The sequence below is a fragment of the Microbacterium sp. genome (assembly GCF_051860965.1).
Classification (GTDB): Bacteria; Actinomycetota; Actinomycetes; order Actinomycetales; family Microbacteriaceae; genus Microbacterium.
Genome location: NZ_JBIMKU010000002.1, coordinates 55,621 through 112,495 on the forward strand (window position 1 = coordinate 55,621; position 56,875 = coordinate 112,495).

General features: G+C 70.8%; 51 protein-coding genes (2 of these 51 running past the window's edge). 23 read left to right on the plus strand and 28 right to left on the minus strand.

The genetic code is table 11. From position 1 onward, the window contains the following. The 6 genes in view from ACTIFV_RS03820 to ACTIFV_RS03845 are tightly spaced (at most 32 nt apart) and all read left to right on the plus strand, a layout consistent with a single transcriptional unit that may run on beyond the window. Window positions 1-28 carry the final stretch of an ABC transporter permease gene (locus ACTIFV_RS03820; protein ID WP_439591450.1) on the plus strand. 923 nt of this gene lie to the left of the window's left edge, so 28 of the gene's 951 nt are visible here — the last part of the coding sequence; the start codon falls outside the window, past its left edge; its stop codon occupies window positions 26-28. Further along, entirely contained in the window at window positions 25-1,035 is a 1,011-nt protein-coding gene (locus ACTIFV_RS03825) for an ABC transporter permease (RefSeq protein ID WP_439591451.1), read from the plus strand. Before ACTIFV_RS03820 ends, ACTIFV_RS03825 begins: the two co-directional genes overlap by 4 nt. After that, entirely contained in the window at window positions 1,032-1,820 is a 789-nt protein-coding gene (locus tag ACTIFV_RS03830; RefSeq protein ID WP_439591452.1) for an ATP-binding cassette domain-containing protein, read from the plus strand. The genes ACTIFV_RS03825 and ACTIFV_RS03830 overlap by 4 nt, the downstream gene beginning before the upstream one ends. Further along, window positions 1,817-2,608 carry an ABC transporter ATP-binding protein gene (locus ACTIFV_RS03835; RefSeq protein ID WP_439591453.1) on the plus strand — a complete coding sequence of 264 codons (792 nt, stop codon included), beginning with the start codon at window positions 1,817-1,819 and terminating at the stop codon, window positions 2,606-2,608. The genes ACTIFV_RS03830 and ACTIFV_RS03835 overlap by 4 nt, the downstream gene beginning before the upstream one ends. A gap of 32 nt (window positions 2,609-2,640) precedes the next feature. Further along, window positions 2,641-3,708 (plus strand): M4 family metallopeptidase, encoded by a 1,068-nt coding sequence (locus ACTIFV_RS03840; RefSeq protein ID WP_439591454.1) that lies wholly within the window; start codon window positions 2,641-2,643, stop codon window positions 3,706-3,708. Then, a complete protein-coding gene (locus ACTIFV_RS03845) occupies window positions 3,689-4,000 on the plus strand; it encodes a protealysin inhibitor emfourin (RefSeq protein WP_439591455.1) in 312 nt (103 codons plus the stop codon). Before ACTIFV_RS03840 ends, ACTIFV_RS03845 begins: the two co-directional genes overlap by 20 nt. On the opposite strand, the gene ACTIFV_RS03850 is transcribed toward ACTIFV_RS03845, so the two are convergent. Genes ACTIFV_RS03850 through ACTIFV_RS03860 form a run of 3 tightly spaced genes read right to left on the minus strand, consistent with a single transcriptional unit; the run spans window position 4,001 to window position 5,797 of the window. After that, window positions 4,001-4,615, minus strand: a complete 615-nt coding sequence (locus ACTIFV_RS03850; protein ID WP_439591456.1) for a GNAT family N-acetyltransferase — start codon at window positions 4,613-4,615, stop codon at window positions 4,001-4,003. It abuts the gene before it with no gap. Window positions 4,616-4,620: 5 nt separating this feature from the next. Next, window positions 4,621-5,313 (minus strand): uracil-DNA glycosylase, encoded by a 693-nt coding sequence (locus ACTIFV_RS03855; protein ID WP_439591457.1) that lies wholly within the window; start codon window positions 5,311-5,313, stop codon window positions 4,621-4,623. Next, window positions 5,294-5,797: a phosphoribosyltransferase gene (locus ACTIFV_RS03860; RefSeq protein WP_439591458.1), complete on the minus strand. Its 504-nt coding sequence runs from the start codon at window positions 5,795-5,797 to the stop codon at window positions 5,294-5,296. Before ACTIFV_RS03860 ends, ACTIFV_RS03855 begins: the two co-directional genes overlap by 20 nt. Window positions 5,798-5,860: 63 nt before the next feature. On the opposite strand from ACTIFV_RS03860, the gene ACTIFV_RS03865 reads away from it, so the two are divergent. Beyond that, window positions 5,861-7,369, plus strand: a complete 1,509-nt coding sequence (locus ACTIFV_RS03865) for an MFS transporter (protein WP_439591459.1) — start codon at window positions 5,861-5,863, stop codon at window positions 7,367-7,369. A 48-nt stretch (window positions 7,370-7,417) separates the two neighbouring features. Here the strand turns inward: ACTIFV_RS03865 and ACTIFV_RS03870 are convergent, their stop codons facing one another. After that, a complete protein-coding gene (locus ACTIFV_RS03870) occupies window positions 7,418-8,212 on the minus strand; it encodes an SDR family oxidoreductase (RefSeq protein WP_439591460.1) in 795 nt (264 codons plus the stop codon). Between the two features lie 127 nt (window positions 8,213-8,339). Between ACTIFV_RS03870 and ACTIFV_RS03875 the strand changes: the two genes are divergently transcribed. Next, entirely contained in the window at window positions 8,340-9,662 is a 1,323-nt protein-coding gene (locus ACTIFV_RS03875) for a bifunctional o-acetylhomoserine/o-acetylserine sulfhydrylase (RefSeq protein ID WP_439591461.1), read from the plus strand. An 88-nt stretch (window positions 9,663-9,750) separates the two neighbouring features. On the opposite strand, the gene ACTIFV_RS03880 is transcribed toward ACTIFV_RS03875, so the two are convergent. After that, window positions 9,751-10,701, minus strand: a complete 951-nt coding sequence (locus ACTIFV_RS03880) for a hypothetical protein (RefSeq protein ID WP_439591462.1) — start codon at window positions 10,699-10,701, stop codon at window positions 9,751-9,753. 59 nt (window positions 10,702-10,760) lie between these two features. Here ACTIFV_RS03880 and ACTIFV_RS03885 point away from each other — a divergent pair, with 59 nt between their 5' ends. Then, complete coding sequence (locus ACTIFV_RS03885) at window positions 10,761-11,765, plus strand: DUF2332 domain-containing protein (RefSeq protein ID WP_439591463.1); 1,005 nt, start codon at window positions 10,761-10,763, stop codon at window positions 11,763-11,765. A gap of 145 nt (window positions 11,766-11,910) precedes the next feature. Next, window positions 11,911-13,113, plus strand: coding sequence for a homoserine O-acetyltransferase MetX (gene metX, locus ACTIFV_RS03890; protein ID WP_439591464.1), 1,203 nt, complete (start codon window positions 11,911-11,913; stop codon window positions 13,111-13,113). Between the two features lie 3 nt (window positions 13,114-13,116). Here the strand turns inward: metX and ACTIFV_RS03895 are convergent, their stop codons facing one another. The 6 genes from ACTIFV_RS03895 to ACTIFV_RS03920 form a co-directional block, all read right to left on the minus strand. Continuing rightward, a complete protein-coding gene (locus tag ACTIFV_RS03895; RefSeq protein WP_439591465.1) occupies window positions 13,117-18,681 on the minus strand; it encodes a hypothetical protein in 5,565 nt (1,854 codons plus the stop codon). 33 nt (window positions 18,682-18,714) lie between these two features. Further along, the gene (locus ACTIFV_RS03900; RefSeq protein ID WP_439591466.1) at window positions 18,715-19,467 is read right to left on the minus strand and encodes an NUDIX hydrolase; all 753 of its coding nucleotides are present in this window, start codon (window positions 19,465-19,467) and stop codon (window positions 18,715-18,717) included. 9 nt (window positions 19,468-19,476) lie between these two features. Continuing rightward, window positions 19,477-20,661, minus strand: coding sequence for an MFS transporter (locus ACTIFV_RS03905; RefSeq protein ID WP_439591832.1), 1,185 nt, complete (start codon window positions 20,659-20,661; stop codon window positions 19,477-19,479). 92 nt (window positions 20,662-20,753) lie between these two features. Further along, entirely contained in the window at window positions 20,754-21,077 is a 324-nt protein-coding gene (locus ACTIFV_RS03910; RefSeq protein WP_439591467.1) for a thiamine-binding protein, read from the minus strand. 15 nt (window positions 21,078-21,092) lie between these two features. Continuing rightward, window positions 21,093-22,304, minus strand: coding sequence for a glycosyltransferase 87 family protein (locus ACTIFV_RS03915; RefSeq protein WP_439591468.1), 1,212 nt, complete (start codon window positions 22,302-22,304; stop codon window positions 21,093-21,095). A 35-nt stretch (window positions 22,305-22,339) separates the two neighbouring features. Further along, on the minus strand, window positions 22,340-23,185 hold the full coding sequence (locus tag ACTIFV_RS03920) for an ADP-dependent NAD(P)H-hydrate dehydratase (protein WP_439591469.1): 846 nt from the start codon (window positions 23,183-23,185) through the stop codon (window positions 22,340-22,342). Between the two features lie 26 nt (window positions 23,186-23,211). Here ACTIFV_RS03920 and ACTIFV_RS03925 point away from each other — a divergent pair, with 26 nt between their 5' ends. Next, complete coding sequence (locus ACTIFV_RS03925; protein ID WP_439591470.1) at window positions 23,212-24,282, plus strand: NADH:flavin oxidoreductase/NADH oxidase; 1,071 nt, start codon at window positions 23,212-23,214, stop codon at window positions 24,280-24,282. Window positions 24,283-24,332: 50 nt separating this feature from the next. Here ACTIFV_RS03925 and ACTIFV_RS03930 read toward each other — a convergent pair whose 3' ends face one another. From ACTIFV_RS03930 to ACTIFV_RS03940, 3 genes are all read right to left on the minus strand, one after another. Beyond that, on the minus strand, window positions 24,333-25,391 hold the full coding sequence (locus ACTIFV_RS03930; RefSeq protein WP_439591471.1) for a hemolysin family protein: 1,059 nt from the start codon (window positions 25,389-25,391) through the stop codon (window positions 24,333-24,335). Further along, complete coding sequence (locus ACTIFV_RS03935; RefSeq protein ID WP_439591472.1) at window positions 25,388-26,725, minus strand: hemolysin family protein; 1,338 nt, start codon at window positions 26,723-26,725, stop codon at window positions 25,388-25,390. The genes ACTIFV_RS03930 and ACTIFV_RS03935 overlap by 4 nt, the downstream gene beginning before the upstream one ends. A 157-nt stretch (window positions 26,726-26,882) precedes the next feature. Then, window positions 26,883-28,343 (minus strand): GuaB1 family IMP dehydrogenase-related protein, encoded by a 1,461-nt coding sequence (locus ACTIFV_RS03940; protein ID WP_439591833.1) that lies wholly within the window; start codon window positions 28,341-28,343, stop codon window positions 26,883-26,885. Between the two features lie 175 nt (window positions 28,344-28,518). Here ACTIFV_RS03940 and ACTIFV_RS03945 point away from each other — a divergent pair, with 175 nt between their 5' ends. Then, entirely contained in the window at window positions 28,519-32,280 is a 3,762-nt protein-coding gene (locus ACTIFV_RS03945) for a multifunctional oxoglutarate decarboxylase/oxoglutarate dehydrogenase thiamine pyrophosphate-binding subunit/dihydrolipoyllysine-residue succinyltransferase subunit (RefSeq protein WP_439591473.1), read from the plus strand. Window positions 32,281-32,282: 2 nt separating this feature from the next. Here ACTIFV_RS03945 and ACTIFV_RS03950 read toward each other — a convergent pair whose 3' ends face one another. From ACTIFV_RS03950 to ACTIFV_RS03960, 3 genes are all read right to left on the minus strand, one after another. Then, entirely contained in the window at window positions 32,283-33,605 is a 1,323-nt protein-coding gene (locus ACTIFV_RS03950) for an APC family permease (protein WP_439591474.1), read from the minus strand. Window positions 33,606-33,879: 274 nt separating this feature from the next. Continuing rightward, window positions 33,880-35,445 (minus strand): glycerol-3-phosphate dehydrogenase/oxidase, encoded by a 1,566-nt coding sequence (locus ACTIFV_RS03955; RefSeq protein WP_439591834.1) that lies wholly within the window; start codon window positions 35,443-35,445, stop codon window positions 33,880-33,882. Between the two features lie 2 nt (window positions 35,446-35,447). Further along, a complete protein-coding gene (locus tag ACTIFV_RS03960) occupies window positions 35,448-36,017 on the minus strand; it encodes a TetR/AcrR family transcriptional regulator (RefSeq protein WP_439591475.1) in 570 nt (189 codons plus the stop codon). Between the two features lie 34 nt (window positions 36,018-36,051). On the opposite strand from ACTIFV_RS03960, the gene ACTIFV_RS03965 reads away from it, so the two are divergent. Both ACTIFV_RS03965 and ACTIFV_RS03970 read left to right on the plus strand, forming a co-directional pair. Further along, window positions 36,052-37,656, plus strand: a complete 1,605-nt coding sequence (locus tag ACTIFV_RS03965; protein WP_439591476.1) for an FAD-binding oxidoreductase — start codon at window positions 36,052-36,054, stop codon at window positions 37,654-37,656. A gap of 26 nt (window positions 37,657-37,682) precedes the next feature. Beyond that, the gene (locus ACTIFV_RS03970; RefSeq protein ID WP_439591477.1) at window positions 37,683-38,576 is read left to right on the plus strand and encodes a diacylglycerol kinase; all 894 of its coding nucleotides are present in this window, start codon (window positions 37,683-37,685) and stop codon (window positions 38,574-38,576) included. A 3-nt stretch (window positions 38,577-38,579) separates the two neighbouring features. On the opposite strand, the gene ACTIFV_RS03975 is transcribed toward ACTIFV_RS03970, so the two are convergent. Both ACTIFV_RS03975 and ACTIFV_RS03980 read right to left on the minus strand, forming a co-directional pair. Then, a complete protein-coding gene (locus ACTIFV_RS03975) occupies window positions 38,580-38,822 on the minus strand; it encodes a zf-HC2 domain-containing protein (RefSeq protein ID WP_439591478.1) in 243 nt (80 codons plus the stop codon). Further along, on the minus strand, window positions 38,819-39,418 hold the full coding sequence (locus ACTIFV_RS03980; protein WP_439591835.1) for a sigma-70 family RNA polymerase sigma factor: 600 nt from the start codon (window positions 39,416-39,418) through the stop codon (window positions 38,819-38,821). Before ACTIFV_RS03980 ends, ACTIFV_RS03975 begins: the two co-directional genes overlap by 4 nt. A 164-nt stretch (window positions 39,419-39,582) precedes the next feature. On the opposite strand from ACTIFV_RS03980, the gene aroA reads away from it, so the two are divergent. From aroA to bcp, 3 genes are read left to right on the plus strand one after another with little or no spacing between them, the layout of a single operon-like run. Next, the gene (gene aroA / locus ACTIFV_RS03985; RefSeq protein WP_439591479.1) at window positions 39,583-40,956 is read left to right on the plus strand and encodes a 3-phosphoshikimate 1-carboxyvinyltransferase; all 1,374 of its coding nucleotides are present in this window, start codon (window positions 39,583-39,585) and stop codon (window positions 40,954-40,956) included. Further along, window positions 40,953-42,011 (plus strand): ribosome small subunit-dependent GTPase A, encoded by a 1,059-nt coding sequence (gene rsgA / locus ACTIFV_RS03990; RefSeq protein WP_439591480.1) that lies wholly within the window; start codon window positions 40,953-40,955, stop codon window positions 42,009-42,011. Before aroA ends, rsgA begins: the two co-directional genes overlap by 4 nt. 26 nt (window positions 42,012-42,037) lie before the next feature. Continuing rightward, window positions 42,038-42,505, plus strand: coding sequence for a thioredoxin-dependent thiol peroxidase (gene bcp, locus ACTIFV_RS03995; RefSeq protein WP_439591481.1), 468 nt, complete (start codon window positions 42,038-42,040; stop codon window positions 42,503-42,505). On the opposite strand, the gene ACTIFV_RS04000 is transcribed toward bcp, so the two are convergent. After that, a complete protein-coding gene (locus ACTIFV_RS04000) occupies window positions 42,502-42,912 on the minus strand; it encodes a histidine kinase (RefSeq protein ID WP_439591482.1) in 411 nt (136 codons plus the stop codon). The two genes, bcp and ACTIFV_RS04000, sit on opposite strands and share 4 nt — an antisense overlap. Before the next feature lie 250 nt (window positions 42,913-43,162). Between ACTIFV_RS04000 and ACTIFV_RS04005 the strand changes: the two genes are divergently transcribed. Next, window positions 43,163-43,411, plus strand: a complete 249-nt coding sequence (locus ACTIFV_RS04005) for a WhiB family transcriptional regulator (protein ID WP_091492034.1) — start codon at window positions 43,163-43,165, stop codon at window positions 43,409-43,411. 193 nt (window positions 43,412-43,604) lie between these two features. Here the strand turns inward: ACTIFV_RS04005 and ACTIFV_RS04010 are convergent, their stop codons facing one another. From ACTIFV_RS04010 to ACTIFV_RS04020, 3 genes are read right to left on the minus strand one after another with little or no spacing between them, the layout of a single operon-like run. Beyond that, on the minus strand, window positions 43,605-45,092 hold the full coding sequence (locus ACTIFV_RS04010) for a sensor histidine kinase (protein ID WP_439591483.1): 1,488 nt from the start codon (window positions 45,090-45,092) through the stop codon (window positions 43,605-43,607). Window positions 45,093-45,120: 28 nt separating this feature from the next. Beyond that, on the minus strand, window positions 45,121-46,401 hold the full coding sequence (locus ACTIFV_RS04015) for an AAA family ATPase (protein WP_439591484.1): 1,281 nt from the start codon (window positions 46,399-46,401) through the stop codon (window positions 45,121-45,123). Then, window positions 46,398-47,027 (minus strand): SAF domain-containing protein, encoded by a 630-nt coding sequence (locus ACTIFV_RS04020; RefSeq protein WP_439591485.1) that lies wholly within the window; start codon window positions 47,025-47,027, stop codon window positions 46,398-46,400. Before ACTIFV_RS04020 ends, ACTIFV_RS04015 begins: the two co-directional genes overlap by 4 nt. Before the next feature lie 98 nt (window positions 47,028-47,125). Here ACTIFV_RS04020 and ACTIFV_RS04025 point away from each other — a divergent pair, with 98 nt between their 5' ends. Next, window positions 47,126-47,407 (plus strand): helix-turn-helix domain-containing protein, encoded by a 282-nt coding sequence (locus ACTIFV_RS04025; RefSeq protein WP_439591486.1) that lies wholly within the window; start codon window positions 47,126-47,128, stop codon window positions 47,405-47,407. Here ACTIFV_RS04025 and ACTIFV_RS04030 read toward each other — a convergent pair whose 3' ends face one another. Both ACTIFV_RS04030 and legP read right to left on the minus strand, forming a co-directional pair. Then, entirely contained in the window at window positions 47,408-48,448 is a 1,041-nt protein-coding gene (locus ACTIFV_RS04030; RefSeq protein ID WP_439591487.1) for an MvdC/MvdD family ATP grasp protein, read from the minus strand. A gap of 1 nt (window position 48,449) precedes the next feature. Then, window positions 48,450-49,694, minus strand: a complete 1,245-nt coding sequence (gene legP, locus ACTIFV_RS04035) for a Dot/Icm T4SS effector Zinc-dependent metalloprotease LegP (protein WP_439591488.1) — start codon at window positions 49,692-49,694, stop codon at window positions 48,450-48,452. A gap of 121 nt (window positions 49,695-49,815) precedes the next feature. Here legP and ACTIFV_RS04040 point away from each other — a divergent pair, with 121 nt between their 5' ends. Continuing rightward, window positions 49,816-50,148, plus strand: coding sequence for a hypothetical protein (locus ACTIFV_RS04040; protein ID WP_439591489.1), 333 nt, complete (start codon window positions 49,816-49,818; stop codon window positions 50,146-50,148). Between the two features lies 1 nt (window position 50,149). Here ACTIFV_RS04040 and ACTIFV_RS04045 read toward each other — a convergent pair whose 3' ends face one another. Continuing rightward, complete coding sequence (locus ACTIFV_RS04045; RefSeq protein ID WP_439591490.1) at window positions 50,150-50,746, minus strand: hypothetical protein; 597 nt, start codon at window positions 50,744-50,746, stop codon at window positions 50,150-50,152. A 139-nt stretch (window positions 50,747-50,885) separates the two neighbouring features. On the opposite strand from ACTIFV_RS04045, the gene ACTIFV_RS04050 reads away from it, so the two are divergent. Next, complete coding sequence (locus tag ACTIFV_RS04050) at window positions 50,886-51,317, plus strand: Rv3235 family protein (RefSeq protein WP_439591491.1); 432 nt, start codon at window positions 50,886-50,888, stop codon at window positions 51,315-51,317. A 51-nt stretch (window positions 51,318-51,368) separates the two neighbouring features. Here ACTIFV_RS04050 and ACTIFV_RS04055 read toward each other — a convergent pair whose 3' ends face one another. Together ACTIFV_RS04055 and secA are read right to left on the minus strand one after the other, a co-directional pair. Then, window positions 51,369-52,595 carry a pyridoxal phosphate-dependent aminotransferase gene (locus ACTIFV_RS04055; protein ID WP_439591492.1) on the minus strand — a complete coding sequence of 409 codons (1,227 nt, stop codon included), beginning with the start codon at window positions 52,593-52,595 and terminating at the stop codon, window positions 51,369-51,371. Between the two features lie 48 nt (window positions 52,596-52,643). Next, complete coding sequence (gene secA / locus ACTIFV_RS04060) at window positions 52,644-55,472, minus strand: preprotein translocase subunit SecA (protein WP_439591493.1); 2,829 nt, start codon at window positions 55,470-55,472, stop codon at window positions 52,644-52,646. A 288-nt stretch (window positions 55,473-55,760) separates the two neighbouring features. Between secA and ACTIFV_RS04065 the strand changes: the two genes are divergently transcribed. Both ACTIFV_RS04065 and ACTIFV_RS04070 read left to right on the plus strand, forming a co-directional pair. Next, window positions 55,761-56,690 carry an efflux RND transporter periplasmic adaptor subunit gene (locus ACTIFV_RS04065; protein WP_439591494.1) on the plus strand — a complete coding sequence of 310 codons (930 nt, stop codon included), beginning with the start codon at window positions 55,761-55,763 and terminating at the stop codon, window positions 56,688-56,690. Continuing rightward, on the plus strand, window positions 56,678-56,875 hold the start of the coding sequence (locus tag ACTIFV_RS04070; protein WP_439591495.1) for an ABC transporter ATP-binding protein. It continues 555 nt past the right edge of the window; only the first 198 of its 753 coding nucleotides appear in the window; its start codon is at window positions 56,678-56,680; the stop codon falls past the right edge of the window. The genes ACTIFV_RS04065 and ACTIFV_RS04070 overlap by 13 nt, the downstream gene beginning before the upstream one ends.

Sequence of the window (56,875 nt, forward strand, 5' to 3'; positions counted from 1 at the left end):
CGACCCGCGGCAGAGGGAGGCGGCATGAGCGACTCGGCACCCGGAGCCCGACCCCCCGTTCGGTCGGAGGATGTGCGCTCCGTCGGACCATCGCGCGCCGATCATCCGACCGGACGCCGATCCTCCGACCGCGGCGACGACCGCCCGCCGAGCCGCTGGGCGTGGCTGGGGCGCCTGTGGGCGCTCTCCACGGGCCGCTTCGGACTCATCGTGGTCGCCGTCATCCTCCTGACAGCGATCGTCGCCGCGTTCTGGACGCCGTTCCCCCCGCAGCAGGTCGACATCGCCGACCGCTGGGCCGGCCCGGGCTGGCCGCACGTCCTGGGAACCGACGGGTCGGGACGCGACATCCTGAGTCTTCTCATGGCGGGCGCCCGCACGACGGTGTTCGTCGCGATCGGCGCGGGCATCGTCGCGACCGTCATCGGCGTCGCCCTGGCGGCTCTCGGCGCACTCACCGCGCGGTGGATCCGCGAGTCGGTCGCCGTGCTCGTCGACATCCTGATCGCCTTCCCCGTGCTGATCATCGCGATGATGATCTCCGCCGTCTTCGGCGGGTCGCTCTGGGTCGTCATCTGGGCGGTCGGCATCGGCTTCGGCGTCAACATCGCGCGCGTCACGCGTCCCGAGCTGCGGCGGGTGCTGCACAGCGACTTCGTGCTCGCAGGGCGTGCATCGGGGCTCACACCCGCGCAGAACCTGGTGCGCCACCTGATGCCCAACGTCGCGCCCGTGTTCATCGTGCAGCTCTCGTGGGGAATGGCCGTGGCCGTGCTCGCCGAGGCGGGGCTGTCGTACCTCGGCGTCGGCGCGCCGCCGACCGAGCCGTCGTGGGGGCTTCTGCTCGCGCAGCTGCAGCAGTACATCACCGTGCATCCGCTCTCGGTCATCTGGCCGGGACTCGCGATCACGTTAACGGTGCTGGGCCTGAATCTGCTCGGCGACGGGCTGCGCGAGGCGACGGATCCGACGCTCACGCGCGCGAACCGCGCGCGCCGTGCCGCCGAGGCCCACGTCCCCGAGGTGGTGTCATGACGCTCGAGGTGCAGGGCCTGACGATCGACATCGGAGGTCGCCGCGTGGTCGACGGCGTCTCGTTCTCGGTGCCCGACGGCGCGCGTGTCGGCCTCATCGGCGAGTCAGGCTCGGGGAAGTCGCTCACGGCTCTCGCGATCCTCGGTCTGCTGCCCGACGGAGCCGAGGCGGGCGGGTCGATCCGCTGGAACGGTCGCGAGCTGCTGGGTCTGCCCGATCGCGAACTCGCCGAGCTCCGCGGCGACGAGATCGGCATCGTCTTCCAGGAACCGCGGACGGCGCTGAATCCGATCCGCACGGTGGGCCGCCAGATCGCGGAGTCGATCCGCATCCACGAGGGCGTCTCGAAGCGGGATGCCGCGACCCGCGCGGTCGCCGAGGCATCCCGCGTCGCCCTCCCCGACCCCGAGCGGATCGTCTCGCGGTACCCGCACCAGCTCTCGGGCGGGCAGCGCCAGCGCGTCGCGATCGCGATGGCGCTCGCCTGCCGGCCGCGCCTGCTGATCGCGGATGAGCCGACGACGGCGCTCGACGTCACCATCCAGGCCGAGATCCTCGAACTGCTGCGCTCGCTCGTCGAGCGCGAGGGGATGTCGCTCGTGTTCATCACGCACGACCTCGCCGTCCTGTCGCAGATCGCGACGCACGGCGTCGTCCTCGAGAACGGCCGCGTGGTCGAGGACGCACCGGTCCCGACACTGCTGACCGCCCCGGCGTCGCCCGTCACGCAGGAGCTCCTGCGCGACGCGACGGCGACCCTGTGGCGACCGGGAGGCGTCGGATGACTCTGCTGAGCGCCCGCGGGCTCACGCGCACCTACCGCTCGCCCGGCGAGGCGTGGGGGCGGCCCGTGCTCACGACCGCGCTCGACGACGCGGATCTCGACATCGACGAGGGCTCGGCGGTGGGCGTCATCGGCGAATCCGGCTCGGGCAAGTCGACCCTCGTGCGGCTGCTGCTCGGCCTCGACGCCCCGACCGCAGGGACCGTGACGTTCGACGGGCGGGAAGTGGATGCCGCGGCCTCCGCCCGCTCGCTGCACTGGCTGCGCCGGGAGACGGGCATCGTGTTCCAGGACCCGTACGCCTCGCTCGACCCGCGCATGAGCGTCGGTCGGATCGTGGGCGAGCCCCTGTGGGCGCTCGGCATCGCGGGCGATCGCCGGGCCCGCGTGCGCGAGGTGCTCGAGGATGTCGGGCTCGAGGCATCCATGGCGAACCGGTTCCCACACGAGTTCTCGGGGGGCCAGCGCCAGCGGATCGCGCTCGCGCGGGCGATCGTGCACCGCCCGCGTCTGCTCGTGGGCGACGAGCCGCTCTCGGCTCTCGACGTCACGGTGCGCGCCCAGATCCTCGAGCTGCTGGCCGAGCTGCGCCTGCGCGACGGACTGACGCTCGTCATGGTGTCGCACGACATCGGCGTCGTGCAGAACCTGTGCGACGAGGTCGTCGTGATGAAGGACGGCCGCATCGTCGAGGAGGGGCCGACCGAGAAGGTCCTCCTGCAGCCGCAGGTCGTCTACACGCGGCGGCTGCTGGCATCCATCCCCACGATCGACCCGACGGCCACGTGACGTTGTCGGGGCGCATCGATAGCCTCGGGACCATGGCCCACGCGATCGTCCCCCCGTACCTGCTCGCCCGCATCGCCGCCGTGCAGGAGCCCACGTGGGCCCGCGCCGCCGAGGCCGCCAGGGCGACGCTCGCAGTGCCGCGGCCGTATCGCGCGGGGCGCACGCGGCTGCGCCTGTCGATCGAAGACGGCGGCACGCTCGTCGCCGAGGCCGCCCCCGCTCCCGACCGCACGATCTCCGATGCGCAGCGCCGTGAGACGCTCCCGGGTGTCCGCGTGCGGGGTGAGGACGACCCCGCGACGGGCGACGTCTCGGTCGATGAGGCGTTCGACGGGCTCGGCGAGACCTACGACTTCCTGTGGGACGCCTTCGCCCGCAACGGCCTCGATGGCGCCGGCGGTCAGCTGCTGGCCACGGTGCACTACGGCCAGGACTACGACAACGCGTTCTGGAACGGCGAGCGCATGGTGTTCGGCGACGGCGACGGCGAGGTCTTCCAGGGTTTCACCGGGTCGCTCTCGGTGATCGCCCACGAGCTCGCCCACGGCATCGTGGACGCCGAAGGCGGATTGACCTATCAGGGCCAGTCGGGCGCGCTCAACGAGTCGATCGCCGATGTGTTCGGCGTGCTCACCGAGCAGCATGCGAAGGGTCAGGATGCGGCCGCCGCGACCTGGCTCGTCGGCGAAGGCATCTTCACCGACGCGGTGCAGGGCCGCGCCCTGCGCTCGATGGCCGCGCCCGGCACGGCGTACGACGACGACGTGCTCGGGAAGGATCCGCAGCCGGGCCACATGCGCGACTACGTCGAGACGACCGACGACAACGGCGGTGTGCACATCAACTCCGGCATCCCGAATCACGCCTTCTACCTGCTGGCCGAAGCTCTCGGCGGGCGCGCGTGGGAGCGGGCCGGCCTCATCTGGTACCGCACGCTCACGGGCGGCGAGCTCACCCCCGACACCGACTTCGCGACGTTCGCAGCGGCCACCGTGCGCGCCGCCGAGACCGAGTACGGTGAGGGATCGGAGGAAGCCGACGCCGTCCGCGACGCATGGGCGGGTGTCGGCGTCGAGAGGGATGGACGAGACGGACCCTGACGACGAGATCGTCGTCGTCATCGTGACCCGCACGGGCGGGCTGGCTGGGCTGCGCAAGGCGTGGCGTGCCGAGCCCCGGCCGGACGAGGCGCCCCTCTTCGTCGACCTGATCTCGCAGTGCCCGTGGGACGAGCCGGCACCCGACGGCGCGGGCGCCGACCGCTACACGTGGTCGATCGCCGCGCGGTGCGGGTCGGAGGAACGCGAGGCGGACGTGCCCGATGCCGGCCTCACGGGCCCGTGGCGCGATCTCGTCGACGCCGTGCGCGACTGGCAGGCGCCCGGCGACTGATCAGCCGCCGAACAGCTTCCGCTTCTTCTTGACCGGCTTGAGCGACTTCTGCAGGTAGATCGTGCCGAGCCAGCGGCCGAACTTGAACCCGACACGGCCCATGCGGCCGACCTCGACGAAGCCGAGCTTCTCGTGGAGGGCGATGGATGCCTCGGCCCCCTTGTCGCTGATGACGGCGACCATCTCGCGGATGCCCGCTTCTTCGCACGCCACGATCAGCGCTTCGAGCAGCGGTCGGCCGAGACCCTTGCCCGTCGCCGCCTGCCCCAGGTAGATCGAGTTCTCGACGCTGAAGCGATACGCGGACTTGCTCGACATCGGCTGCACGAGCGCATACCCGAGCACCTGACCCGTGGGCGACTCCGCGACCAGGAACGGCAGTCCCGCCTTCTGGATGCCGGCGATCTTGTCGCGCCACTGCTTGAGCGACCATTTCTTCTCGTCGAACGTCACGACGGAGTTGGTCACGTAGTAGTTGTAGATCTCGCGGATGTCGGGCACATCGCGATCCTGGACGGGACGGATCGTGAACGTGAAGACCCGCTCGGGCTCCGGAGCCCTGCGCAGATGGCGCGGCAGCGTGCGCCGGTCGCGGTCGTATTCCTCCTCGAGCATGGATGTCAGCCTACGACCCGCCAGTCGACCGGTTCCGCCCCCTGCGCGTGCAGCAGATCGTTCACGCGCGAGAAGGGTCGGGATCCGAGGAATCCGCGGCTCGCCGACAACGGCGAGGGATGCGCCGACTCGACGACGGGTGTCTGACCGAGGAGGGGGCGCAGGTTCGCGGCATCCCTCCCCCACAGCACGGCCACGAGCGGTCGGTCGCGCGCCACCAGAGTGCGGATCGCGTGCTCGGTGACCTTCTCCCACCCCCATCCGCGGTGCGAGGCGGGCCGGCCCGGCGCCACGGTCAGCACGCGGTTGAGCAGCATGACGCCCTGGTCGCTCCACGCGGACAGGTCGCCGTGCGGGGCGCGCGGGATGCCGAGATCGGCCTCGAGCTCCTGGTAGATGTTCGAGAGGCTCCGCGGCAGAGGACGCACGTGCTCCTCGACGGCGAAGGAGAGGCCGATGGGATGGCCCGGGGTCGGATACGGGTCCTGCCCGACGATCAGCACCCGCACGTCGTCGAGAGGCCGCGCGAAGGCGCGCAGCACGCGGTCGCCGGCGGGGAGGTACCCGCGCCCGGCGGCGGTCTCGGCGCGGAGCCTCGCGCCCAGCGCCGCGATGTCGGGCGCGACGGGCGCGAGCGCCCGGGCCCAGGACGCGTCGACGAGGCCCGCGTCGGCCAGCTCAGACAGCGTCTGCGCCATCTCGGGCGTCCTCTTCGATGACCGAGCCCTGAGCCGACCACGGGAAGTCGATCCAGCGATCCGTCGCCTTCCACGAATAGTCGGGCTCGATGATCGTCGTCGGCTTCGTGTAGATCGTGACCGATCGCACGTCGGCGCCGCGAGCCTTCAGCAGATCGACGGCGAGGGCCAGCGTGCGGCCGCTGTCGGCGACGTCGTCCACGAGCAGCACGCGCCGGCCGGCGAGATAGCTCATGTCGAGTTCGGGCGGGAGTACCTCGGGTGCGTCGAGCACCGTGCCGATCCCCGTGTAGAACTCGACGTTGATCGCGCCGCAGTTCTTCACGCCGAGGCCGTACGCGATCGACCCCGCCGGCAGCAGACCGCCGCGCGCGATCGCGACGACGACCTCCGGCGCGAACCGGTCGGCGACGATCGCCCGGGACAGGTCGCGGGATGCCGCGCCGAATCCGTCCCACGTCAGCGTTTCCCGCACGTTCTCCACAGTCAGGTCCTCCCGGTCGGCCTTCACCCAGATTAGGTCTCCCGCGGTGTTAGTCTCACCGTCGTGACCCGCGCCTCCTCCGCCGCCGACCGCCTGCGCGGTTCCGCCCTCGGCATCACCGCCGGCCTCATCGGCTGGTTCATCCTGGTCGAGATCACGAGCGGCGTGCTGCAGGGGTTCTACGTGCCGCTGTTCAGCGACATCGTCCAGCAGCTCGGCATCCACGACTCCGACGTCAACTGGTTCGAGGCGGCGCAGCTGCTGCTGTCGGCGCTCGTGCTGCCGATCCTCGCGAAGCTCGGCGACATGTACGGGCACAAGAAGATCCTGCTCATCTCGGCGATCCTCACCGCCGGTGCGAGCTGGTGGCTCGCCTTCGCCGGGGACTTCTGGTCGTTCCTCATCGCGTGGGCGCTGCAGGGCTTCTACGTCGTGTGGCTTCCCCTCGAGATCGCGCTCATCTTCGAGCGCGGCCGGCGGCAGAATCGCGGCGTCTCGACGACCCGCCGGGCCGCGGGTCTGCTCGTCGTCGGGCTGCAGGCGGGTGCCATCATCGGCGCACTCGCAGCGGGGCGCATCTTCGCCGCGACGGGCGACCTGCAGACGACGCTGTTCATCCCCGCGATCGCCGTCACGCTCATCGCGATCGTGATCTGGCTCGCGGTGCCCGAATCCGAGCCCCTGCCGGGCCGCTCGCTCGACACGTGGGGCTTCGTCATCCTCGCCTGGGGGCTCCTGCTCGTGACCGGCGCACTCGTCTACATGCGCATGATCGGCGAGCTCGGCCTCGGCCTCGACGGCTGGGTGTGGGTCATCGCCCTGCTGGCGGCGGGTGTCGCGGTGTTCTGGTGGTTCGTGCGGTACGAGCTGAAGCAGCAGGACCCGGCGATCGACATCCGCGTTCTCCGCAAGCCCGAGATGTGGCCCGTGCAGGCCACGGCGTTCCTCGTGGGCATCAGCCTGCTCGGAGCACAGGGGCCCCTGTCGACCTACGCGGGCACGGACTCGTCACTCGGCTACGGGCTGGGGCTGGATGCCACGGACCGCTCGAACGTCATCGGGGTGTACCTCGTCTCGCTCATCGTCGGCGCGGTGATCTTCGCCGTGACCTCGCGCAAGGCGAGCCCGCGCGTCATCCTGATCGTCGCGTCGACGCTCGTCGGTGTCGGCTATCTCCTCTTCCTGCCGTTCCACCTCGAGCTGTGGCAGGTGCTGCTCAACCTGTCGATCGCCGGCATCGGCTCGGGCGCGCTCGTGGCGGCCATGCCCGCAGCGGCGGCCGCGGCCGCCCCGCGCGGGCAGACCGGCATCGCCTCCGCGCTCACGAACACGACGAAGACGATCGGCGGAACGTTCGCGTCGGCGATCTTCGGGGTCCTGCTCGCCGTCGGCGCGGGCACCGTCGCCAGCCAGACCGCGGCATCCCTCGGCGGCTACCTCGCCGTGTGGGCGATCTGCGCGGTCGGCGGCTTCGCCGCAGCGGCCGTGCTGTTCTTCGTGCCGAAGGTCGCCTTCGCCGACACCCTGCCCGAAGAGCTCGAGCAGACCGCGGGCGAGTCGCAGATCATCTGACCCGCCCTGCACCCTCGCGGGCGGGTTCGGGGCGGCGGGTGCGGAGCCTCAGGCCGGCTCGGCGCCGGGGCGCACGGCGAGCGGACCGCGCGCGAGCATGTGCTGGGCGGACTGGGCGACCGGTCGCATCGTGATGAGGTCGAGGTTCACGTGCCCGGGCGCGTTCAGGGCGTACGCGATCACGTCGGCCACGTCCTCGGCCACGAGCGGATTCTCGACGCCCTCGTACACGCGCTCGGCCGCGTTCTGGTCGCCCGCGAGGCGGTTGAGCGTGAACTCGGGCGTGTAGACCATGCCGGGCGCGACCTCGATCACACGGATGGGCTCGCCGTTGAGCTCGAGCCGGAGCACGTGCGCGATCATCGCCTCGCCGGCCTTCGCGGCGTTGTAGCCGGCGCCGCCGGGGTACGGCGTCTCGGCCGCCGTCGATGTGACGAAGAGCGTGTCCGCGTGGCCGCTGGATGCCGCGGCCGCACGCAGCTGCGGAAGGAGCGCCGCGACGAGCCGCTGCGCCGAGAGGACGTTGACGTCGAACATCCACTGCCAGTCCTCGGCGCGACCGTCCTCGACGCGGTCGGTGCCGCGCGCTCCCCCGGCGATCTGCACGAGTGCGTGCACCGGACCGGACGCCGACAGCCACTCCGCGAGGGCGTCGACATCGGTCTGGTTCGTGAGGTCCGCCGCGAACGCGACGGCTCCGCACTCGGCCTCGAGCGCCTCGAGGCGGTCGGCCCGTCGCGCGACGGCGACGGCATCCCATCCCCGCTCGCGCAGCAGTCGCGCGGTCGCTTCGCCGATCCCCGAACTCGCTCCCGTGACCACCGCACGTCTCGTCGTCGCCATGCCTCCACGCTACCGTCGGCAGGTTACGTCGCATGACCCCTTCGTTGTCTACGGGGGCGCGGCATCCTTACCCTCGCTTCAGGCCCCGACGACCGCCGCCGGCCATCAGATCCATCAGGAGCAACTCATGTCCGCACCCGAGAACTGGCGCTTCGAGACCAAGCAGATCCACTCGGGCGCTGCGCCCGACCCCGTGACCAAGGCGCGCGCCACGCCGATCTACCAGACGACCTCGTACGTCTTCGACAACGCAGAGCACGCCGCGAACCTCTTCGCGCTCGCCGAGTTCGGCAACATCTACACGCGCATCCAGAACCCGACGCAGGGCGTCGTCGAAGAGCGGCTCGCGGCCCTCGAAGGGGGCACGGGCGCCCTCCTCGTCGCGAGCGGTCAGGCGGCCGAGACCTTCGCGGTGCTGAACATCGCCGAGGCCGGAGACCACATCGTCTCGTCGTCGTCGATCTACGGAGGCACCTACAACCTCTTCAAGTACACCCTCGCCAAGCTCGGCATCGAGACGACGTTCGTCGAGAACCAGGACGACGCCGAGGAGTGGGCGGCGGCCATCCGCCCCAACACGAAGCTCTTCTTCGCCGAGACGATCGGCAACCCGAAGATCAACATCCTCGACATCCGCAAGGTCGCCGACGTCGCACACGACAACGGCATCCCGCTGATCGTCGACAACACGATCGCGACGCCCTACCTCATCAAGCCCTTCGAGCACGGTGCCGACATCGTCATCCACTCGGCGACGAAGTTCCTCGGCGGCCACGGCACCGTCATCGGCGGCGTCATCGTCGACGGCGGGAAGTTCGAGTGGTCGAAGAACGTCGACAAGTTCCCCGGGCTCACGGTTCCCGACCCGAGCTACCACGGCGCGTCGTACACCGCCGCGGTCGGTGACGGACTCGCGTACATCATCAAGGCGCGCGTGCAGCTGCTGCGCGACCTCGGTGCCGCGATCTCGCCGCAGAGCGCCTGGCTGCTCATCCAGGGCATCGAGACCCTCTCGCTGCGCATCGAGCGTCACGTGCAGAACGCGCAGGAGATCGCCGAGTGGCTCGAGAACCTCGACGACGTCGCCGCGGTGAACTACTCCGGTCTGCCGACGTCGCCCTGGTACGCCGCGGCGAACCAGTACGCGCCGAAGGGCGTCGGCGCCGTGCTCTCGTTCGAGCTCAAGGGCGGAGTCGAGGCCGGGCGCGAGTTCGTGAACTCGCTGACGCTCTTCAGCCACCTCGCCAACATCGGCGACGTGCGCTCGCTCGTCATCCACCCGGCGTCGACGACGCACTCGCAGCTCACGCCCGAGCAGCAGCTCACGACCGGTGTCACTCCCGGACTCGTGCGCCTCTCGGTCGGACTCGAGAACATCGACGACCTCAAGGCCGACCTCGAGCAGGCGCTCGCGGCGGCGCGCAGGGTCTCGGAGGCCGCTCGCGCCTGATCCCGCGTGCAGGGGATCGGATGCCCCGGCCGACGCTTTCGAGCGGCGGGCCGGGGCATCCTGCGTTCGGTCGTCGCGGCCGGCCGGGTCAGACTCGGGATGCCTCCGCCCACCGCAGCACGCGAAGGGCGCGCAGCGTGACCCAGCGGCTCGGAAAGCCCTCCCCCTCGCGCTCGAACGAGAAGAGCGTCGGCCCCTCGTGCGTCAGCTCCAGTGGCCACAGCCCCATCGGCAGTCTCTTGGAACGCAGCAGTGCGAGCGGTTCCGCGAAACGCGGATCGTCGGCGGGCCGCGTCTCGCGGAAGTAGTCGAGCGCCCGCGCCACGTCGTAGTACCAGCGCGGCGGATACGAGGCCATCGCGAATCTCGGATCGATGAGGGTGCCGTCCGACTTGCGATTCATGAGCGACCGCTCGAGCAGGTACTCCTCGCCCGCGAGTCGGGCTGCGCGCGCGGCATCCGTTCCCCCGGTCGCCTGCTCCCACGCCCACAGGCCCTCCAGCACGCAGATGGTGGAGTGGAACGACGAGGGGCTCGTGCCGTCCTCATCCCAGCAGTTCCAGCCGCCGTCGGCGAGGCGGCCCGCCAGGACCGTGTCGACGATCGGCGTGACCTCCTGCCCGAAGTAGGCGCCCACCGCGAGCGCGATGCCGTTGATGCACGGCTCGACCTCGCCGTCGAAGAAGCGCTGACCCGCGTGATCCCACCGCACGTTCTCGCGCACGAGATCGATCGCCCGCGCGACGGCGGGGTCGGCCGGATCGGCCCCGAAGTCCCGCAGCTGCTGCAGCGAGAAATGCGTCGCCGTCCAGGCGTCGAAGAACGGCCGGGACTCGTCGACCCACCCCGGGCGGTAGGTGCCGCCGTCCCATCGGCCGTCGGCGGCCTGCTCGGCCAGGAGCCGAGCGCCCCAACCCTCCTGCGCCACGCGCGCGCGCTCGATCGCGACCTCGTCGGACGACGCGTCGGTCAGATCGCGCAGCACCTGCCAGCGGATCGAGGGATCACCTTCGAGCAGGTAGTCGATGACGTCATCCATGCCACGGATGCTAGACCGGCCCTGCGACACCCGCAGCCCCGCGTCGTATCGTGAACGCTGTGAGCACCGACGACGAGCAGCGGATCGCCGCGACCTACGACGACTTCGGACGTCGCTGGGCGCGCGGCACATCCCCGCTGTACGAGGACTGGGCGATCGGCATCGGGGCGGATCCCGAGATCGTCGCGCTGCTGGCCGAGCTCCCCCGGCCCAATCAGCAGCCGAACATCGTGTTCGCGGCCGCGCGCTGGGCGGGCATCGCGCTCAGGCCGTATCCGGAGGTGCGCGACGAGATCGTCGCGCGTTGGGGCGAGATCGTCGATATCGCGGCATCCCGCACCGTCCAGACCAACGAGCCCAACCGCTGCGCGACGCTCCTGCCCGCACTGAGCCGGATCGAAGGTCCGATCGCGCTGCTCGAAGTGGGCACGGCCGCGGGGCTGTGTCTGTACCCCGACCGGTACAGCGTGGAGTACACGACGCCGGCGGGCCGCCGCCGCTTCGACCCTTCGAGCGGCCCCAGCGACGTCGTGCTGGCCTGCACGGTCGACGACGAGGCATCCGTCCCCGTCCGCCATCCCGACATCGTGTGGCGCCGCGGGATCGATCTGGCGCCCATCGACGCCGCAGACCCCGATGCGATCGCGTGGCTCACCACGCTCGTCTGGCCCGGCCCCGATCACGACGTCCGCGTGGCTCGTCTGCGCGCCGCGGCTGCGATCGTCGCGGCCGACCCGCCGGACATCGTGCGAGGAGACCTCCTCGACCTGCTGCCCGAGGTCGCGGCATCCGCGCCCGCCGAGGCGACCCTCGTCGTCTTCCACAGCGCCGTGCTGCTCTACCTCGACGCCGGCGAGCGCCGTCGCTTCGCCGATCTCGTCACCTCGCTCGACCGCCCTGTCGTCTGGCTCTCGAACGAGACCATGGGCACTCTGCCCGAGATCGATGCCCAGGTGCCGATGGATGCCGCGACCGACCACCGCTTCGTCCAGACCATCGACGGCGTCGCGGTGGCGCTGGCCGGGCAGCACGGCGCGGTGTACGAGACGCTCCCGTTCCGCTGAGCCTCGCCAACCCACCCACTCTTCTCGAACCCACCCGGATCTGCGCGCGAATACGGGTGGGTTGGGACGAAGTGCGTGGGTTCGGCGAGACGCGTGACGGCGTAACAGTCGCCGAGTCGCGGATTCCATCCGGGAGGATGGAGGCATGGACTGGCAGTCATCCGAAGACACCGTGCCCTCGGCACCGGTGACCGAGGCCGACGCACGCCTGCTCCTGGGCCGTCCGCCCGCGACGGGCGCGTGGCGCGACGGCGATCCCGTCGGCGACCGCCGCTTCGCCGCCTTCGGCGCGTTCCGCACGGAGGGCGGCGCGGAACTGCCCGGCTACCGGCTCGCGTACGAGACGTGGGGCGAGCTCAACGCCGAGCGCGACAACGCGGTGCTCGTGCTCCACGCCCTCACGGGCGACAGCCACGTGCGCGGAAGCGCGGGGCCTGGGCATCCCACCTCGGGCTGGTGGGACGACCTCGTCGGGCCGGGTGCCCCGATCGACACCGACCGCTGGTTCGTGGTCGCGCCGAACATGCTGGGCGGATGCCAGGGCTCCACGGGGCCGTCGAGCATCGCTCCCGACGGCTACGAGTGGGCCAGCCGCTTCCCTTACCTGACCATCCGCGATCAGGTCGCCGCGCAGGTCCGGCTCGCCGACGCGCTCGGCATCGATGTCTGGGCCGGCGTCGTGGGCGGCTCGATGGGCGGGATGCACGCACTCGAGTGGGCCATCGGCATGCCCGACCGCGTCGCGCGGGTCGGCGTCCTGTCCGCTCCGCCCGTGAACACGGCGGACCAGATCGCGCTCAACTCGGTCCAGCTCGAAGCGATCAGGATCGACCCGCGCTTCCAGGGCGGGGAGTACTACGACTCGGCCGATGGTGACGGGCCGAGCCGGGGCCTCGGGCTCGCGCGGCGCATGGCGCTGCTCAACTACCGATCGCCCACCGAGCTCAACCAGCGGTTCCAGCGGTCCTGGCAGTCGGGCGTGAGCCCGCTCGGTCACGGCGGGCGGTTCGCCGTCGAGTCGTACCTCGACTTCCACGGCAACCGCTTCACACGCCGCTTCGACGCGAACAGCTACCTCATCCTCGTCGAGGCGATGAACTCGCACGACATCGGCCGCGATCGGGGCGGAGTGGATGACGCGCTCGCGCGGATCACGGCGACGGCGCTCGTGCTCGGAATCGACAGCGATCGGCTCTTCCCGGTCGACGGGCAGCATCGCATCGCCCGCGGCATCCGGAACACGATCGACGACGGCGCCGTCGTGCTCACGAGCGACTTCGGCCACGACGGGTTCCTGATCGAGACGCCTCGCGTCGGCACGCACATCCGGCGGCTGCTGGAGGGCTGAGCGTCAGACGCGCCGGCGGCGGAGCACGAGGAACGCCCCGAGCGCCGTCAGCCCCAGCGCGACGAGGATCACGATGCCCTGGAACGGCGCGCCCGTCGGCGGCAGCTCGCCACCGGGCAGGGGGGCGGAGCCGCTGCCGCCGCCTTCACCTGGCGCCTCCGGCGGCGTGAGAGCGAATTCGACGACGTCGAAGTTGTCCGCGCTCACGGCATCCTGCGCCGCCGATCCGACGAGGGCGCCGTTCGAGAACGACCTGATCGAAGGATCCGTCGAGGCGGTGAGCAGGATGCGGGCGGTCGCGCCGACGGCGAGCGCTCCCGCCTCGCAGGTGACGACGTCGATCCCTTCGGGGTTCGTCACCTGGCAGGCGGCCCCCTGACCCGAGAGGAATCCCATGCCCGTGGGCAGGGAGTCGCTCACGACGACGCTCGGGGCGTTCTGCGGGCCCTTGTTGGTCACCTCGAGCGCGAAGACGACGGGACTCCCGGCGACCGGCGCGGGCGTCACGAGGGACTTGTCGATGGCGAGGTCGGCGATGACGAAGGCGTCGAAGGTCGTCGATGCCGAGTTCGAGGCGACATCGGGATCGGGCGTCGACGAGACGACCGAGGCGGTGTTCACGACGGGTCCGGGCTCGAGGTCCGCGGGCAGGTCCACGCGGACGGTGGCCGACACGGCGTCTCCCGGCCCGAGCGTCGGGGCCGTGCAGGTGACGACCCCGGCCGCGAACTCGCACGTGACGCCGTCGCCCGCGACGACGTCGACGAACGCGAGACCGGCGGGCAGGGCATCCGTCATCACGACGTCGGACGCCGTCGAGGGACCCTGATTGGTCACGCCGATCGTGTAGGTCGCGCGCTCGCCAGCGGCGTAGCTCGCGGCATCCGCCGCCTTCGTCACGACGAGATCCGCGGACTGCACGATGCTCACCGTCACCTCGCTCTGGTTGTCGGTGAAGTTGGGCTCCCCCGTGACGGCGGAGGCGACGGCGCCGAAGTTGACGACGTCGATCGGCGCCTGATCGGGCGGGATGCGTCCCGCGACGCGCACCGTGCGGGTCTCACCCGATGCGAGCGTGCCGATCATGCACGAGACGTAGGTGACGGCGGGATCCACGACTTCGGAGCAGGACGGGTCGGATGCCTCGGGGTCGAACACGATCTGGGACGGGAAGAGGTCCCCGACCTCGGTCTGGACGGCGTCCGACGGCCCCGCGTTCGTGACGACGAGACTGAACCCCGCGAGCCCGCCGGCGGCGAACTGCGGCGCATCGGCGACCTTCGTGATCGACAGATCGGCGACCGCCACGACGTCCTGAGTGACACTGTCGGTGACCGTGGCCGAGATGGGCGACGAGACGCTCGCGGTGTTCGTGACCGTCGGTGTGCCGGCGAGGCTCGCCGCGGCGGTGCCCGACACGGTGATGAGCACGGGCGGTGGTGCCGGCAGCCGGCCGGGTCCCAGCACCGTGCCGAGCTCGCACGTCACGGTGCGCGGGGGCGTGATCGTGCAGGTGCCCTGCGTGCTCGTCGCCGCCGTCGGCGTGAGTCCCTCGGGCAGCTCGTCGACGACGACGACATCGGGAGCGTCGGAGGCACCCTCGCGCGTCACGTCCACGACGTTCTCGACGTCGATCTGGTAGCTGAACGCGGTGCCGGGGATGATGTCGGAGGCCCCGTCGCTGTTGAGGTCTGTGCCGCCGAGGACGGTCTTGTCGATCGTGAAGGTCGCGACGGGGTCGGTGATCGTGATGGGCGCCTGCGAGGTGTTGTCGGCGATGTTCGCATCGGCCGTGCCCGAGGAGAGGGTCGCGGTGTTGACGTACGACCCGGGCGTCGCGTTCGAGAGCGACAAGCCGTCGACCTGGACGCGCCAGCTCGTGTCGCCCGTCGCGAAGACCGGCACGTCGCCGATCGGGCACTGCAGGTCGCCGCCGCTCCACGAGCACTGCGCCGTGATGTCGATCGGATCGACCCCGGGCTTCACGAGCAGGATCCGGTTGACGTAGAAGTCGGTCATCGTCGACGAGTCGACCAGCACGACGTCGCGGGCGATCGACGGGCCGGTGTTGCGGATGTCGATCCCGTAGCCGATGTTGGTCCCCGGCGGCGCCGACGAGGGCGTCGTGAAGGTGAAGTCGGGAAGATCGAGCGAGTACGAGGACTTCACGACGTTCAGATCGGCGACGGTCGTCACGGGGTTGGTCACCGAGACGAGGTTGTTCGACGACACGGGATCGACGCGGTCGGGATCGGTCAGGGTGATCTCGGCCGTGTTGGTGAGCAGCGCGCCCTCGGCGAGCGCCGCGTCGACGCGCACCGTGACGGGGAAGATCGCCGCGAACTGGTTCGGGACGGTCGGCAGGTCGCAGACGAGCTGATCGGGCGGCGTGAACGCGCACTCCGGCACCGACGAGATGAACGTCACCCCGGCGGGCAGCGTGTCGACGACGCGGGCGGACGAGGCATCCGACGGCCCGAAGTTGAGCGCCGCGATGCGGTAGGTGACGGTCTCGCCCGCCGTGAACGACCGGGGCGGCGTGCCGGGAGGCGACGGCAGGTCGGTCGTGTCCCACTTCAGCACCGCGAGGTCCGAGATCGCGCGTGCCGTCACGGTAGCCGTCGCGGTGTTGTTCCCCGGCGCCGGGTCGGGCGTGCTGCTCGTGACGGTCGCCGTATTGACGGCGCCCGTCTGCAGATCGAAGTCGGCGGGCACGTTCATGCGCACGGCGAACGTCGCCGTCGCCTGCGGGTCGAGGTCGGCGACCGTGCACGAGAGACTGCCCGTGCACGTCACGTCCGGACCGGGATCGACACCGAGCAGCGTCAGTCCGGGCGGGAGCGCGTCGGCAACGACGACGTCGCGCGCCGTCGACGGACCGGCGTTGGACACCGTGACGGTGAAGGTGACGTCCTCACCCGCGGCGGGCTGCACGGGGGATGCGGTCTTGGTGATCGAGACATCCGCGGCGGTCGTCACGACCGCCTGGACGGTCGCGGCGTTGTTCGCCGGATCGGGATCGGTCGTGACGGTCGATGCCGTCGCCGTGTTCGAGATGGTGCCGGCGGCGAGGGTCGGGGCGACGTCGGCGGTGACGGTGATCGTCGCCGACGACGCCACGCCCGCGGCATCCGGCCCCGGCACGTCGCCGAGGTCGCACGTGATCGCGGCCGCCGTCGTGCACGTGCCGCGGCTCGAGACGACGCTCGTCGCGGTGAGGCCGGCGGGCAGCGCGTCGGCGAGCGAGACGCCGCGGGCTGTGGACGGACCCTCGTTGGTGACGACGATCGTGTACACGACCTGCCCGCCGGCGCGGGCGTCGCTGCTCGACTTGGTCGTCGTGATGTCGGCCAGCGGCGCGGCGGTCGTGATCGTCGCCGTCGCCGTGTTGTCGGAGGCGTCCGCGTCGGGAGCGTTCGACGAGACCGTCGCGGTGTTGACGAGAGCGACGCCGGCCGGCGTGTCGGGGAGCACGCGCGCCGTCACGGTCATGCTCATGGTCGCGCCGGGAGCCAGCCGCGGAATCGTGCAGCGGGCCGTCTCGGCCGAGACGGCGCACGCGGCTCCCGGCGCGGAGGCGCGCGTGAGGACGAGAGCGGGATCGCCGACCGCGTCCGTCGCGGTGACGTTGACGGCGTCGGAGGGGCCGTCGTTGGTGACGGTCACGGTGTACGTCGTCGAGGCTCCGGGGGCGATGGATGCCGCGCCCGCCGCCTTCGAGACGCGCAGATCCGCCTGCCGGGTGAGTGCGACGGAGGCACCGGCGGCGTTGTCCGACGCGTCGGGGTCGGAGCTCGCGGCCGAGACGGACGCGACGTTCACGACGGTGAGGGCCGTCGAGCTCGAGGGCACGTCGATGACGATCGTCGCATCGACGGAGGCGCCGTTCGCGATCGACGGCACCGTGCAGGTCACGACCGCGCCGGCCGTCGTGCAGGCACCGCCCGGAACCGTCGCCGATGCGAGCGTCACGCCGGCGGGGAGCTGGTCCGTGATGACGACCTCGCGCGCGGCATTGGGCCCGTCGTTGCGGACGCTGAGCGTCGAGACGACCTGACCGCCCGCGACGCCGGGATCGGGACTCATCGTCTTGGTGAGCGCGAGATCGGCGACCGCCGCGACGGGGATGACGGCGGGCGCGACGACGTACGTGAGATCACGATCGAGCGTCGTGGCGGTGTAGTCGAGGACGGCGGCGTTGCGCAGCGTCGTGCCTCCGGCATCCGGCCCGATCGCGACGCGCACGCGTGCCTGCCACGTCGCGCCGATGCCGATCGTGCCGGCCGTGCACGTGACCGTGCGGCCCGAGCCCGTGCACGCGCCCGCGCTCGGTGTCGCCGAGACGAAGGTCGTGCCGGGCGGCAGGGTGTCGGTGATGACGGCGTTCGTCGCAGGATCCTGCCCCGTGTTGGGGTAGGTCAGGGTGTACTCGAGCTCGTCGCCCGGCAGCGCGGGGGTGCGGCCGGCGAGATTCGACACGGTCTTCGTGCTCGTCGTGAAGTCGGGCGCGAACAGTCTGATGGCCGTCGTCACCATCCCTGGGAAGTAGCGGTCCCCCGTGCTCTCGAGCGAGATCGTGGCGCTCGTCGCGCCGTTCGGGATGCCGCTGGCCGCGAGATTCTTGACGTCGTAGCCCAGCATGTTCACGTGGGCGGGCGTGCGGGACGCGACGCTCGTGCCGTTGTCGTCGTTGGTGCCGTTGAAGAAGTTGCTGCCGCGAGAGAGCGGCGTCGTCGACAGGAGCGTCGAGTTCAGGCGCGCCGAGTCGCCCGACGTCGAGAAGTCGCCCTCGTAGGCGACCATGCCGAGCTGCGTCTCGACCGGGCCCGAGACGGGGGTGCGGAACCCGGACAGATTGATGACCTGCGGCTCGTCCCGGCCGACGTCGGCGAAGCCGTCGAAGACCGTCAGGCTGCGAAGGGGCAGACTCGGCGCGCGGAAGACGACGACGAGCGACCACCCGGCGTAGCGGTCCTCCCCCGTTCCTGCCACGACGTTCGCTCCCCAGTAGGCTCCCGCTCCGGCACTGCGCACGAGCGTCGTCACGTCGGCGAACTCCTGGTACGCCTGATCACCCGAGGTCGGGCCGAAGCTCGCCTGCGACGTCACGCTCGTGTAGGTCGACGCGCCGGGTGCGCGCAGCGCCATGACGCGGCGATCGCCGACGCCCGCGACCCCGCCCGCTCCGCGGCTGGCGCGTGCGCCCCAGTACAGCCCCGCCCACAGCACTTCGCCGTCGGCCGGCGCGATGACGGTGGAGCTGGACGAGTTGAACGTCGACGGGTCGGCGTCGGCATCCAGATTCGCCATGGAGAACGCGTTGTTGTTGAGCGCGGTGGTGCCCGCCTGCGCCCCCGCACAGCGCGCATCGGAGGTCGGACATGTGAGGAGGTTGTTGCCGAAGACCGTCACGGTGCCGTTGTCGTCAGCCGAGAACCGCGCCGCGAACGGGACGATCGGCACCGCGAAGCTCGTGCTCGGCAGCATCGCGACGAGCAGGACCGCGAGCAGGGCGCCCACCACTGCAGTGCGCCACCACCCGTATCGGACTCCCCCGAACTCGGACACTGGCCTCAGGCTAACCCCGCCGCCGCGGACCTGTCACTCGCCGCGCGAGTACACCCACGGCAGCACGCCGACCTCGAGCCGGTGGCGGGCGGATGCCTCGGCGTCCGCGACGGCGTACTGCCCGTCGCCCTGCCACAGCAGCATCGGCCCGGTGGGACCCCGCCGCGCGACGCTGTCGAATCGCTCGACGCCGGCGCGCTCCGCGGCATCCATCACCTCGGCACTGGTCCGCCCGCGCGCCAGTCCGTGCAGCGTGACCCACGTCGGCGGGTAGAGGGTGAGCTCTCCGCGCGCGTGACGATCGAGAATCTCGCTCGGCCGCTCCCAGCGGGCGCTCACCGCCTCGGCGGCCGACAGCACGAGGTCTCCGTCGGGTGCCGCGCACAGGAAGAACCACGTGCGGATGCGCAGGGGGATCCCCGGCGGCGGGTCCCAGACCGAGAGCGTCACGAGGTCGGCCACCTCGATCACGAGCCCGGTCTCCTCCGCGGTCTCGCGCACCGCGGCACGACGCGCGGCATCCCACTCCTGCGTGTCGGTCGCATCGTGGTCGGCGGGGTCGAGCTTTCCGCCGGGGAACACCCACGCCCCCGCGAACGAGCCGCGATCGGGCCGCTCGATGAGCAGCACCTCAGGACCCTCGGCGGCGTCGCGCAGCAGGACCACCGTCGCGGCGACCGGGATGTCGGGATCCGCGCCGTCGGTCGCGACCCGCGGGCGGGACTCGCCGACGGCATCGCCCAGCGCGCGGAGCGCGCGGTCGGCGGGAGAGGCGTCGTCGGGCACGCGTCCAGACTAGGCCGCGACCCGTGCCTTCGAGGGGTCCCGCGCGAACGAGACGGCGGCCAGCACGAGCCCGCCGAGCGCGAGACCCACGCCCACCCAGGGCGGTGCGACGAAGCCCCAGCCGATCGCGATGACGACGCCGCCGAGGAAGGCGCCCATGCTGTTTCCGATGTTGAGGGCCGAGTGGTTGAGCGCGGCGGCGATCGACTGGTTGTCCTGCGCGACGTCCATGAGCCGCGTCTGGATGGCGGGGCTCAGCGCCGCCGAGACGAATCCGGTCGCGAAGACGAAGAACCCCAGTGCCCAGATCGCGTGCACCGTGACGGCCAGGAGCGCGAGCACCACGGCGAGCGCGACGAGCCCCCCGAGGATCGCGCGCTTCAGATCGACGTCGGCGAGGTGGCCGCCGACGAGATTGCCCACCGTCATCCCGAGCCCCATGATCACGAGGATGATCGGCACCACCCATTGCGGCGAGCCCGCGACCTCGGTCACGAGCGGCGCGACGTAGCTGTACACGGCGAAGAAACCGCCGAAGCCGATCGCGCCGATGCCGAGGACGAGCCACACCTGGCCGATGCGGAAGACCTTGAGCTCCTCGCGCAGCGTGCGGCCGGGATCGCCCGCGTGGTCGGGCACGAAGAACGCGATCGCGATCGTGGCCGCAGCGAAGATGCCCGCGACCACGACGAACGCCGACCGCCACCCGAGCTGCTGGCCGAGGAACGTGCCGAGCGGCACGCCGACGACGTTGGCGAGGGTGAGTCCCGTCAGCACGAACGCGACGCCCTTCGCGCGCTTTCCCGGTCCGAGCACGTCGGCGGCGACCAGCGCGCCGATGCCGAAGTACGCCCCGTGCGGGAGCCCCGCGAGGAATCGGGATGCCGCGACCAGCTCGAAGGTCGGAGCGAGGACCGTCAGGGCGTTGAAGAGCGTGAGGGCCAGAGCGAGGCCGATCATGACGCGATGACGAGGAAACCGCGCGACGCTGCCGGCGATCGTCGGTGCACCGACGACGACGCCGAGCGCGTACAGCGTGATGAGCCAGCCCGTCTGCGCGATCGCGTCCTCGGGGCTCGCCGTCCACTGCGCGGGCAGCAGGTCCTGCGCGATGTTCGGCAGCAGGCCCATGACGACGAACTCGGTCATGCCGATGCCGAAGCTGCCGATGGCGAGGGAGAGGAGCGCCCACATCGCCGCACCCCTCTTCGTGGAAGAGGAGGTCACCGCGCCATGCTAGTGCGGGATGGCGCGGAAGTCGAATCGATTCGACCGCCGCTGGTCGCTCAGTCCTCGGGGCCGAGATCGCTCTCGGCGAGCGCGGTCTCGAGGCGCTCGATCTTGCCGTCCAGTTCGCCGGCGAAGCCGGGTCGGATGTCCGCCTTGAGGACGAGCGACACGCGGGATCCGAACGGCAGGACGGCCTCGGTGGCGCGCTTGACGACATCCATCACCTCATCCCACTCCCCCTCGATCTCGGTGAACATCGACGTGGTGCGCTGCGGCAGACCACTGTCGCGCACGACGCGCACGGCGGCCGCGACCGCATCGTGGACGCTGCCGTCGGCACGGCCGGTGCCGCTCGGAGCGACGGAGAAGGCGACGAGCATGAGGGCTCCTTCGGTTCAGAGGACGGATGAGGGATGCCGCACCCGCGCCGGCACGCGCACGAGCTCGACGAGCGACCACACGAACAGGGCGACCAGCAGCAGATTCCGCGTCGTGAGGATCGCCACGGGACCGACCTCCGCCGACATGACGCCGAGATACGTCAGCGGATACACGAACTGCGTGAGGAGCGCCGCCGCCAGTCCCCCGACGGCGAACCCGCGCCAGCGTCGGCGGGAGATCACGAGCGCGAGCACGAGCGGCGCGATGAGCCACACCTGGAACTGCGGCGAGCCGACCTTGTTCAGCACGATGAATCCGAGCGTGACGGCGAGCGCGAGCGGCGGGAAGAGGCGGACGAAGGATGCTCCGCGCACCGCCTTCACCGCTCCGAGCGCCGCGACCGCCGCGAGCACGACGAACAGGAGCGGTGTCATGACGGCGCTCACGACCTCAGCGCCCGGTCCCTGCACCTGCATGGTGTTGAGCGCCTGGTCGTATACGACGGCGGAGTCCGGCATCCCGAGCACGACGCGCCACAGCAGGTACGCGCTCACCGGCGCCTCGAGCTGCAGTCCGCGGCCGGTCTGGCCGCCGACGAAGCCGAACGCGTGCGAGATGCCGCCGAGGGCCAGGATGCCGAGCAGCACGACGGCCGTCGTGACCGCCGCTCCCGCGAAGACGGCGACGCGGCGGCGCACGGCGATGATCGCGGCGAGCAGGAGTGCGGCCGGCCAGACCTTGATCCACGTGCCGATCGCGAGGAGCGCGGATGCGAGCGCAGGACGACCCACGAGCCAGAGGCATGCGGCGATCGCGAGCGGGACGGTGATCGCATCGATGCGGTACATGCCGACCGGGCCGAGCGCTGCGGCGAACGCGAGCCAGAACCCGGCCGCGAGCACCCGCCCGCGCGAGCGGGCCGCGCCGATCAGCAGAGCGAACGCCAGCGCGTCGCACAGCGTCACGAGGATCGCCCATGCGATCTCGTAGCCGCCGAAGAGCTGCGCCCACGACCCGGCGACGATCATCGGCACGATCGCGAGCTGCGGATACACCCAGTCGGAGGCGATCCCCGGGATGCCTCCACCGGACAGCGCCTGGTTCACCCACGGCTGATAGGCGATCGACAGGTCGCCCATCGGCTGCGTGGGCCAGACGAATCCCGACACCGCGACGGCGACGTGCACGAGCACGAAGGCGATCCACAACCACGCTCGCCTCGACACGTCCTCCATCGTAGGCGGGCAGCCCAGCCCCGACGTCAGCCCGCCAGCACCTCGGCGACGGCACGCGGCAGCGCCTCGGCGACGTCCAGCGCCGTGATGGGTCCACCGGCGGTGTCGGCGCGCGCGGCGGACAGCGAACGTGCGGGGGCGTGAGCGGACGACGCGAGCGCCCCCGCACGGCCGTGCAGCCAGGCCGCCGATGCCGCGATCGGCGCGAGGTCGGCGCCGGCGGGTGCCCCCGCGAGGAGGGCGCCGAGCACTCCCGCGAGCACGTCACCGGTTCCCGCCGTGGCGAGCCACGGGGTGGCGGCGCCGACGCGGAGGACGCCCCCGCCCGGATCGGCGACGATCGTGACCGATCCCTTGAGCAGCACGACGTTCCCGAGTGCGCGCGCGGTCTCGACCGCGCCCTGCGCGCGGTCGCCTCGGACGGCGCCGAGCCCGAGGTCCGTGCGCAGCCGGTCGTGCTCGCGGTCGTGGGGCGTGACGACGATCGGCGCGCGCCCGTCGGGCGCGAGGTCGAGGGCACCCGCGTCGACGACGACGGGGAGATCCCCCGACAGAATGCCGCGCAGCGCCGTGGTCTCCTCGTGCGGGCGCGTGGCGGCGTTCGTCCCCGAGCCGATCAGCCACGCCTGCACGCGACCCTCCGCCGCCACCGTCTCGGGTCGACGTGCGAGCACCGCGTCGCGCGCGGTACCGAGATATCGGACCATCCCGAGACCCGTGCGCCATGCCGCTTCGACGCCGAGCACCGCCGCTCCCGGATACTCGACCGAGCCCGTCCTGACACCGAGGACTCCCCGGGAATACTTGTCGTCCGTCGCCGTTGGCCTCCGGAGGACCCCGGCGACGTCCCGCGCCGACCACGTCGCACTCATGCCGTCACCCTATCTGCGGAGAATCCATGACCTCGCTGTTCACCCCCATCGCCTTGCGCGCGCTGACCGCGCGGAACCGGCTGTGGGTCGCCCCGATGTGCCAGTACAGCGCCGTCGACGGCGTGCCCCAGGAGTGGCACCACAGCCACTTGGCGCAGTTCGCATCCGGCGGTGCCGGGCTCGTGATGGCGGAGGCGACCTCCGTCTCACCCGAGGGTCGCATCTCGCCCGAGGACACGGGCCTGTGGAACGACCGGCAAGGTGATGCCTGGACCCCCATCGTCGCCGCGATCCGGTCCCGCGGATCGCTCGCAGGCGTCCAGCTCGCGCACGCCGGCCGCAAGGCGTCGACGTGGTCGCCGTTCTCCGGTCGCCGCGGATCGGTGCCGCTCGAGGACGGCGGGTGGCCGACCGTGGCACCGTCGGCGGTCGCGTTCGACGGCTACGCCGAGCCCGCGGCCCTCGACACGGCGGGCATCGATGCCGTCGTGGCCGACTTCGGCGCCGCCGCGCAGCGCGCGGTCGACGCCGGATTCGACGTGATCGAGCTGCACGCGGCGCACGGCTACCTCCTCCACGAGTTCCTGTCGCCGCTGTCGAACCGACGCGAAGACGCGTACGGCGGGTCGCTCGCGAATCGTGCGCGTCTGCTCCTGCGCATCGTCGACGCGGTGCGGACGACCGCGCCCGACGCCCCGCTCTTCGTGCGGTTCTCGGCGTCGGACTGGGCCGAGGGCGGGCTCGACGTCGACGAGATCGCGACGGTGGCGCGCTGGGCGTCCGACCGCGGCGCCGACTTCTTCGACATCTCCAGCGGCGGACTCGTCGCCCACCAGCAGATCGCGGTCGGCCCCGGCTACCAGGTCGCCTTCGCGGAGCGCGTGCGCCGCGAGGCCGGCGTCCCCGTGAGCGCCGTCGGCCTCATCACGGACGCCGCGCAGGCCGAGTCGATCGTCGCCGCCGGAGAAGCCGACGCCGTCATGGCCGGGCGCGAATGGCTGCGCGACCCGCACTTCGCGCTGCGCGCCTCGACCGAACTCGGTGTCGAGATCGACTACTGGCCCGCGCAGTACCTGCGCGCCCGCCCGCAGGGCTGAGGACTCCGCTCCCGTCGGACACCATGTCCGGCGGGAGCGGAGCGACGAGCTCAGTAGCCGCGGCGGCGGGTGGCGTCCTGCACTTCGCCCACGAGCTCCTCGAGGACGTCCTCGAGGAACAGCACCGCGGTGGTGGCGCCCGCGGCATCCCGCACCTGCGCCAGGTGACGACCCGCCCGGCGCATGAGGGCGAGGGCGTCTTCGAGGTCGGTCGTCTCGAGCACCGGCACCATGTGGTGGATGCGCTTGGCCGGCAGGGGCTGCACGACGTCGGCTGCCGCATCCGGCCCCTCGGCGGCACGCAGCACGTCCTTCAGGTGCACGTACCCGACCGGGACGCCGGCGGGATCGACGATCACGTAGCGCGAGAAGCCGTGCTTGGCGACGGCGCGCTCGATCTCGTCGGGGGTCGTCGCCTGCGGCAGGGTGACGAGGTCCGCGAGCGGAACCGCGACGTCCTTCGCCTGCTTGTCGGTGAACTCGAGAGCCGCCGTGACGGCGCCGGATGCGTCATCCAGCACGCCCTCGATGCGCGACTGGTTGACGATCGTCGCGACCTCTTCGAGCGTGAAGGTGGATGCCGCTTCGTCCTTGGGCTCGACGCGGAACAGGCGCAGGATGTGGTTCGCGATCCAGTTGAGCGTGAAGATCACGGGGTGGAAGACGCGCGACACCCACACGAGCGGCGTCGCGAGCATCAGCACGGCGCGATCGGGCACCGAGAAGGCGAGGTTCTTGGGGACCATCTCGCCGAACACGACGTGCAGGTACGACACGACGAGCAGCGCGATGATGAACGCGATGACGTCCACCGTGCCTTCGGCCAGCCCCGTGAGACCCAGCGGCTCGGCGAGCAGGTGATGGATCGCCGGCTCCGACACGTTCAGGATCAGCAGCGAGCAGATCGTGATCCCGAGCTGGCTCGTCGCGAGCATGAGGGTCGCGTGCTCCATCGCGTAGAGCGCCGTCTTGGCGGAGCGCGAACCCTTCTCGGCCAGCGGCTCGATCTGCGAGCGCTTCGCGGAGATCACGGCGAACTCGGCGCCGACGAAGAAGGCGTTGAAGATGAGCAGCACGAACAGCCAGGCGATTCCGGCCCAATCGTTCATCGGCGATCACCTCCCTCGGCGATCGCTTCTTCGACGGCATCGGTCATCGGCGTCGGGGTGAACCGCACGCGGTCCACGCGCCGGCCGTCCATGCGCTGGACGTCGATCGTGCCGTCCTCGATCTCGAGCGTGTCGCCCGGGACGGGTATGCGCTCGAGGACGCTCATGATGAAGCCGCCCACGGTGTCGTACACGTCTCCTTCGGGGATGCGGATGCCCGTGCGATCGAGCAGCTCGTCGGGCCGCAGCTCGCCGGGGAAGACGACGCCGTCCGCCTTGCGGGTGATCCCCGCGACGCGGCGGTCGTGCTCGTCGAGCACTTCGCCGACGATCTCCTCGACGAGATCCTCGAGCGTGACGACACCGGCCGTCCCGCCGTACTCGTCGACGACGACGGCCATCTGGTACCCGCGGGCACGCAGCTCGGAGATCAGGGCGTCGAGGTGCACGGCTTCGGGGACCCGCAGCGGCTCGGTCGCGAGCGCCGCCGCCGGCACGTCGTTGCGACGTTCGCGGGGCACGGCCACCGCGGCCTTGAGGTGCACGATGCCCGTGATGTCGTCCATCGAGTCCTCGTAGACCGGGAACCGGCTGTGACCCGTGCGGCGCGCGAGCTGGATGACGTCCTCGACCGAGTCGTCTGCTGCGATCGCGTGCACGCTCGGGCGGGGGGTCATCACGTCGGCGGCGGTGAGGCGGGAGAACGTGAGGGTGCGATCGAGGAGGGATGCCGTGTCCTCCTCGAGCACGCCGGCGCTCGCGGAGCGCCGCACGAGGCTCGAGAGCTCCTCGGCGGTGCGGGCGCCCGAGAGCTCCTCCTTCGGCTCGACGCCGAGCAGGCGCAGGAATCCGTTCGCGCTGCCGTTGAGCACGTAGATCGCGGGCTTGAAGACGGTCGTGAAGAGCGTCTGGAACGGGATGACGAGCTTCGCGGTCTGCCGCGGCACCGCGAGGGCGAAGTTCTTCGGAACGAGCTCGCCGATGATCATCGAGAAGATCGTGGCGACGGTGATGGCGATGATGACCGCGAGGGGGCTCACGAGGCCCGCGGGCCAGCCCCACGCGGTGAAGACCGGCCGCAGCAGGTTCGAGATCGCGGGCTCCATCGTGTAACCCGTGAGGAGCGTCGTCAGCGTGATGCCGAGCTGCGCGCTCGAGAGGTGCGTCGAGGTGATCTTCAGCGCGCTGATCGTCATCGACAGGCGGGTCTCGCCCGCCGTGCGACGCGCCTCGAGGTCGGCGCGGTCGAGATTGACGAGGGCGAACTCGCTCGCCACGAAGAGTCCGGTCCCGACCGTGAGCAGGAGCCCCACGCCCAGCATGACGTAATCCATCAGGCATCACCCCCGATCGAGATCGAGGAGGGGTCGTGGGGCGTCTGTCTACTGGGAGGGTCGTCCATCGTGCGCACCATTCTAGGGGAGCGGATGCTGACAGACTGCCGCACCCGCGACATCCATTCGGCGCCGCACTCCTGCGTCGTAGAGCGGCCTACCAGCTGACGGGGAGCGCCTTGCCCTCTTCGTACCCCGCGGCGGACTGCAGGCCGACGCGGGCCCGATCGTGGAATTCGGCGACCGAGGCGGCACCGGCGTACGTGAACGACGAGCGCACACCCGACGTGATCATGTCGAGCAGATCCTCGAGGCCGGGACGCAGCGGGTCGAGGTAGATCTTCGACGACGAGATGCCCTCGGCGAAGAGCTCCTTGCGCGCGAGCTCGTACGGATCGAGCCGGCCGAAGCGCTCGTGGACGGCCTTGGTCGAGGCCATGCCCCACGATTCCTTATACGTGCGGCCCGAGGCATCCGTCTGCAGCTGACCGGGGGCCTCGATCGTGCCGGCGAACCACGAGCCGATCATGACGGATGCCGCGCCCGCCGCGAGCGCGAGCGCGACATCGCGCGGGTAGCGGACTCCCCCGTCGGCCCACACGTGCGCGCCCATGACCCGGGCCGCTTCGGCCGTCTCGAGCACGGCCGAGAACTGTGGGCGGCCGACCGCGGTCATCATGCGGGTCGTGCACATCGCGCCGGGTCCGACGCCGACCTTGAGGATCGACGCGCCGGCGGCGACGAGGTCGTGCGCGCCTTCGGCCGTCACGATGTTGCCGGCGGCGATCGGGATGCCGAGGTCGAGCTGGGACACGGCGTGCAGCGCCCGCAGCATCCCCTCCTGGTGCCCGTGGGCCGTGTCGACGACGAGGACGTCGACACCGGCCGCCGCGAGCGCCTTGGCCTTGGAGGCGACGTCGCCGTTGATGCCGACGGCGGCCGCGACGATGAGCCGGCCCGACGCGTCGACGGCGGGGCGGTACAGTGTCGCGCGCAGCGCGCTGCGGCGCGAGAGCGTGCCGACCAGGAAGCCGTGGTGCAGGACGCACGTGATCTCGGCGTCGGCCGCGACGATGAGGTCGAAGGCGTGGCGCGCGCTCTCGACGTCGTCGGCGTCGATGGATGCCGTCCTGCCGCGTGTGAGGTCTCCCAAGCGCGCATCGGGCAGGGCCGTGCCCAGCCGCGTTGCGGCGACGACCCCGAGGATGTCGTCGACATGGATGCGGGGCGCGTCCGGATCGGACACCACGACGATGCCGTGGCCCTCCGTCGCGGGAAGGAGCCTGGCGGCCTCGGCGACCGTCGCGTCGGGGCCGAGCACGAGGGGCGTGTCCCACGGCACCGGCTGGTCCTTGACCCACCGGATCGCGGCGTCGAGGTCCTGCAGGGGCATGTCCTGCGGGAGCACCCCGAGGCCGCCGCGGCGTGCGAGCGTCGCCGCCAGGCGCGGACCGGTGACGGAGTTCATGTTCGAGGACACGATGGGTATCGTCGCGGTCGACCCGTCCCCGGGAGACAGGTCGACGTCGAGCCGGCTCGTGACGGCGGAGCGGCGTGGGACGAGGAAGACGTCCGAGTAGGTGAGGTCGACTTCGGGTCGCGCGCCGTAGAACTCCATGGCTGTCAAGGGTAGTGATTCTTCCTGGGCGGCAGATGATGCGATTCTTTCGCCGATGAACGGGACTTGTCCGGATCTGTCTCAGCCGATGGGGTTAGGCTTGATCCCCGTGCGCGTGGGCGGATTCGTCCCGCACGAATCTCAGATCTTCATCGATGAAAGCAGGCGATCGAGAGTGTCGAGCCAGGTGACGGGCCTCGGGGTTTCGAACGAAGGAGAGTTCGGAGCGAACGAGTGGCTCGTCGAGGAGCTGTACGAGCAGTTCAAAGTCGACCGGAACTCCGTGGACAAGGAGTGGTGGCCCATTCTCGAGGCCTACCGTCCCTCCGACTCCGCCGCGGCACCGCGCGTGCCCTCGGCGCCGACGGTCCCGGCGTCCGAGGCGGCGAAGCCCACGGCATCCGAGCCCGCGAAGCCCGCGGCATCCGAGCCCGCGAAGCCCGCGGCATCCGACCCGCATCCCGTGACGGCACCCGTGCCCGTCATCGGCGCTCAGCCGGTCGCCCGCACCACGACCCGCCCGGCCGCGCCGCAGCCGATCCCGGCGCAGGCGCCGAAGGCCCAGCCGTCGGCGGCCGTCGAGCAGAGCGAAGAGGACAAGGTCACGGTCCTCCGCGGCATGCCCAAGTCGCTCGCGCACAACATGGACGAGTCGCTCACGGTGCCGACCGCGACGAGCGTCCGCACCGTGCCCGCGAAGCTCATGATCGACAACCGCATCGTGATCAACAACCACATGTCGCGCACCCGCGGCGGCAAGGTCAGCTTCACGCACCTCATCGGCTGGGCGATCATCCGGGCCCTCAAGGAGTTCCCGAGCCAGAACGTCTTCTACGCCGAGATCGACGGCAAGCCGTCGGTCGTGGCCCCCGCGCACATCAACCTGGGCATCGCGGTCGACATCCCCAAGCCCGACGGCACCCGCGCGCTGCTCGTGCCGAGCATCAAGCGCGCCGACACGCTCACGTTCGGCGAGTACCTCGCCTCGTACGAGGACCTCATCTCGCGAGCGCGCAACAACAAGCTCACGGCGGCGGACTTCCAGGGCACGACGATCTCGCTCACCAATCCGGGCGGCATCGGCACGGTGCACTCCGTGCCGCGCCTCATGAAGGGCCAGGGCTGCATCGTCGGCGCCGGAGCCCTCGAGTACCCCGCCGAGTTCCAGGGCGCGAGCCCCAAGACGCTCAACGAGCTCGCGATCGGCAAGACGATCACCCTCACGAGCACGTACGACCACCGCGTGATCCAGGGCGCCGGCTCGGGCGAGTTCCTCAAGAAGGTGCATGAGCTGCTCATCGGGCAGCGCGACTTCTACGACGACATCTTCGCCGCCCTGCGCATCCCCTACGCCCCCATCCACTGGGCGGCCGACATCAACGTCGACCTCGCGGAGCGCGTCGACAAGCAGGCCCGCGTGCAGGAGCTCATCAACTCGTACCGCGTTCGCGGCCACCTGATGGCCGACATCGACCCGCTCGAGTACGTGCAGCGCACGCACCCCGACCTGGAGATCGAGAACCACGGCCTCACGTTCTGGGATCTCGATCGCGAGTTCGTGACGGGAGGGTTCGGCGGAAAGCGGATGCTGAAGCTCCGCGAGATCCTCGGGGTGCTGCGCGACTCGTACTGCCGCACGATCGGCATCGAGTACATGCACATCCAGGACCCCGAGCAGCGCGCGTGGTTCCAGGAGAACGTCGAGGTCAAGTACCAGAAGCCGGGTCACGACGAGCAGCTGCGCATCCTCGACAAGCTGCAGCAGGGCGAGGCGTTCGAGACGTTCCTGCAGACGAAGTACGTCGGGCAGAAGCGCTTCAGCCTCGAGGGCTCCGAGTCCCTGATCCCGCTCCTCGACGAGATCCTGCAGGGGGCCGCAGAAGCCGGTCTCGACGGCGCCGCGATCGGCATGGCCCACCGCGGCCGCCTCAACGTGCTGACCAACATCGCGGGCAAGACCTACGGCCAGGTGTTCCGCGAGTTCGAGGGCTCGGTCGCCATCGGCTCCAAGAGCGGGTCGGGCGACGTCAAGTACCACCTCGGCACCGAGGGCACCTTCGTCGACGACCGCGGGACGGAGCTGCCGATCTATCTCGCTGCGAACCCCTCGCACCTCGAGACCGTCGACGGCGTGCTCGAGGGCATCGTCCGCGCGAAGCAGGACCGCAAGCCCCTCGGCACGTTCTCGTGGCTGCCGATCCTCGTGCACGGCGACGCCGCATTCGCGGGTCAGGGCGTCGTCGTCGAGACCCTTCAGATGTCGCAGCTGCGCGGCTACCGCACGGGCGGCACGATCCACGTCGTCGTCAACAACCAGGTCGGCTTCACCACGACGCCGCAGGACGGCCGCACCTCGGTGTACGCGACGGACGTCGCCAAGACGATCCAGGCGCCGGTGCTGCACGTGAACGGCGACGATCCCGAAGCCGTCGTCCGAGTGTCGCAGCTCGCCTTCGCCTATCGCGAGCGGTTCCACCGCGACGTCGTCATCGATCTCGTGAGCTACCGTCGCCGCGGTCACAACGAGGGCGACGACCCGTCGATGACGCAGCCGCTCATGACGAACCTCATCGAGGCGAAGCGCTCTGTCCGCCGCCTCTACACCGAGGCCCTGGTCGGCCGCGGCGACATCACCGAGGAGGAGTACGAGAAGGCGAAGCAGAACTTCCAGGACCGCCTCGAGGTCGCCTTCACCGAGACCCACGCGGCCGAGACCGGCACGACGCCGGTCGTGGTGGCGGACGAGGATGCCGCGGCCCCCGCCGGCGAACCCGACACCACGGGTGTCTCGCGCGAGGTCGTGCAGCTCATCGGCGACACGTTCGTCAACAAGCCCGAGGGCTTCACGGTGCACACGAAGCTGCAGCAGCTGCTCGACAAGCGCCTCGACATGAGCCGCAACGGGCAGATCGACTGGGCCTTCGGCGAGCTCCTCGCCTTCGGCTCGCTGCTGCTCGAGCAGACCAACGTCCGTCTCGTCGGACAGGATGCGCGCCGTGGAACGTTCGTGCAGCGTCACTCGGTGCTGCACGACCGCGCGAACGGCCAGGAGTGGATCCCGCTCACCAACCTGAGTGCGGATCAGGGCCGCTTCTGGGTCTACGACTCCCTCCTCAGCGAGTACGCCGCGATGGCGTTCGAGTACGGCTACAGCGTGGAGCGCCCCGACGCGCTGGTGCTGTGGGAGGCGCAGTTCGGCGACTTCGCCAACGGCGCACAGTCGGTCATCGACGAGTACCTCTCGTCGGCCGACCAGAAGTGGGGTCAGCAGTCGAGCGTGGCGCTGCTGCTCCCCCACGGTTACGAAGGCCAGGGGCCGGACCACTCGTCGGCCCGCATCGAGCGGTACCTGCAGATGTGCGCGCAGGACAACATGATCGTCGCGCGCCCGTCGACTCCGGCGTCGTACTTCCACCTGCTGCGCCGCCAGGCCTACGCGCGTCCGCGCCGCCCGCTCATCGTGTTCACGCCCAAGGCGATGCTGCGCCTGCGCGGGGCGACGAGCCCCGTCGAGGACTTCCTCGAGGGCAGGTTCGAGCCGGTCCTCGACGACGACCGCGGTGTCGACAAGGCAGCGGTCAAGCGCGTGCTCCTGCACGCGGGCAAGATCCACTGGGACCTCCGCGCCGAGCTCGAGAAGAACCCGAACCCCGAGATCGCCCTCGTGCGCCTCGAGCAGTTCTATCCGGCCCCGATCGACGAGCTCAATGCCGTGATCGACAGCTACCCCAACGCCGAACTGGTCTGGGTGCAGGACGAGCCCGAGAATCAGGGCGCCTGGCCGTTCATCGCGCTCGAGGTGGTGAAGCACCTGCACGGTCGAACGATCCGTCGTGTCTCCCGCGCGGCCGCCGCCTCCACGGCGACGGGCTCGCCCAAGAAGCACGCCGCCGAGCAGGCCGCCATCATGCAGAAGGCCCTGACGCTCGGGAAGTAGTCTCAGCTCTCCACCGACGCCGCACGCGGGTCGGGCTCGACGATGTCGGCCCGGCCCGCGTCGTCGTTCCGGCGGGACGGCCGCATCCGCCGCCAGAGCGTGACGGCGATCGCCGCCAGCGCGAGCCCTGCCGCCGGCAGCAGCGACGCCCACGCGAGGGCGACGAGCCCGATGCACAGCACGGCTGCGACGAGCGCGAGCCACCACCCGGCGGTGCCGCGACGCAGGAGCCGCACGGCCGCGATCATGCCGACGGCGTAGATCGAGACCATGCAGCTCGTGTGCACGAGGATGAAGCCCGTCAGCTCGAGTCCCGACGAGAGCATGAGCGCGAACCAGATCGCGAACACGCCGCCCGTGAGAGCGAGCGCGCGGCGCGGGATGCCGCCCGACTCGGCGCCCTTCGCGAACCAGCGCGGCAGATCGCGGTTCTCGGCGAGGGATGCCCCGAGCTTCGCGAACGCCGCGAGGTAGGCGTTGAGCACGCCGAGCGCCACGATGCCGGCGATCGCGCCGACCGCGGCCGCACCGACGACCGGCGACCCGAGCCGCGCGAGGTCGAGGAGCGGCACCTGTCCTTCGCCCGCCGAGGAGCCCAGCGCACCGACCGTCACGATCTGCAGCACGAGATAGCAGGCACCCGTGATGACGAGCGCGATCGTCGTCGCGAGCGGGATCACGCGGCGGGGGTCGCGGAACTCGCCCGAGATGTGCGTGCCGACCTCCCACCCCGCGAACGCCCACACGAAGAGGCTGATAGCGGTGCCGACGCCGAGCCACCCGTGCGGCAGGAACGGCGCGAAGTTCTGCGGCTCCACGGCGGGCGCGGCGAGGGCGACCACTCCGACGACCACGGCCAGCAGAAGCGCCGTGAGCACGAACTGCATCCATCCCGCGACGCGCACGCCGAACGCGTTGGCGGCGAAGGGCGGGAGGAAGAAGGATGCCGCGAGCACCGGCACCATCGACCGGTCGATGCCCACGATCGCCGCGACGTACTCGGCGCCGAGCACCGCGACGACGGGGGCGCCCGCGGCGACGCCGAACATGAACCAGTACCCCGTCATCCGCGCCACGGTGCCGCCGAGTGCGCGCCGCGCGTAGCTCGCGACACCGCCGGGGTCGGGGTAGCGCGCGGCGAGCGCCGCGAAGGTGCCCGCCAGCGGGATCGACAGGCCGATGACGGCGATCACTGCGACGATGCTCGCCGGTCCGGCGACCTCGGCCGCGAGGCCCGGCAGCACGAGGAGCCCCGTGCCGAGCACCGACGCGACGTACAGTGCGGTCCCCTGCACGAGGCCGAGACCGCCGCTCCTGTGGTTCACCGGTCAAGTCTCGCGGCGACGCCCGACACCGCGCTCGCGGGTATCGGCCGTCGTTCCCGCGAATCCTGCCAATCGCGCTGCCGGAGACCGAGACCTGGCCGTTGCCCGGGGCCACCGGCGCGTTCCGAGAGCAGGAGATGTGCCGAGATCCGGAGCCATCGGCCGTGTTCCGGTCCGGTTCTCCGCACTTCTCCTGATTCCGGGGGCGGCCGAAGACGCCTCGTGGTGACCGCGATGAGGCGAGCCTCTCAGGCGATCTTCGGCGGCGACCGACTCAGTGCGTCACGAGGTCTGCCGGAGTCGCACCGGCTCGTTCGAAGGCGGCGGCCGCGGCATCCATCGACGCCTCCGCGTCAGCCGGCACGAGCCCGAGCCGCGTGCGGCGGTGCAGCAGATCGTCGATCGTGAGGGCGCCTTCGACCTCGACGCCCCACTGCAGCTCCTGCGGGGTCACGCCGCGCGCGGCTGAGGGCCCGTCGCCGAGCGCCCGCGCGAACGGCGCTTCGGCTCCGTATCGCCGCACGAGCCGCGCCGGCGCTTGGATCTCGCTCAGCCGATCACGCGGCCACGCTCCTACGAGGGGGATCGACCGGGTGCGCGATGCCGGCACCGCGGCCGCGGCGAAGCGCGCGCGGACCGCGGCATCCACTCCGTCCTGCGCCATGCGCCGATACGTCGTGAGCTTGCCGCCGACCACCGTCAGCACCCCGTCGTCCGAGGTGAGCACCGCATGCCGGCGCGAGAGGTCGCTCGTGTCGCCGTCGCCGCCGAGATCGAGCAGCGGGCGCAGCCCTGCGAAGGTCGCCATGACGTCCGCGCGCTCCAGCGGGTCGCGCAGCACCGTGTTGACCGTGCCGAGCAGCATCTCGATCTCGTCGTCGGTCGCGTGCGGAACGTCGGGGATCGGCAGGCGCGCCGGCACGTCGGTCAGGCCGATGTACGTGCGACCGTGGATCGCGGGCACCGTGAAGACGAAGCGGCTGGACGAACCGGGCACGGGGACGGTGAGGGATGCCTCGGCCCCGCCCAGGCGCGCGGAGTCGACCACGAGGTGCGTGCCGCGGCTGGGCCGCAGGTGCACGGCGGGATCGAGTCCGCCCGCCCACACACCTGTCGCCGAGATGACGGCGCGGGCGCGCACGTCGATCTCCTGCCCCGTGAGCTCGTCGCGCAGGCGTGCCGAGTCTCCCGTCGCCGAGACGGCCGAGACCCGCGTGAGGATGGATGCCCCGTGCCCCGCGGCCGTGCGCGCGACGGCGATCACGAGCCGGGCGTCGTCGATGAGCTGGCCGTCCCAGCCGCGCATCCCGCCGCGCAGGTGGTCGTCGCTGATCGCGGGAGCCAGGCGCAGTGCCTCGTCGCGGCCGATCGCGCTCGGCGCGTGCAGCACGGCGTCGGGGGTTCCCACGGCGCGACGCAGTCCGTCGCCGAGGCCGTAGCCCAGCCCCACCCAGACCCCGCGCGCGACGTGACCCGGCGCGTACAGCGGCAGCACCTGACCGAGAGGCCGCGTGAGGTGCGGCGCGAGGCGGGTCAGGAGCAGATGCCGTTCGGCGGCGCTCTCGTGCGCGATGGCGAGCTGTCCTGACGCGAGATACCGCAGACCGCCGTGGGCGAGCTTCGAGCTCCACCGGCTCGTGCCGTGGGCGAGGTCGTGACGTTCGACGAGCACGGTGCGCAGGCCGCGGGATGCCGCATCCAGCGCGATCCCGGCTCCCGTGATCCCTCCTCCGACGACGAGCACGTCGATGCGGGGATCGTCCGCGAGCGCGTCGAGTTCGCGTGCGCGCCGTGCCGCGTCGAGCGCGGAAGGATGCGGCGTCCGCCCCACGATGCGCATGCTCACGCCCCCAGGTATCCGCGCAGGGCGAGGGTCAGCTCGTCGGCCCACGCGTCGCCCGAGATCCACTCGGTCACGAGCGGCGCCGAGAGCACGGCGGACTGCGCGATGAGCAGCACCATCGCCGCCAGGCGTTCGGGCTCGCCGGCCCGCACCGCACCGGACTGCTGCGCAGCGGCCAGACGCCGTGCGGTCTCGGCGACGATGACGCGCTGCGTCGTGCCGAGCCGCTCGAGCAGATAGCGGCCGAAGAGCTCGGGGTCCGTCTCGCGCAGTCGGTCGACGAGGGGCATGCGGCGGATGGCGCCCGCTGTCGCCACGAGCATTCCGACGAGCTCGTCCAGCGTCTCCGCGGGCGGCGCCGCGACGGGCAGGACCGCGACGAGTTCGCGCGTCACGAGCGCCGCGAAGACCGCCTGCGCATCGGGATAGTAGCGATAGAGCGTCTGGCGGGCGATGCCCGCGCGCTTCGCGATGTCGGATGCCGTCGTCTTGCGGATGCCGTAGGCGAGGACCTCGTCGCGCGCGGCGTCCAGGATCGTGCTCTCGGTATCGGTCACTCCGTCGGCCATGTGACAAACATACACAATGTGTCATACTGTCGCCATGGTGCTGACACAGCCGTCGTTCCCTCGTCCGCGCGCCCGCTCGACGTGGGATGCCTGGGGCACCGAACCGGCTCGCCTCCCCGCCGCCGCGAAGGCGCTCATCGCGACGCTGCTGCCCGGCAAGGCGCATCCCGTCGCCCGGGTCGGCACCCCCGTCCTCACGCGGAGCCGCCTCGACGACGCCGATCTCGCGCCGCTCCGCGCCGCGGTCGGCGCCGAGAACGCGACCTCCGACGACGCCGTCCGCGTGCTGCACCTCGGCGGCAAGAGCACTCCCGATCTGCTCCACCGTCGCTCGGCAGAGCCACAGGTCGCACCCGACGCGGTCGTGTCGCCGGCCTCGCACGACGAGGTGCTCGCGGTCCTCCGCGCCTGCGACGACGCCGGGATCGCCGTCGTGCCGTTCGGCGGAGGGACCTCGGTCGTCGGCGGGGTGGATCCGGATGCCGGGACCCACCGCACCGTCGTCGCCCTCGATCTCACGCGCACTGCGGCGCTGCTCGCGCTCGACGCCGAGTCGCTCCTCGCGACCTTCGGCGCCGGCACGACGGGCCCTCAGGCCGAGGAGCTGCTCGCGGCGCACGGGTACACGCTGGGCCACTTCCCGCAGAGCTTCCTCTACGCCTCCATCGGCGGCTTCGCCGCGACGCGGTCGAGCGGACAGGCCTCGCGCGGCTACGGCAGATTCGACGATCTCGTGCACGCCCTGCGTGTCGCGACGCCGGCGGGCGAGCTCGACCTCGGGCGCGCGCCCGCGAGCGCCGCCGGCCCGGACCTGCGCCAGCTCTTCCTCGGCTCGGAGGGCGCGTTCGGCGTGCTCACGGAGGTGACGGTGCGCATCAAGCCCCTGCCCGCCGCGACGCTCTACGAGGCGTGGACGTTCCCCGACTTCGCCGCAGGCGCCGAAGCCCTGCGCGAAGCGACGCAGCGCGGCATCCGGCCCACCGTCCTGCGCCTCAGCGACGAGACCGAGACGAAGGTGAACGCGACGCTCGGCGGGCACTTCATGCGGATGAGGGGATGCCTGGTCATCGCCACCTTCGAGGGTGCGGACGACGCCGACGCCGAGGCGACGCGCGCGGCGCTCGGCGCGGTGTTCGCGCGGCACGGCGCGACGTCCCGCGGCGAGGACCCCGCGCGGTCCTGGGAGCGCGGCCGCTACGCATCCCCCGCGCTGCGCGACACGCTGCTCGACTCCGGCATCCTCGCCGAGACGCTCGAGACCGCGACGACGTGGGCCCGGCTCGCCGAGCTCAAGGGCGCCGTCACGGCGGCGCTCGCCGCGAGCCTCGCCGCCGACGGCACGAAGCCGATCGTGCTCTGCCACATCTCGCACGTGTACCCCGCGGGTGCGTCGCTGTACTTCACCGTCGTCGCAACGCTGACGAGCGACCCCGAGGGGCAGTGGATGAGGGCGAAGGATGCCGCATCCCGCGCCATCGGCGACGCGGGCGGCACGATCACGCACCACCACGCCGTCGGGCGCGATCACCGAGCCTTCCTCGAGGCCGAGATCGGCCCGCTCGGCATCGCGGTGCTGCGCGCGGTGAAGGCCGAGGTCGACCCCCGGGGCATCATGAACCCCGGAGCGCTCCTCCCCTGAATCTCTCCCGATAGGCTCACACCGCTGTGAACATCGCCCTCGTCGTCAACCCCGCCGCCCGCGCCGGCGCGCACACGCACGCCGCGACGCGCACGACCGAGCGGCTGCGCGAACTCGGCCACTCCGTCACCGTCATCAGCGGCGGCAGCGCCGAGGAGTCGTCCGAGCTCATCCGCACGGCGGTAGAGCTCGGCACCGACGCCCTCGTCGTCGCGGGGGGCGACGGCACGATCAACCTCGCCCTGCCCCACCTCGCGGGCACCGGCATCCCGCTGGGCATCGTCCCCGCCGGCACGGGCAACGACTTCGCAGCCCACCTCGGCATCCCCGAGCTCGATCCCGCGACGGCGGCGGACGTCATCGCGGCGGGGCACGGCATCGACGTCGACCTGGCGCGCGTGACCGACGGAGCGGGCACCGAGCGCCTGTACGCGACGGTGCTCGCGAGCGGGTTCGACTCGTATGTCAACGATCGCGCGAACCGCATGACCTGGCCCCGAGGCGACATGCGCTACAACATCGCGATCCTCGTCGAGTTCCTCTTCCTCAAGGCGAGCCGCTATGCCATCGAGGTCGACGGCGAGCGCATCGAGGGCCCCTTCGTGATGGCGAGCGTCGGGAACACCCGCTCGTACGGCGGCCGCATCCCGATCTGTCCGCACGCCGATGCCTCCGACGGGCTCCTCGACGTCACGGTCGTGCGCCCCGCCGGGCGCCTAAGGCTGCTGCGACTTCTGCCGACGGTCTACAAGGGCACGCACGTCGAACGACCCGAGGTCGAGACGTACCGCGGCCGCAGCATCCGGCTCGACGCGTCCGGGATCACCGCCTACGCCGACGGCGACCCGATCGCGGCGCTGCCTGTGACGGTCGACGTCGTGCCGGGCGCCCTCAGGGTGCTGGTGCCGCGGCCCGCGTGAGCGTCAGTGCGTGGCCTGCACCGATCGCAGCCTCGCGAGCACCTGGTCGCGAAGCTCTTCGGGCGCGGACTCCTTGCACGCCCGAGCCACGACCTCGGTGAGGGTCGTCGCGACGAGCGCCTCACTCTGGCAGTCGGGGCACGATGCCAAGTGCTCCTTGATGTCGGAGTGCTGGGTCTTGCACACCTCGTTGCGCAGGTACTCCTCGAGGTCCTGCTTCGCCTTCTCGCAGCCGCAGTCTGTCATTTCTTCGCTCCTGTCGCGGCGACGTCGATGCCGCGCTCCTTCGCATAGTCGGCCAGCAGTTCACGGAGCATTCGTCTGCCACGGTGCAGACGGCTCATGACCGTGCCGATGGGGGTTTTCATGATGTCGGCGATCTCCTGGTAGGCGAAGCCCTCGACGTCCGCGAGGTACACCGCCAACCGGAAGTCCTCCGGAATCGCCTGCAGCGCGTCTTTGACGACGGATGCCGGCATGTGGTCGATCGCCTCGGCCTCGGCCGACCGGCTCGTCGTCGCGGTCGTCGACTCGGCTCCGCCCAGCTGCCAGTCCTCGAGCTCGTCGATCGTGCCCTGGTACGGCTCCCGCTGCTTCTTGCGATACGTGTTGATGTACGTGTTCGTGAGGATGCGGTACAGCCACGCCTTGAGGTTGGTGCCCTGCGTGAAGGTGCGCCACGACGCGAACGCCTTGACGAAGGTCTCCTGCACGAGGTCGGCGGCGTCGGCCGGATTGCGGGTCATGCGCATCGCCGCGGCGTACAGCTGATCCATGAAGGGCAGTGCCTGCTCTTCGAACTGCGCGCTCGCGTCCTGCGTCTTCTCTGCCTGGTCGGTCATCGCGGCCCAGTCTACGGCTGACGCCTGCCAGAGCCCTTCGAGTACGTCGATGGATGCCGCGGACGGCGCGCGTTCGATGATCGCTGTCACAGTGCCCCTTCGAGTGGTGTCTGTCGGTGTCGTTTCCGCGGCCCGGAGGAAGCGGTTCAGTAGGGTAGAACCCGATGACAGCCGACGGGTATTCCCCCACCCCCGCACCGCGCCAGCGCGGACCCTGGAGCGCGCCCGTGGCCGCAGGGCCCCTCGCGGCGACCGTGACCGTGCCCGGCTCGAAATCCCTGACCAACCGCGAGCTCATCCTCGCGGCGCTGGCGGACGGCCCGAGCACGCTGACCTCGCCCCTGCACTCCGACGATTCCGCGCGGATGATCGAGGCGCTGCGGGCGCTGGGCGTCGGCGTCGAGCCCGTCGCGGGCGGTGGCTCCTTCGGTGAAGATCTGCTCGTCACGCCGGCCTGGCCGCTCACCGGAGGATCGACCGTCGATTCCGGCCAGGCGGGCACCGTCATGAGGTTCGTCGCCCCGCTCGGCGGCTTCGCGAAGGGCGACGTGACGCTCACGGCGCACGAGAGCGCACTGCATCGACCGATGGGCGCCATGATCAAGACCCTGCGCGACGTCGGGGTCGACATCGACGACGGCGGCCACTGGTCGCTTCCGTTCATCGTGCGCGGTCACGGGCACGTGCGCGGCGGCGAGGTGTCGATCGACGCGAGCGCGTCGAGCCAGTTCGTCTCGGGGCTGCTGCTGGCGGCCCCGCGCTTCGACGTGGGCCTGCACCTGCACCACGTCGGCGAGCGCCTCCCCAGCATCCCGCACATCGACATGACGGTCGAGTCGCTCGCACACCGCGGCGTGCATGTCGAGCGGCCCGCACCCGACGAGTGGATCGTCCCCGCGGGCGCGATCCGCGGCAAGGATGTCGCGATCGAGCCCGACCTCTCCAACGCCGCGCCGTTCCTCGCGGCCGCGATGATCGTCGGCGGGTCGGTCGGCGTCACGGGCTGGCCGGCGCACTCGACGCAGCCCGGCCACCTGCTGGCCGACATCCTCTCGGTCATGGGAGCGCGTGCGACACGGCGGGGCGGGACGCTCACCGTCACGGGAGGCTCCGGCATCCAGGGCGTCGATCTCGACCTCTCGGCCGCCGGCGAGCTCACTCCCACGATCTTCGCGCTCGCCGCCTTCGCCGATGCGCCGACGACGCTGTACGGCATCGGGCACATCCGCGGCCACGAGACCGATCGCATCGCGGCGCTGATCGGCAATCTGCGCGCACTCGGCGGCGAAGCGGAGGAGCTCGAGGACGGCATCCGCATCGTGCCCCGCGCGCTGCACGGCGGCACCTGGCGCGCGCACCACGACCATCGTCTCGCCACGACGGGCGCGCTCATCGGCCTGGCCGTGCCGGGCGTCGAGGTCGACGACATCGGCACGACCGCCAAGACGATGCCGCAGTTCCCCGAGCTGTGGGCGGGCATGCTCGCAGGCAGCGGCGACGATGCCTCGGTCGACACGGGGGCGATGCAGGCATCGTGAGCTGGCTCGATCAGGGCGAGGACGACGACGAAGACGACTTCGACGAAGCCGACATCCGCGTCCGGCCCAACCCGAAGGCGAATCGCCCGCGCACGAAGCGCCGGCCTGCGCATGCCGACGCCGAGATCGCCCGCGTGCTGGGCGTCGATCGCGGGCGCTACACCGTGCTCGTCGACGAGGACGGTGCGGACGAACGGACGATCCTCGCCGTCCGGGCGCGCGAGCTGCGCAAGACGCCGATCGTCACGGGCGACAGGGCGCGCGTCGTGGGCGACCGCTCCGGCGACGAGGGCACGCTCTCGCGCATCGTGGGCATCGAGGAGCGCACGTCGCTCCTGCGCCGCAGCGCCGACGACACCGATCAGGTCGAGCGCATCATCGTCGCCAACGCCGACCAGATGCTCGTCGTCGTCGCGGCGGCGGACCCCGAGCCGCGCGAGCGCCTGGTCGACCGGTACCTCGTCGCGGCGCTGGATGCCGGCATCCGTCCCCTCCTCGTCGTGACGAAGACCGACCTCGCCGATCCGTCGGAGTTCCTCTCCCACTTCGACGGGCTCGACCTCGAGGTCTTCACGAGCGCGCAGGAGGAGATGCCCCTCGAACGCGTCGGCGCAGCGCTCGTAGGCCACTCGACCGTCTTCGTCGGCCACTCGGGAGTGGGGAAGTCCACACTCGTGAACGCGCTCGTGCCGGACGCGAAGCGCGCGACCGGCCACGTCAACGTCGTCACGGGACGCGGTCGGCACACGTCCAGCTCGACAGTGTCGCTCCGCTACCGTGGCGAGGGCGGCGCCGGCTGGGTGATCGACACGCCCGGCGTGCGCTCGTTCGGGCTCGGGCACGTTGACACCGCCAACATCCTGAAGTCCTTCACCGACCTCGCCGTCATCGCCGAGGAGTGCCCGCGGGGGTGCACGCATCTGCCCGATGCGCCCGACTGCGCGCTGAACGAGGCTCTCGCCGAGGGCCGCCTCGGACCGAACGGCGCAGGCCGGCTCGACTCGCTGCAGCGACTGCTCGAGACCTTCGGCGAGAAGTTCGGGCCACAGCCCTGACCCGCGCGGGTGACTATCGTGGAGGGGTGACCACACGCCTCGAACCCGGTGACCTCGCCCCCTCCTTCACGCTCGTCGACCAGGACGAGCGGCCCGTAACGCTCGAGAGCCTCCGCGGGGGCCCCGTCATCCTGTTCTTCTACCCCGAGGCCATGACGCCGGGCTGCACGACCGAGGCGTGCGACTTCCGCGACAGCCTCGCTCCCCTTCAGGCCGCCGGGTACACGATCCTCGGCGTCTCCCGCGACGCACCCGAGAAGCTCCGCCGCTTCCGCGAGCGCGACGGTCTCGCGTACGACCTCCTGAGCGACCCCGACCACACGGTGCACGAGCAGTACGGCGTGTGGGGCGACAAGATGAACTACGGCAAGGTCGTGCAGGGCGTCATCCGCTCGACGTTCGTCCTCGACGCCGAGGGCCGCGTCACGCAGGCGCTCTACAACATCAAGGCGACCGGTCATGTCGCGCGGCTGCGCGGACTGCTCGGCGTCTAGATCGACGGCGACTCGTCCACCGAGTCGACGGATGCCGCGCGCCCCGCGTCGCGGGCTGCCAGCACGATCAGCACGAGGGCGATGACCGCGGGGATCGCGATCTCGACGCCCAGGATCGGGTGAGCGTACGCGCCGGTCGCCGCTCCGAGCGCGACGGCCAGGATCAGCGCCTGCGTCACGATCCCTCCCGAGCGACCCCACGATTGTCCGCGCTGGATCCCGACCGCGAACGCGAGCACGATCGCGGCGCCGACCGCCGTCAGCACGATCAGGGCGAGAGCGCTCTCGATCGCCACGGTGTCGCCGGCGACGACGGCCGCGATCTGCCAGATCGTGAGGACGACGAGTGCGATCCCCTCGAGCCCCACGATCAGCGCGGCGAGCGCGCGGACGACCTTTGTTCGCATTCCTCAGGATCCTTCACTCGAGACGACGCCGATTGTGCGAACCCTCCAGTGCTGTGAGGGAATGCACAGCAAGATGCACAGATACGGCCCGTTCATCTCTTGATCGCACCCATGTGCTATGGGACGATAGATGAAGCCGTGTGCTCCCACAGCGACGTGGGGCGAGCAATCAGCTCGCACTCCCACAGGGTACCCGACCCGAATCGGGCACCTCCGCAAGCCCACTCATCCCGCAACAAGGAGCACCACCATGGATTGGCGCGACAAGTCCGCCTGCCTGACCGTCGACCCCGAGCTGTTCTTCCCCGTGGGGAACACCGGCCCGGCCGTCGAGCAGATCGAGAAGGCCAAGTCCGTCTGCGCCCGGTGCACCGTCACCGAAGTCTGCCTGCAGTACGCCCTCGAGACCGGTCAGGACTCGGGCGTCTGGGGCGGCCTCTCCGAAGACGAGCGTCGCGCGCTCAAGCGCCGCGCCGCTCGCGCACGTCGCGCGTCCTGACGCGTCGCCGAGCGGCGCGGCATCCAGCCGTTCGCCCCGATCAGGACATCTCGCCGGAACAGGACGATTCGGCTGATCGCTTCCTGCTGCGGCCGGACCACCTGATCTCGCGAGCAGGACGATCTCGCGCGTCGTCCTGATCACCGGACCTCGCGCGCGGAGCTTCGTGCCGCTGTCGCTCGATCCGTTCGGCTCAGCCTCTCGGGCGGGCGATGTAGCGCAGCGGGATGTCGATCGTGACCTCGGTGCCCGCCCCCGTGGCGGTGTGCCAGTCGATCGTCCCGCCGAGCTCGCCCTGGATGAGCGTGCGCACGATCTGCGTTCCCAGGCCCCGACCGACCTGCCCCTCCGGCAGGCCCACGCCGTTGTCGCGCACCGTGACCTCGAGCCGCTCATCGGAGCGCTCGGCGATGATCTCGACCTCGCCCTCGGTGCCGGCGAGCCCGTGCTCGACGGCGTTCGTCACGAGCTCCGTCAGGGCGAGGGCGAGCGGTGTCGCGTACTCGCTCGGCAGCGTTCCGAACCGGCCGGTCGTGCGGGTGACCGCACGCGTCGAGGGTGCCGCCGCGACCTCGGCGATGAGCTTCAGCGCGCGGTCGAAGACGTCGTCGAAGTCGACGTTCTGCGCGAGCCCCTCGGAGAGGGTGTCGTGCACGACCGCGATCGCCGACACGCGCCGCATGGCCTGCGTCAGGGCGTCCTTCGCCTCCTCGGAGTGGGAGCGCCGTGCCTGGATCCGCAGCAGCGACGCGACGGTCTGCAGATTGTTCTTGACGCGATGGTGGATCTCGCGGATCGTGGCGTCCTTCGTGATGAGCTCCTGCTCCTGGTGGCGCAGCTCGGACACATCGCGGCACAGCACGATCGCACCGATGCGCTTGCCGTGGTCGCGCAGCGGGATGGTGCGCAGTGACACCGTCACGCCGCGGGCCTCGATGTCGGTGCGCCAGGGGGCGCGCCCGGTCACGACGAGCGGAAGCGACTCGTCGAACTGCCGCTTCTCGGGAAGGATGCTGGTCGTCACCTCGACCAGGGACTCCCCCTCGAGCTCGTCGTCGAACCCCATGCGGTTGAACGCCGACAGGGCGTTGGGACTCGCGAACGTCGTGACGCCGTCGACGTCGAGGCGGATGAGGCCGTCCGAGGCGCGGGGCGCTCCGCGGCGCGGCGCGGTCGGAGCGGAGAGGTCGGGGAACTCGCCCGAGGCGACCATGCCGAAGAGGTCGTCGGCGCAGTCGTTGAAGGTGATCTGCTGCCGACTCGGGGTGCGGGTCTCGCCGAGGTTGGTGTGGCGCGTGAGAACGCCGATCGTCACCGAGCTGTCGGCCCCCCGCGATCGCACGATGGGCACGGCGCGCACGCGCGTCGGGGTCTCCTCGAACCAGTCGGGTGATGCCGAGTCGACGATGCGGCCGCTCTGGAAGGCGTCCCGTATCTGCGTCCGCCACTGGGGCCGCACGCGGTCGCCGACGATGTCGCGGTAGAAGAGCGTCGCGGCGCCGCTCGGACGCGTGTGGGCGACGGCGGTGAACCCGTCGTCGGCGGTGGGCACCCAGATCACGATGTCCGCGAAGGCGAGGTCGGCGAGGAGCTGTCCGTCCCCCGCGAGCCGGTGGAGCCACTCCACGTCGTCCTCGCTCGAACGGCCCTGGGCATAGACGAGATCGCTGAGGGTCGACACCCTCCCAGCGTACGGCCGTTCCGGTTCGCTACGCGGCGCGGCGGTTCCCCGCCCTCCACCCGCTCGGCCGTCCACGGTGCACCGGGACGGGCATCGGAAGGACGGCGTCACCGACGAAGCGGCGCACGGCCAGCGTGAAGGGCGACTTCGGTGCAGCCTCGCCGATGGACCGACCTGCCAGCAGCGCGGCGTCGACCGATCGCGGATCCTGCGGCAGGAACCAGATCTCGTCGACACCGCCGAACCGCTCGAGCGCGCGGCGCACCTGGCCCCGGGCATCCAGCCCCATCGTCCCGGGCCGGAGGCGATTGGCCACGACGACGACGGGAGTGGCGCCGATGGCCGCGCGCAGGTCGGGATACGCGCGCAGGAAGCGCGAGATCCCCACCGGATCGGCGCCGACGACGGCGACCACCAGATCAGCGGCCTCGAGCGCGGCGAGGGTGGCGGCGTTGCGGCGCGGACCGTCGAGATCGCTGACGATCTCCTCATCGCGCTCGAGCGAGGACGACACATCGACGACCGTGTGCTCGGCCCAGCGGGCGCACTCGCCCAGCGCCGCGAGGACGCGGGACGCGGACAGCTCGGGCCAGCGCGACGGTCGGTTGAGACCCGTCAGCACGTCCACTCCCGTGCGGCCCAGCGGCACGCTGATGCGCGTCAGCTCACGCGCATCCAGGCGCCCGAGCTCCGCCTGCCGGCACGCCGCGGCGAAGCCCGGGCCCTCGTCGGCGAGGCCCAGTGCGAGCGCGATCGACGGCGCGTGCGCGTCGGCGTCGACGAGCGCGACATGCGTGCCTCCGCGCGCGAGTTCGACGGCCAGCTCGATCGCGACGGTGGAACGGCCGGGCGCACCGGCAGCGCCCCAGACCGCGATCGTCCGCGGTCCGGGCGTGCCGGCGGTCGCATCGGCCGACCGGGCGTCGTCGACCCCGCGCGGCGGAGTCGCGAGCAGGGCGGCGAGCGTGCGGGCCTCGATCTCCGGCGCGGCAGGCGGCTCGAGTCCGAACGTGGCGGCGAGGCGCTCGGCATCCTTCCCCTCGCCGAGCGGCACGATCCGCACGCCTGCACGATCGCAGCCGGCGACGAGTCCGGACGAGACCGCGTCGCGCGCGAGCTCGAGGACGAGCGCATCCGCTCCTGCGAGCGCGCGGGCGACGGTGGCCGCGGCATCGCCGAGCATCCCGTCGTCGAAGAAGCGCGAGGGTTCGCCGGCTCTCAGCACGGCGACGACGTCGATCCCCTCGTGGGCGAGGTCGCCCGCGAGCCGCTCGCCGTGCGCGGCATCCATCGCCATCACGATCCTCATCGGCGGGCGCCCGCCGTCGGCACGACCGAGAGCGCGGACTCACCCGCGATGGCGGCCAGCACATCCGAGACCTGGGACCTCGCGATGACCACTTCGAGCGCCGCAGCGCCGCCGCCCATGACGGCATCGTCGCGCGTGACGGCGACGACCGTCGCATCGGCCACGAGGATCCGCGGCACGTCGTAGACGCCGCGCTCGACGAGCGGGGCCGACCACACCTCGACGACGGTGCCGGCGGTGACCGAGGACGGCACGTCGACGGCGCTGCGCAGCACCACGCTCGTCGTGCGCGTGTCGTCCGCCGATCCGATCGCGGCGGTCGGAAGGAGCTCCCCGGAGCTGATCGTCCGCGTCGCCACGACCCCGTCCGCGAGGTCTGCCTGCGTCGCGTAGACCCCGTCGACCTGACCGAGCGCGACCTCCACGACCCGGACGTCCTCGGCGGTGACGGTCTCGCCCGGCGCGATGGTGCGCGTCACGGCGATGGCCGGCGTCGTCTGGCGTGCGCTCGTGACGACGAACCAGACGCCGGCGATGGATGCCACGACCAGCGCGATGCCGAGCAGGAAGCGGGCATCGGACCAGATCGCGCGGCGGCGGGCTCTCGAGGGATCGGGTGCGTTCATGCCTCCATCGTGAACGAGCCGCCACGAAGTGCCGCGCTGTTATCCACACCCCCGTACGCCGCTCGCCGGTCCCCCCGGGCCGCGAGGATAATGGGGTGATGCCCCACGTCCCGACGTCCGCCGTGCGCATGCTCGCCCCCGCGCAGGCGGCCGAGATCCTCGCCGTCTCGGTCGACGAGGTGATGTCGCTCGTGCAGGCCGGCGAGCTGCGCGGCGCCCGCGTCGGCGCGCCCGCGCGGTGGCGCGTCACCGAGGCGAGCATCTCCGACTATCTCGATTCGCGCGCCGAGATCGCCCGCCGTATGGCGCTGTGGCAGCAGTCGCAGGAGGCGAGCTTCCCCGAGCTGTGGGGCACGGGGCCGGTTCGCCACAGCGACTGATCACGCGCCGACGAGAGCTCCGGCCCGCGCGGCGCGCGAGGTGTTCTGCTCGCAGTCGACGCATCCGCTCGGCGCGGAGCGCGGATGCGGTGAACCGCGGTCGGCGCTCGCCAGCGCATCGACGAAGGTCCGCGTGAGCGGCAGTCCGGTCTTCTCCTCGATGAACAGCCACTGACCCGACGGATTGATCTCGAAGAACACGTGCTCGCCGTTCGGCCGCACGCGGAAGTCGAGGGCGCCGTAGACGAGTCCCAGCCGGCGCATGAGGCGGATGACGCTGCGCTCGACGGACACCGGAAGCGCGTACGGCTCCATGACGACGGTGTCCAGGGCCATGCGGTAGTCCGTCGCGTACTCGGTGCGCCCCGAGTGCACCGCCGCCGCCTGCACGATGTCGCCGACGACCGTGACGCGCAGATCGACGTCGCCCTCCACGTACTCCTGGAAGATCACGGGCGCCATCTGAACGAGCTCGAGGCGATCGACCTCGTCCTCGCGCAGGACCCTCGTCTCGCGCCAGGCGCCCTCGACCGCGAGGAAGGACTTGTAGACCGTGCGCTCCCCCGCGTGATCCGCGACGAAGGCGCGCGCCTTCACGGGGTCGTTCGTCATGAGGGTGCGAGGTGTCACGAGTCCCGCTCGGCGGGCCTCGCGCAACTGATAGGGCTTGTGGGCTGCCCGCCCGTCGCGGAGCGGATCGTTGATCCACGAGACCTTGAGCAGGGCCCGCAGCCCTTCGAGGCCCTCGCTCGATTCCGTGTAGGCGAACGAGCGGGCGTCGGCGTCGATGAGCCGCGGATCGAGCGTGAACGGCTGCGAGCGCCGCCACCATGCCGCCCGGCACGTCGTGAGGTCGTGGGTGGTGCCGTCGATCGTGAGTGACAGCTCCGGGGCGTCGTCGTCGTCGTACGAGATGGCGATCGATGTCTCGACGGGATAGCGGCCCGAGTCGAGCACCACGACCTCATGGCCGCGCAGCTCGAGCTCGGACCGCACGGGGGCGAGGTGATCGTCGCCCCCGTGCGATTCGATGAGGATCACGTCAGCCCTGCCCGTCGCCCAGGAGGAGGGTGAGCGTCTCGGCGGCCTCCGCCAGCGCCTGAGCCGCCACCGATGCCGCCTGCGCGGCCCCGAGCAGCTGCGACGCGGCATCCGATCCCGCCTCGCCGCCCGCGTCGTCGTACGCGCTCGCGGCGGCCGAGTGATGCGGTGTGGCCAGGATGAACGGCAGGATGCCCGAGCCGTCCAGCTGCTGCAGCACCTCGATCGGCAGACGCTCCGGCCCGATCGGCACGTCGCCCAGCCGCTTGACCGGCACGTCGCGCAGCTTCTTGGGAATCGTGAAGTTGTCGTCGCGCAGCTTCTTGACCGGCACGAAGTTGTCGTCCTTCAGCTTCTTGGGCGTGAAGACGACGTTGTCGTCCCTCAGCTTCTTGATGATGCCTCCGTGACCGGGGTCGAAGACGTGCTTCGGCCCGACGATCGACGGGTACATCTGACGGATCGCCGCGATGTCACCGGCCGACAGGCCGTTGCGCTGACCGATCGTGACACCGGGCTGATTCGGCACGATCGTCGGCTGCCCGTTCGTCGAGAACGCGGTGGCCGGGTAGTGCATGATCGAGCCGTAGTCGTAGGCGCCGATGTCGTCGCCGTCGCTGATGTGCTGATCGAAGTTGTGCACCTTGCCCGGGTCGATGTTGGCCCAGTTGATCGTGACGAACGAGTCGCGGTCCTCACGGCTCTGCTCGTGCCAGAGCCCGAGGGCGTGGCCGATCTCATGGATCGCGTTGCCGGTGCTGCAGCCCGAGCCGAGCGAGATGTCCTGACGCCCGCCCACCATGCCGACCGACGAGTAGCATCCTGCCCCCGCGAAGAATCGCACGTAGTTCGGATACGTCCCCGCGTTCGACGCCGTGCGCAGCACGAAGTCGATCGAGGTGTTCGCCTTCCAATGCGCGATCGCATCGACCACCCGATACTGGTCGGCGAGCGCGGCGTCGATCTCGTAGGGCACGACGCCGTTGGGCCACCGCATCGAGGTGAGCGACACGGCGACGGCGAAGGCGATGTCGGCATCGGCGTCGACCGGTGGGCGCATGTCGCCGACACGACCGAGCACGATGTCGCCCTCGAAGACGGCGAGGCCGTCGACCTCGGCGTAGGTGAGCGGCTTGCCGACGAAGGTGGTGCCGTTGAGGAAGGTGGTGCCGGTCGAATCGGCGGTGAGCTCCTCGGGCTCACCGTTCTCCGGTCGAGCGCTCGCGCTCTTCTTGGGAGTGGCCATGATGGACTCTCTGCTTTCGCTTGGACGGCACGCCCGGCGGACGTGCTCTGACAGCGAGGAGGGCGAGTCCCGGCCGGACGATACATCGACGTCGACGCGGGATGCGCGTACGGTGGCCAGCATGAAGACCGTACGGGCGTCGCTGGCGTTCCCCGCGACAGGCGTCGAGCATCGCATCCCCGTCGTGCGCGTGCTCGTCGAAGACGTGAGCAAGGCGGATGCCGCGGCATCCGTCGTCGGAAGCGCCGACCTTCACGACGTCGTGGTGCCCGCCGAGGGCACGACGGTCGACGTCGATGTCGACTACCCCGGCGAGCCCGCCGGCGCGCGGCTCACGGTGCGCGCTCACGGAAGCGCGAACGGCGACTCCGACCGCTTCGCTGCGGGAGACTTCCTCTCGACGCAGTCGATCCCTCCTGCCGACGAGGTCGTGATCCCGCTGCGCGCGATCTGAGTCAGAGGATCGTCGCCGAATCCGCTCGCAGCCACGCGAGCGCGGTGAAGGCGACGATGCGGTGGCCCGTCACGGAACCCGCGCGTCTCGGCGCGCCCGGATCGTGCAGCGCGATGTCGAGGTGGTCGGAGCCCGCGCGATCGATCGTGCCCGACAGCGTGCGCCCACCCACGAGGTGGATCGTGACGGCGCTGCGGCGCCGCACGAGATCCCGCAGCGCGAACCCGAGTGTCATGCGTTCGAGCAGCGCTGATGAAGGCGGTGCGGGGCGCGCGGAGGGCAGCATCGCGGCCTGCGGCATCCCGACGGACTCGATCGACCCGATCGGCACGACGAGCGTGCCGCCCGACGAGGGGCCGGCACGGAGTTCCACCCAGTCGGCTCCGACCCGCGTCACCCTCGCGACGTGCGTCGACGCATCGACGAGCGAGAAGGATGCCGGGGCCGCGTCGTCCGCCACGAGCGCGTGCAGCCGGTCGCGGAGCGACACCTGCGACAGTCGCAGGCGCTCCGCCTCGGTGTCGAGCGCGGCGCGCTCCGCCTCCCACTCGGAGGCGAGCTGATCCTCGAGATCGTCGAAGAATCTTTCCCAGCGCACGTCGGCAGAGTAGGCGAATCATCACGAAGCTGTTACGAGTTCTCCACAGCGGACGCCAGGATTCCTGCTGTGAGTTCCTCATGTGCTGTACTTCTCGACAAGACATCCCCCCTGTCGAGATAGGCACCCATTGGCAACGATGCCCTCGGGTTCAGCGCGCGCGAGCGCGGGTTTTCGCGAACCCTTCGAGCTGAACCACTTCTTCGCCCCGCAGCGCACGTCGGCGGCGGCGCTGCCGGATCCTGAGCCGTTCGTCCGCAACCTCACGCGGGGCGTGCTCGAAGTGCTCGCCGGCGTGCGCGAGGTCGACCAGCTCGCTCGATGGCTCACCGAGGACGCCTTCCGTCGCCTCGTGACCCGCGCGAATCTGGCCGCGCGCGCACGATCCGCGCGCGGCGTCCCCGCGAAGCGCCCCGTGCACGCGATCCTCTCGCTCCGGCAGCAGTCGCCGGCTGACGGCGTCGTCGAAGCGGTCGCCGTCGTGCAGGGGCCCGCCCGCACACGCGCCGTGGCCATCCGGCTCGAGGGCATGGACGGACGCTGGCGAGCGACCTCGCTCGCGATCCTGTAGCCGGCTACGCCCCTGCTCGGATCGGCTTCGATCACGCAGCCGATCCGATCGTCACTGCCGGTACGACGACAGGAAGTTCCCGAAGCGCTCGATCGCCTCGCTCAGCACCCGCGATTCGGGGAGCGTGACGATCCGCACGTGATCGGGGGTCGCCCAGTTGAAACCCGTCCCCTGGACCAGCAGGACGTGCTCGGCCACGAGGAAGTCGAGCACGAGCTTCGCATCGTCCCGGATCTCGTGCACGTCGGGATCCAGCCGCGGGAACGCGTAGAGCGCGCCACGCGGCTTGACGCACGAGACGCCTGGGATGGCCTCGAGGCGCTCCCACGCGGCATCCCGCTGCTCGTGCAGGCGGCCCGTCGGAGCGATGAGAGCGTCGATCGACTGCACTCCCGAGAGCGCCGCCTGCACGGCGTGCTGCGCGGGGACGTTCGGACACAGACGGGTGGACGCCAGCAGCGTGATGCCCTCGATGAAGCCCGACGCGTGGTGCTTCGGGCCCGTGATGACGAGCCAGCCCGAGCGGTAGCCCGCGACGCGGTACGTCTTGGACAGCCCGTTGAACGTCAGGCACAGCAGGTCGGGCGCGACCGATGCCATCGGGATGTGCACGGCGTCGTCGAACAGGATGCGGTCGTAGATCTCGTCGGCGAGCAGCAGCAGCGAGTGCTCGCGAGCGATCGCGGCGATGCCCTCGAGCACCTCGCGCGAGTACACCGCGCCCGTCGGGTTGTTCGGGTTGATGACGACGATCGCCTTCGTGCGCGGCGTGATCTTCGAGCGGATGTCGTCGAGATCGGGCTGCCACTCGTCGAGCTCGTCGCACACGTAGTGCACGGGCGTGCCCCCGCCGAGGCTGGTCATGGCGGTCCACAGCGGATAGTCGGGAGCGGGGATGAGGACCTCGTCGCCTTCGTCGAGGAGCGCCTGCATCGTCATCGTGATGAGCTCCGACACCCCGTTGCCGAGGTAGACGTCGTCGGGCCCGAACGGCGGGAACGTCGGGTCCTGCTCGTAGCGGTAGACGACCGCGCGGCGCGCGGCGATGATGCCGCGGCTGTCGCTGTAGCCGTGAGCGTGCGGGATCGAGTCGATCATGTCGCGCACGATCTGGAACGGCGCCTCGAAGCCGAACACGGCGGGGTTGCCCGTGTTGAGCTTGAGGATCGTGTGTCCTTCGGCCTCGAGCCGGTCGGCCTCGACGAGCGCCTGTCCGCGGATCTCGTAGAGGACGTTCTTCAGCTTGCTCGACTGGTCGAGAGGACGCAGAGGACTCATCGGATCAGACTACCGGCGGCCCGGAGATGCCAATCGACCGCCCGTGGCCTACTTCGTGTTCCTTTCCTGCGCGCGACGCTGGGCGCGGTTCAGCGGCGCCTGCTGCGGCGCGGGGGCCGCGGCATCCGTCCGCTGTCCGAAGGCTCCGCGGGCGGGCTCGGCCGCCGGAGCGGCCGGCGCGGGAGCCGCCGACGCCGCAGCCGCGGCCTGACGCAGACGCGACGTCGCTGCCTGCTGCACCTGACCGCGATCGTTGCGCACCTCGACCTCGCCGGCGTCGTTGGCCGCGGAGTACTGCAGCCGCTGGCCGTCGACCGGCGCGGCTCCCAGGCCCTTGGCCTCGACCTGGGTCACCTGCTCGCCTTCGCCCTGCTTGCGGACCTCGACTTCGAGGTTGTAGAGGTAGCCGACCGACTCCTCCTTGATCTGCCCCATCATCGACTGGAACATCTGGTAGCCCTCGCGCTGGTACTCGATCAGCGGGTCGCGCTGGGCCATCGCGCGCAGGCCGATGCCGTCCTTGAGGTAGTCCATCTCGTAGAGGTGGTCGCGCCACCGGCGGTCGAGCACCTGCAGGACGACGCGACGCTCGAGCTCGCGCGTCGCGGCTTCGCCGAGAGTGGCCTCGCGGTTGCCGTAGGCGATGTTGGCGTCGGAGAGGATCTCTCGCTTGAGACCGCTCGCGTCGATGCCGCCGCGCCGGCCGGCCGCCTCGGCCACGACCTCGTCGATCGTGACGCTGACGGGATAGAGGGTCTTGAGCTCCGTCCACAGAGCGTCGAAGTCCCAGCTCTCGGTGTGCCCCGAACCCGTGTGGTCGTCGATGACGGCGTTGATCGCGTCCTCGATGAAGTGCTGGACGCGGCCCGCGATGTCGTCGCCCTCGAGGATGTGACGGCGGTCGGAGTAGATCGCCTCGCGCTGACGGTTGAGCACGTCGTCGTACTTCAGGACGTTCTTGCGGATCTCGGCGTTGCGCGCCTCGACCTGGCTCTGCGCGCTCTTGATGGCACGCGAGACCATGCCGGACTCGATCGCGACGTCGTCGGGGAAGTTCGTGCGCGCGAGGATCGCCTCGGCCGCGCCCGACTGGAAGAGGCGCATGAGGTCATCGGTCAGCGACAGGTAGAACCGGCTCTCACCGGGGTCGCCCTGACGGCCCGAGCGACCGCGCAGCTGGTTGTCGATGCGGCGGGACTCGTGGCGCTCCGTGCCCAGGACGTACAGGCCACCGGCCTCCACGACCTTCTCGGCCTCGGAGCCGACGGTCTCCTTGGTGGCGGTGTACACGTCGTCCCACGCCGCCTCGTACTCCTCCGGCGTCTCGACGGGGTCGAGCCCCTTCGCCTTCATCTCCTGCACGGCCAGGAACTCGGCGTTTCCGCCGAGCATGATGTCGGTGCCGCGGCCGGCCATGTTGGTGGCGACGGTGACGGCGCCCAGTCGACCTGCGCGGGCGACGATCTCGGCCTCGCGCGCGTGGTTCTTCGCGTTGAGCACCTCGTGCTTGATGCCCTTCTTGGCGAGCAGGCGCGACAGGTACTCGCTCTTCTCGACGCTCACGGTGCCGACGAGGACGGGCTGGCCGGTCTCGTGCCGGCGCGCGATGTCCTCGACGACCTGTGCGAACTTGGCCGTCTCGTTCTTGTAGACGAGGTCGGACTGGTCCTTGCGGATCATGGGCTTGTTCGTCGGGATCGGCACGACGCCGAGCTGATACGTCGACATGAACTCGGCCGCTTCGGTCTCGGCGGTACCGGTCATGCCGGCGAGCTTCTCGTAGAGGCGGAAGTAGTTCTGCAGCGTCACCGTGGCGAGGGTCTGGTTCTCGGCCTTGACCGGCACCCCCTCTTTCGCCTCGATCGCCTGGTGGATGCCCTCGTTGTAGCGACGACCGACGAGGATGCGGCCGGTGTGCTCGTCGACGATCATGACCTCTTCGTTCATGACGACGTAGTCGCTGTCGCGCTTGAACAGGGCCAGCGCCTTGATCGAGTTGTTGAGGAACGAGATGAGGGGCGTGTTCGCCGACTCGTAGAGGTTGTCGATGCCGAGGTAGTCCTCGACCTTCTCGATGCCGGGCTCGAGCACGCCGATCGTGCGCTTCTTCTCGTCGACTTCGTAGTCGACACCCGGCTCGAGGGTCTTCGCGATGCGCGCGAACTCGACGAACCAGCGGTTGGCCTCGCCCGAGGACGGCCCGGAGATGATGAGCGGCGTGCGGGCCTCGTCGATGAGGATCGAGTCGACCTCGTCGACGATGGCGTAGAAGTGGCCCCGCTGCACGAGGTCCTCTTTGCGCCACGCCATGTTGTCGCGCAGGTAGTCGAACCCGAACTCGTTGTTCGTGCCGTACGTGATGTCGGCGTTGTACTGCTCGCGACGCACGTCGGGGGTCTGACCCGCGACGATCGTGCCGGTCGTCATGCCCAGGGCACGGTAGATGCGGCCCATCAGCTCGGACTGGTAGGACGCCAGGAAGTCGTTCACCGTGATGACGTGGACGCCCTTGCCGGCGATCGCGTTCAGGTAGACGGGGAACGCGCCGGTGAGGGTCTTGCCCTCACCGGTCTTCATCTCGGCGATGTTGCCGAGGTGCAGGGCCGCGCCGCCCATGATCTGCACGTCGTAGGGGCGCTGGCCGAGTGTGCGCTTGGCGGCCTCGCGGACGGCGGCGAAGGCCTCGGGCATGAGCTGATCGAGCGTCTCGCCGGCCTCGTGGCGCGCGCGCAGCTCTGCGGTCTCGCTGCGCAGCTCCTCGTCGGTCAGCTGGGCGTAGTCCTCTTCGAGGGCGTTGACGGCCTTCACGACCTGCTGCAGGCGGCGGAGGATGCGGCCCTCGCCGGCGCGGAGCAGTTTCTCGAGGGGGTTTGCCACGGAGGTCTCCATCTTTCGGGTACAGCGCCGGATCGGCGCCTGTGCCGCCGGGCGCGATGGCGCCCAGACATACCTGCCCATGTTACCCGTCCGTGATCTTGGAGTGGGCTGTGGATGCCTGCGCTTCGCCGTGAGACGACCGATGCGTGCCGGACACCAGAAGATGACGCGTACACGCCGCTCCGGTATATGTATGCTCGGAAACTACATACGGGGTATGCATCTTCGCATCCCCTCCTCGGCGCCCCGGCGCCCCGAGATCTCGGCGCCCGCGCCGGAGAGGATGTCATGGTCGTCTGGCGTCGTTGGGTCTTCCCGATCCTGATGGTGGTCGTATTCGCGCTGATCGCCGCCGCACTCGTGAAGATCGCCTTCTTCCCCGACAGCGCCGAGGCGGTGGTGGAGCCGTCGGCACAGATCTCCGACACCGTCGTGACGGTCGAGAAGGGCGAGGTCGTGAACGCGCTGACGCTGTCGGGCACGGTCGCCCGCGACGCCGCGTTCCCGATCAAGTCGGTCGTCGACGGCACCGTGACCGCCGTCCACGTCGGCGAGGGGCAGACGGTCGCGGCCGGCCAGGTCCTCGTCACGATCAAGCAGGGCTACCCCGTCAAGAACGTCGACATCGTCGCGCCCGAGGCCGGCGACGTGTCCGAACTCGGCGTCGTGGCCGGGCAGGCGTCCTCCGTCGGCGCCGACCTCATGAAGCTCACCCCGGCCCGTTACCACGTGCTCTCCACGGTCGAGCCCGTGCAGCTCTACCGCCTGATCGGCGCGCCGACCGAGGCATCCGTCACCATTCAGGGCGGACCGGCGCCGTTCACCTGCACGGGCCTCAAGGTGCAGGTCGCCGAGGACGGCACGACGAGCGTGCGCTGCGCGATCCCCGGCGACCAGGTCGTCTTCGCAGGGCTCCAGGCCGAGCTCGCGATCGACATCGGAACGGTGACGGATGCCCTCATCGTGCCGACGACGGCCGTCAAGGGCGGTGCGGGGTCCGGCGTCGTCTGGATCGACGCCGGCGACGGATCGGACCTCGAGGAGCGCGAGGTCGTGCTCGGCGTGAGCGACGGCACGATGGTGCAGGTGACCGAGGGCCTCGAACAGGGCGAGATGATCCGCCAGTTCGTGCCCGGGATCGCCGCGGCGAACGAGCCCGTCTGCTACGACGACGGCATGGGCGGCGAGTACTGCGAAGAGCAGGGATGGAGCTGGTGACGCTCGTCGCGCTCGACGCCGTCACGAAGAACGTCCTCCTCCCCGACGACAGCCGCCTCGACATCCTCCGAGGAATCGACCTCGAGGTCGCCGCGGGCGACCACGTGTCGATCGTCGGTCGCAGCGGTTCGGGCAAGTCGACGCTCCTGAACATCCTCGGCATGCTCGACGCCCCGTCCTCGGGC

Bases quoted from the DNA above. Each gene is read 5' to 3' on its own strand.
- ACTIFV_RS03825 (WP_439591451.1), top strand. From the start codon at position 25: ATGAGCGACTCGGCACCCGGAGCCCGACCCCCCGTTCGGTCGGAGGAT.
- ACTIFV_RS03830 (WP_439591452.1), top strand. From the start codon at position 1,032: ATGACGCTCGAGGTGCAGGGCCTGACGATCGACATCGGAGGTCGCCGC.
- ACTIFV_RS03835 (WP_439591453.1), top strand. From the start codon at position 1,817: ATGACTCTGCTGAGCGCCCGCGGGCTCACGCGCACCTACCGCTCGCCC.
- ACTIFV_RS03840 (WP_439591454.1), top strand. From the start codon at position 2,641: ATGGCCCACGCGATCGTCCCCCCGTACCTGCTCGCCCGCATCGCCGCC.
- ACTIFV_RS03845 (WP_439591455.1), top strand. From the start codon at position 3,689: ATGGACGAGACGGACCCTGACGACGAGATCGTCGTCGTCATCGTGACC.
- ACTIFV_RS03850 (WP_439591456.1), bottom strand. From the start codon at position 4,615: ATGCTCGAGGAGGAATACGACCGCGACCGGCGCACGCTGCCGCGCCAT.
- ACTIFV_RS03855 (WP_439591457.1), bottom strand. From the start codon at position 5,313: ATGGCGCAGACGCTGTCTGAGCTGGCCGACGCGGGCCTCGTCGACGCG.
- ACTIFV_RS03870 (WP_439591460.1), bottom strand. From the start codon at position 8,212: ATGGCGACGACGAGACGTGCGGTGGTCACGGGAGCGAGTTCGGGGATC.
- ACTIFV_RS03875 (WP_439591461.1), top strand. From the start codon at position 8,340: ATGTCCGCACCCGAGAACTGGCGCTTCGAGACCAAGCAGATCCACTCG.
- ACTIFV_RS03880 (WP_439591462.1), bottom strand. From the start codon at position 10,701: ATGGATGACGTCATCGACTACCTGCTCGAAGGTGATCCCTCGATCCGC.
- metX (WP_439591464.1), top strand. From the start codon at position 11,911: ATGGACTGGCAGTCATCCGAAGACACCGTGCCCTCGGCACCGGTGACC.
- ACTIFV_RS03905 (WP_439591832.1), bottom strand. From the start codon at position 20,661: ATGTGGGCGCTCCTCTCCCTCGCCATCGGCAGCTTCGGCATCGGCATG.
- ACTIFV_RS03910 (WP_439591467.1), bottom strand. From the start codon at position 21,077: ATGCTCGTCGCCTTCTCCGTCGCTCCGAGCGGCACCGGCCGTGCCGAC.
- ACTIFV_RS03920 (WP_439591469.1), bottom strand. From the start codon at position 23,185: ATGAGTGCGACGTGGTCGGCGCGGGACGTCGCCGGGGTCCTCCGGAGG.
- ACTIFV_RS03925 (WP_439591470.1), top strand. From the start codon at position 23,212: ATGACCTCGCTGTTCACCCCCATCGCCTTGCGCGCGCTGACCGCGCGG.
- ACTIFV_RS03930 (WP_439591471.1), bottom strand. From the start codon at position 25,391: ATGAACGATTGGGCCGGAATCGCCTGGCTGTTCGTGCTGCTCATCTTC.
- ACTIFV_RS03935 (WP_439591472.1), bottom strand. From the start codon at position 26,725: ATGGATTACGTCATGCTGGGCGTGGGGCTCCTGCTCACGGTCGGGACC.
- ACTIFV_RS03940 (WP_439591833.1), bottom strand. From the start codon at position 28,343: ATGGAGTTCTACGGCGCGCGACCCGAAGTCGACCTCACCTACTCGGAC.
- ACTIFV_RS03955 (WP_439591834.1), bottom strand. From the start codon at position 35,445: ATGCGCATCGTGGGGCGGACGCCGCATCCTTCCGCGCTCGACGCGGCA.
- ACTIFV_RS03960 (WP_439591475.1), bottom strand. From the start codon at position 36,017: ATGGCCGACGGAGTGACCGATACCGAGAGCACGATCCTGGACGCCGCG.
- ACTIFV_RS03965 (WP_439591476.1), top strand. From the start codon at position 36,052: ATGGTGCTGACACAGCCGTCGTTCCCTCGTCCGCGCGCCCGCTCGACG.
- ACTIFV_RS03975 (WP_439591478.1), bottom strand. From the start codon at position 38,822: ATGACAGACTGCGGCTGCGAGAAGGCGAAGCAGGACCTCGAGGAGTAC.
- ACTIFV_RS03980 (WP_439591835.1), bottom strand. From the start codon at position 39,418: ATGACCGACCAGGCAGAGAAGACGCAGGACGCGAGCGCGCAGTTCGAA.
- aroA (WP_439591479.1), top strand. From the start codon at position 39,583: ATGACAGCCGACGGGTATTCCCCCACCCCCGCACCGCGCCAGCGCGGA.
- ACTIFV_RS04000 (WP_439591482.1), bottom strand. From the start codon at position 42,912: ATGCGAACAAAGGTCGTCCGCGCGCTCGCCGCGCTGATCGTGGGGCTC.
- ACTIFV_RS04005 (WP_091492034.1), top strand. From the start codon at position 43,163: ATGGATTGGCGCGACAAGTCCGCCTGCCTGACCGTCGACCCCGAGCTG.
- ACTIFV_RS04015 (WP_439591484.1), bottom strand. From the start codon at position 46,401: ATGAGGATCGTGATGGCGATGGATGCCGCGCACGGCGAGCGGCTCGCG.
- ACTIFV_RS04020 (WP_439591485.1), bottom strand. From the start codon at position 47,027: ATGAACGCACCCGATCCCTCGAGAGCCCGCCGCCGCGCGATCTGGTCC.
- ACTIFV_RS04025 (WP_439591486.1), top strand. From the start codon at position 47,126: ATGCCCCACGTCCCGACGTCCGCCGTGCGCATGCTCGCCCCCGCGCAG.
- legP (WP_439591488.1), bottom strand. From the start codon at position 49,694: ATGGCCACTCCCAAGAAGAGCGCGAGCGCTCGACCGGAGAACGGTGAG.
- ACTIFV_RS04040 (WP_439591489.1), top strand. From the start codon at position 49,816: ATGAAGACCGTACGGGCGTCGCTGGCGTTCCCCGCGACAGGCGTCGAG.
- ACTIFV_RS04050 (WP_439591491.1), top strand. From the start codon at position 50,886: ATGCCCTCGGGTTCAGCGCGCGCGAGCGCGGGTTTTCGCGAACCCTTC.
- ACTIFV_RS04055 (WP_439591492.1), bottom strand. From the start codon at position 52,595: ATGAGTCCTCTGCGTCCTCTCGACCAGTCGAGCAAGCTGAAGAACGTC.
- ACTIFV_RS04065 (WP_439591494.1), top strand. From the start codon at position 55,761: ATGGTCGTCTGGCGTCGTTGGGTCTTCCCGATCCTGATGGTGGTCGTA.